Genomic DNA, 55,039 nt, shown 5'->3' on the forward strand with positions numbered 1-55,039 from the left:
CTCACCATAGATTCGCTTGGCATCCGCGTAGTCGCTGCTCCCCTCATTCCCATCGGACGCATTCATCGCCATATCGCGCGGGTCCAGATAGCCTTCGAATGCGGATTCTGCGAAAGGACCTGCCAGACACGCAACTATCTCCCGGATCGCATCATCGCGTTCCAAACATCGATCCATATCGTCCTCGAAAATCGGCTTTCGCTTCGAGGTGAATCCTTGCGCTGAATAGAAAACCGTGCCTTCGACAAAACCACCGCACTCTCCGTCACCGGCGTCGGGGTAAATACTAACACTTGAGAAAGCAGGGAGTTCACGGTCGTCGTCGAACATCTGACGGTGCAAAACGATGGCGGCCACCGCGGGCCCGGCTTCGTGATGCGCCACAAGCGGCAGATATTGGGAGGCTACATTCATGCGGTGCGGCTCTCAGGTCTAGTTTCCATCCAAGCCCTGATATCGGATTCAAGCCATGCGACTCGGCCGGGGGAGATGCGACGCCGCTTAGGGAACAGGCCTGCCTTCAGAGTCGCGCGGTCGCGCTCGAACTGCGTTCCACTGAAGTGCTTCAGGGTCTTTGCCGACTGGCCGGCGGCCCAGGCAAGTGCCCGCTCGCCTTCCACATCTTCAAGCCAAAGATAGAGATCGTCGTCGGGAGCATCCAGCGTTGGACGGACATCAAATGCGTTCATATCCGGACAGCCTTCAGAAAGAAGGGATAGAGGCTTCCGTTTGATCGGGAACGCTTAGTGTTGGTAGCGGCGCCCACATGTTCGAAAAGCGTGATCATTGATGAGTTTTTCCAGTCGGTGCGGCATCGCAGTGCTTTTGCGCATAGGACCGCAATTGTCGTGCCAACTGGGAAAATCGTTTCGGAACAACGCGATCGCTCTGGCAGCGTTGTGTCAGATGTCCGACATCGTCGAGAATCCGACAACGAGTGCTCCTCCTAATCACCGGATCAACCTCCGGCGCCAGTCGGTGACACCGCATTCCTCTGTCTTTCCAGGAGACGGCGTGGACATCAATGCCGTTCCTCACCGAACCCGCCTCCTAGCCCTTCGCCCATACGTCACGGCCGCCCCCCGGTTTGGCTTCAACCTGAAGGATTACGGCGTCCTCTTCGCAGAGAAGATCGGGTTGTTCGTGGCGCGCGCAGCGGAGCCCAAGGAGCTTTTCTGGGTTGCGGATACTGGCATGTCGATATTACGACCGTGTGTCCTTCGACAAGCTTGGTGGCTTCTTCAACCAGAATCTCGCCGCGGAAATCGAATCGTTATCTGCGCCGCAAAGTGCGGCCGGTGAGCGGCGTGGCCCTGCGTTCCAGTTGGCCACGGTCCTCGCTGGGACGAGCAAGTAAATGGCTTGCGCAGCAACGGTGCGATCACACCTGGAGCACGGCGTCATCAGGAAAGCGCCATCCTTGTGCGCCCACGACACCCTGGTCGCCATCGGCCGCATCGCGGGGGGGCACTGTGGGCGATAACCATTCATTGATCTGGGCGATTGAGGGTTCTGCCGGGGCGCTATTGCTGCTCGGTAGGGCTGCGGGCTGGCGAGTCTACCAAGGCGAGCAACGACAGGCGAGACGGCAGACATTACGTGACGGAACTTGATATTGCAGTGCAGCAAGCGTAGAGCACCGCGCGCTTATCGGAGTGTCGTCCATGGCCCTTACCAATGCTGGTAACGAGGCAGAACCTGTCGAACAATCGAGCCATTCTGAGGTCGAGCAGCACAGCACCAAGGCGCTGATGTTGGGCGCACTAGGTGTCGTTTATGGCGATATAGGCACCAGCCCGATCTATGCATTTCGCGAGGCGTTGCATGCATCAGCGGGTGGCAACGTCGCCAGCCGTGGCGACATCCTCGGCGTACTCTCGCTGATCATCTGGTCCCTGACGATCACCGTGACGATCAAATACATCATGTTCGTGCTCCGCGCCGACAATCGAGGCGAGGGCGGAGTGCTGTCGCTTATGGCGCTGGCGCGCAACAGTTTCCCGACCTGCTCTGCGGTGATCCTCGGCATCGGCATCGGCATCGGCATCGTCGGCGCGGCGCTTTTTTTTGGCGACGCCGTCATTACGCCGGCAATCTCGGTACTGTCGGCGGTCGAAGGTATGAATGTCGTCACGCCGACGTTCCAGCCCTATGTGGTGCCGCTGACACTGGCCATCCTGGCGATCGTGTTTGCGGTACAGCGGTTTGGCACCGGCGGCGTAGGATTGGTGTTCGGACCCGTTACCGCGCTGTGGTTCCTGGCCATCGGCCTTTCCGGGCTCAACCACGTCATGGACGACCCGGAAATCCTGCTGGCAATCAGCCCGCATTACATCGTGTCGTTCCTGGTCAACTCGCCTGACGTCGCCTTCGTTACGGTTGGTGCAGTCTTCCTCGCCGTCACCGGAGCCGAGGCGCTCTACGCCGACCTCGGCCATTTCGGCCGCAAGCCGATCGTGCTCGCCTGGCTGGCGATCGTGTTCCCTTGTCTGTTGCTCAATTATGTCGGGCAAGGCGCCTTCGTGCTGGCAAATGGCGGCGTTGTCGGTCATCCGTTCTTCGAGATGAACCAGGGCTGGACGCTTATTCCGATGGTCGTGCTTGCCACGGCGGCGACCGTGATCGCCTGCCAGGCGGTGATCTCCGGCGCCTTTTCGCTGACCAGGCAAGCGGTACAGCTCAACATGCTGCCGCGTTTCGTCATCCAGCACACGTCGGAAAAACAGTCGGGCCAGATCTATCTGCCGCGCATCAACCTGATGCTGGCGCTGGTGGTGATGCTGCTGGTGGTCGGCTTCGGCGAATCCAGCCGGCTGGCCTCGGCCTACGGTATTTCGGTGACCGGCAATATGCTGGTGACGAACATACTGCTTTTTGTTGTGATGACGCGCATCTGGAAATGGCCGCTCGGCGTCGCGATAGCCTTAATGGCGGTGTTCGTCTTCATCGATACCGGCTTCTTTGCAGCTAACATCGTCAAGGTATTCGAAGGCGGCTGGGCCTCGCTTGCCATTGCCGCAGTGATCGTGATGACCATGTGGACTTGGATAAGAGGCAGCAGGTATCTATTTGACAAGACGCGCAGGAACCAGATTCCGCTCGATTTCCTTGCGGGCAATCTGTTGAAGAAGAAACCGCAGCTGGTGTCCGGTACGGCCGTGTTCCTGACCAGCGATCCCGCCAGTGCGCCGACCGCGTTGATGCACAGCCTGAAGCACTACAAGGCGCTGCACGAACAGAACGTCATCCTCTCTGTGGTGACGGCGCAGCAGCCCGTGGTGCCCGACAGCGAGCGGATCAAGATGGAAACGATCAATGAGCTGTTCATGCGGGTGACACTGACCTTCGGCTACATGGAACAGCCTAACATCCCGCGTGCGCTGGCGATCTGCCGCAAGCAGGGTTGGAAGTTCGACATCATGACGACGTCCTTCTTCCTGTCGCGTCGCTCGCTCAAGGCGTCACCCAACTCCGGCATGCCGGTGTGGCAGGACAAGCTGTTCATCGGCTTGGCGCGCACGGCCGCCGACGCGACGGAGTATTTCCAGATCCCGACCGGACGTGTGGTCGAGATCGGAACGCAAGTGGCCGTTTAGGTATGCCCGGTTAAGCAGAATCAATTGGCATTTCGCGAGCCGGTGAATGCCTGACCGGGCGGAGGCCACGATGCTTGCGCCAAACTGGGGTCCGGTTCCAGGCCTGAAGCTTCCGGCCCCGAAAGCCGTCCTTTACGCCTGCGATCATTTCCGTTCCGCATTGTCTTGCCGACCCACCAGTCGAGATGCGCTAAAACGACCTCGCCGGGCAGCAACTTATCATTTGAACCTAATCGATGTGCCGCAAGTCCGACCTTCATTCTTCAGTTCACAGGCTAGCGTTGCCAAAATCGGCGTGCCGCCTAACCGGCGCCGCACCGTGACCTGTCAGGATGCTATGCAGGCGCGAGGCAGAAGCTGGCTCGAGGCCGCCGGCCTGGTGCTGGTCCGGCAGCGGCCGGGCTCGGCCAAAGGCTTCATGTTCCTCTGGAGGATGAGACGGGTGCGGCAAACGTCGTCGTCTGGGTCAAGATCTCTCGAGAAATTCCGGCGCGTGCTTCTTGCTTCGGCCATGCTCGGCGTCCGCGGACGCATCCGACGGAAGAGGAGGGGGTGCACCTCGTCGCCCACGAGCTGACCGATTCTGTCGGCCGGGTTGGCCAGCGTGGGAAAAACCGCAAGACGCCGTTTCCGTTGCCGCACGGCCGAGGGACGAGGCTCATCACGGCGGATCGGGCATCGATCCGCGCGGCATGCCGAAGGGGCGCGACATCGTCGATGCAGTATGACCATATCGACCCTATCAAGTTCAAGACGCGTAACTTCCGGTAGCGCTTCCGGAGGCCACTTCAGCAGCATGTTGTGCACACTTTTGTCGGACCCTGTTAACTGCCGATTGGCAGCAGGTCACCCCGTGCCGGATCCCAAATGTCGTGGCTCTCAAGCGCAACGACTGCCCGCACCCTTTTTAAGTCAGCGAGCACCTCCACCGCCGGACGCCGCCCCGTTTCCTGAGCCGCGGCGTAACGGGTGTATTTGTGACTGTCCGGCTCAAACCACTTCAACGATTCCAAAGTAGCCATGGCATCGCCCTTGCGGCTGCGCGTGATGCGAATGATCGTGATCCCATCCTCAGCGCTCGCGTCGAATGGAGACACGCTGCCAACGCTTCATCTGCTCTACCCCATCTTTGTTCCAAGGCGGTCGGATCATCTCAATGAGCCCTGCCTCGGGGTGGCCAAAGCATGCATATTTATCGTTCGGCCCCGCATCGAATTATCATCTGCGATGTGGGACTCGATCTTGGGTTGGCGACGGCTTAGCTCCGGGAGTAGACGTCGGACCACTGATAAGTGCCGGACCTTCTCCACAATTTCTCGGCGGACTCATCGTGAACGCTCGATTGGACGTAAATGCGGTTCGCGGAAACGCAGGTCTGGCCGGCATTGCGGAACTTCGCCTGGACCGCACCGTCAACAGCACCGTCAATGTCGGCATCATCGAAGATGATGAAAGGTGCATTGCCGCCGGTTTCAAGGCTGACCTTCTTGATCTGGTCAGAGCACTGACGCATCAGCAGCCGTCCGGCGTCGTTCGAACCGGTAAAGCTGATCTTTTGAATCTTGAAATTGGTGCAGAGTTCACGGCCCACGCGATCACCTTCGGACGCATAGATCCAGGTTGACCACGCCATCGGGAAAGCCGGCCTGATGGCGAGAGCAAACATTGCACCTAGCCACGCCACGATAAGATCGAGCGCGGCTTCGTTGCGTGCGGGTCTGTGGTCAGTGGAGGGCGGAGGAAAAGCGCTCGGCGTGCTCGCCCTCGCGATACCACTGGTTCGCGCCGGCAAGCGCCAGTTTCTGAGGCAAATCGCCGAACAGCTGGTAGAGCCTTACTCTCAGGGCTTGGCATCTATGTCGCCTACGACCGCCACATGCAGCCCGTCGCGTGCGAAAGCGGCTTTGTGGAAGGCGCTTAGATCGGAGGCGTTACGCTAGTCAGGCTCCCTTGGGCGGTCTCGAATACGGATGCGTGCCGTAGATTCCGCGCCGCCAGGCCAGCTCGGCGATCGCATGAGGTTCGCGCTCATTGGCAAGATTTCGGAGAGAAGCTGGGCGCGTATGCGGTCGAAAAGTGCTGGTGTAGCCGGCTGCGGGTCCCGCCACCGAGAATGTCGGCCAGCAGTCGAGCGCCGCGGCCTCGCACCAGGGACCGCCCATGAATGACTCATGCGAGGCGTCTCAAGGCTGTCCGCGATCCAGCGCCAGATCTCCGCCTCGCCCGAGGGGCGCAGAGCTGGCCGGTTGTGCAGGAGCCGTAGGCAATATCCGCCTTCCTCGTTCGATGGGTAACGCTTGCGATACGGAGTCTTGACTTTGGCAGTCGCTCTGTGACATTACCTATATAAAGTTCGAAAGAAGGCGATATGGATCATGCATAGGTCACAGAGACCCGAATGAAGGCAACGTATAAACGCACCTATTCGCGCTACGCGATGGAAGCGCTTGGCCTTTTCGGTAAGACCATCCGGCTTGGCCGGATGCAGCACCGGTTAACCGCACAGGAGTTAGCCGAGAGAATCGGTGTTTCACGCAGCACCCTGCAGCGCATCGAGAAGGGCGATCCCAAAGTCGAAATCGGACTGATGTTCGAAGCTGCTGCCATTGTCGGTGTGAAGCTGTTCGATGCCGACGGCAAGGGCATCACAGCCCTCACAGGCCGCATGGACGATCGCATCGCGCTGCTGCCGAAGCACGTCTACAAGGCCAGCAAGCAGATCGTCGATGAGTTCTAAGGTCCCCAAGTACGACGAAGCCTATGTCTGGGTCTGGCTGCCGGGCGAGACCGCGCCGGTTGTCGCCGGGCGGCTATATGCCCATGACGGACTCGTCAGCTTCAACTATGGCAGGAGCTTTCGTGAACTGGGCAGCGCGATCCCGCTTTATCTCCCGGAACTGCCCCTGAAGGCAGGCGAATTGCCTTTGCTTCCTGGCCTAACCATGCCGGGATGCATCCGCGATGCTGCCCCTGATGCCTGGGGACGACGGGTTATCCTAAACCGCAAATTCGGTGTGAAGGGCGATGAAATCGCGCGGCTCGATATTTCAGAACTGACGTTCTTGCTGGAATCAGGCTCGGACCGCATCGGCGCGCTCGATTTTCAGTTTTCGCCCACGCATTACGAGCCGCGCGCACTGGCCAATGCCACTCTCGAAGAGCTTGTCCAATCGGCGGAGCGGGTAGAGAAAGGTATTCCGCTCACCCCCGAATTAGATCAGGCGCTGCATCACGGCAGCTCGATCGGCGGCGCAAGGCCAAAGGCGCTGATCGAGGATGACGCCGTCAAGCATGTCGCGAAATTTTCCTCGTCTGCCGACCTTTACAGCGTCGTCAAAGGAGAATTCATAGCCATGCGGCTTGCCGCCTTGTGCGGCATCAGAGCGGCATCCGTCTCGCTCGTTCGCGCCGCAGGCAACGACGTGTTGCTCGTCGAGCGATTCGACCGGATCAAGGTCACGGGCGGCTGGCAACGCAAATCCATGGTCTCAGCGCTGACGATGCTCGCGCTCGATGAGATGATGGCGCGTTACGCCAGCTACCAGGATTTGGCGGAGATCATTCGCCACCGATTCACCGCGCCGTCGGAAACTCTGCGCGAGTTGTTCAGCCGCATTGTCTTCAACATACTTTGCGGCAACACCGACGATCATGCCCGCAACCATGCGGCATTCTGGGACGGGGCTAAGCTCACCCTCACGCCTGCGTACGATATTTGTCCGCAGGCCCGCAGTGGCCAGGAGGCCAGCCAGGCCATGCTCATCAGCGGCAATAACCGCATGAGCCGGATAGCGTCCTGCCTTGAAGCGGCGCATCACTTCCTGCTCAGCGCGCCGGAAGCTCTTGCGATTGTTGAAGGCCAGCTCCGATGCATTGCGGAGAATTGGCCGCGTGTCAGCGAGGAAGCTACGCTATCCGGCATAGATCGCAATCTGTTCTGGGGCCGACAGTTCCTCAATCCCTACGCTTTTACGGCGCTGGAAGGAAGCGCCGACGTTCTCCGCGCTCTGGCTGACGAACTACGCAACAGTGTTCACGCCTGATCCGGCGCTGGATTTCGGACAAGCTCGGCAAGCGCAAGACGCCACAATATGGACAACCCTTGCCGTGCCAGGACGAAGATTGAACAAACGGCTCTTCAACAGTGACAACGTGCACTGCGGAGAGATGTTGAGCTGACACCGCAAAAGCCCAAGACGCGCGACTTCCCGCGATACAACTCCACATAACTGAGCGTCTACAAGCGGTGCAGCCAGCCAAACATCCAGCCATCAAAGCGATGATCGTCTGATCTTTTGCCGATGACATCACGTCGGGGAAGACTTGTTCGAGCGCTTGCCGCTTCATATCGATACCGGCCTGGGCGTAGCGCATCGTTAGTTCAGTCCGAGTGGCCTGGCCATCGACTGATGGTGGCGATGTCAACACCCGCCTTGACGAGGTGGATGGCCGTCGTGTCCCGCAAAGGGCGATGATGGATGCTCTTTTCCGCCATGGTGGTTCCTTCGCCCGCAGCCATGTGTGCGCAGCAAGTATCGAACACCGAACCGGGTGAGCAGTGTGGGGCGGTCGTTGCTTTGCTCGGCGGGACAGGGCGATACCAGACGAAGGTCACAATCGAAGATTCAGGATCCCTGAACTCGGGCATCCGTATTGAACATCAGCGAAAACAGAGCGTAATCCCGCTGTCCAGAAGGCGTGCGGCGGGCGATACGCGCCAGGACGCTCTTGATTTCCGGGCTCATCGAGATATTCGACAGGTGCCACCCACGCGCCCTCTTGAAGGGAAGTGTCACCACCAGTTGCAGCGTATCCATATATTCGGGGTGCTCCGAAATCAGGAACCGCGCAAAGGCATGCATCGCCGCCAGCCTTGCATTGCGGGTCGCAACTGCCACGCTCGACCTCAAGTGATGTGAGAAAGCTGCCCATCCTGTCGGTATTGATGTCGGAGACCGCTTCTTTCAAGAATATCTTCCCGCTCTCCCGCGGCATGAGCCCGTGGCATGCTTCGGCCCAATGCTGTGGATTGATGTTTTTTCATGCCACAACCTCGCTGACGAGACCGCCGAAAGCCCCTTCAAAGCGGTCGGTGGCGATCTCTCGCAGCTTTGGAAGGTAGTGCATTGATTTTTCGTGGAATGGGGACCCTGTTTAAAGGGTGATTTTCGTCCAAACGGGACCCTTTAACGATGGGGTCATCAAGATGCCTCCGGCTTGATCGGAGGCATTTGTGTTCTGGATGTTGGTTTTAGAGACGATTGCAAAACGTCGGCTGTCGCTGGTCCAGGGGAAGTCGATCAAGGCGATCTGCCGTGAGCTGAAGATCTCGCGCAAGGTGGTGCGCAAGGTCCTGCGTTCTGAGCAGACGGAGTTCCGCTACGAGCGCAAGCACCAGCCCTATCCCCGCATGGGAGCTCGGCGTGAGACGCGGGACCGGCTGCTGTCGGCGAATGCGGCCAAGCCGCAGCGGGAGCGGCTGCCGGTCGCTTCGACGGCTTCCATTGCATTCCCCCGTCGGTGTCGAAGACCTGCACGGTGCGCTTCGACAACAACAAATACTCGGTGCTGTCGAGTGCCGTCGGTCGGCCCGTCGAGATCCATGCTTATGTCGATCGGATCGCATCCGCCAGAGGATGGCGTGGTCGTGGGAGAACACGTTCGCTCCTTTGGCCGCAACGAGGTCGTCTACGATCCCTGGCACACGGCGCGCGCCGTTCCTTAGCTGGGTCGTGCGGTCGGCAATGGAGAAGGTGCGGCGCAGCTCAAGGCGGTTGATGACGTCGACCGGCAGATGGTGTTGATCCTCACCTGGGTGCTGACCGACGGATTGAGCGCGGTCGAGGCCGCCTGTCAGGAAGCCATCGAGCACGGTGCATCGTCGGCGCCGGTGATCCTCAACATCCTGGCCCGCAGCCGCGATCCGGCGCCGGGCACGATCCTTTCCATTCCCCAAGCGCTGAAGCTAGCTCACGAGCGGTCGCCGACTGCACCCGCTATGACAGTCTCAGGAGGACAAACAGCCATGGAACGCACCGAGGTACTGGAACTGATGGGAGCGCTGAAGCTCTACGGAATGCGCAGAGCCTATGACGAGATCATGGGCGCGTCGCCATCAAGCGACGGCACGAGCCGCCCAGGATTGTCGGTGATCTCTTGCAGGCCGGGATATCGGAGAAGCAGGCCCGCTCCATCAAATACCAGTTCGCTGTCGCCAAGTTGCCGCTGGCCAAGGACATCGACGACTTCGACTTCGCCGACACGCCGGTCACCCCCTGATGCGCGATCTCGCCCGGCCGCGCCTTTCGTCGCCGATCAGCGCAACATCGTCCTGGTCGGCCGCCTTCACGGGTCACCCAACTCGCGCGGAAGGTCGACCGCATTGCGACGGGCGCGTGTCGACTTCCCAACAATGTCAGACAGGAGACGCAACGCTATCGGAGCGATCGCATTGCCCGAAACGATTTTCCCAGTTGGCACGACAATTGCGGTCCTATGCGCAAAAGCAAACTAGACCTGAGAGCCGCACCGCATGAATGTAGCCTCCCAATATCTGCCGCTTGTGGCGCATCACGAAGCCGGGCACGCGGTGGCCGCCATCGTTTTGCACCGTCAGACGTTCGACGACGACCGTGAACTCCCTGCTTTCTCAAGTGTTAGTATTTACCCCGACGTCGGTGACGGAGAGTGCGGTGGTGTTGTCGAAGGCGCGGGTTTTGTTTGGAACGCGATGATGCGATCCGGGAGATAGTTGCGTGTCTGGCAGGTCCTTTTGCAGAATCCGCATTCGAAGGCTATCTGGACCCGCGCGATATGGCGATGAATGCGTCCGATGGGAATGAGGGGAGCAGCGACTACGCGGATGCCAAGCGAATCTATGGTGAGTTGCGGTTCCTGATGCCGCGCCGCCCCGATTGGGGGCGGATCGAAGATTGCACGGCCCGGCTAGTACTCGATCACTGGTCGGCCATCGAAGCATTGGCCGCGCATTTGCTGGTCAAGCATGATCTCCAATTCGATGAGGCTCTGACGATTGTTGCGCCGCATCTTCCGCCCATGCCAGCAGCTACGCCGCCAGAGCGTCATCCGCAGCCTGCTTGATCAGCCATTCGATGTGATTTGACCACATCTGCAACACCTCGCGCTTCTCCTTGACGTTGCTATAGAGATTGTAGATTTCGCCAATGTCTGTCAAGGACGCCGCCTTGTGATTCAGTATGTGCTCGATGACGTGTGGCAATACCTGCCGCCTGCCGAGATTTGTCGCGAGCGTCCTGCGCAGATCGTGAAGGGTCCAGTTCTCCAAAGCCACCCCGTCAGTATTGACCTTGCCGTCTAGAGCCTTCTTGCCCTTCGCGTAGCCTGAGAAGTGGCTTCTTTCGTTGCCCCTCGCAGGGAAAAAAACGTGTCATTGGTCTTCGGTACCGTCTGGGGGACCGACACCGCCAGTGTGGACAGCGGAATAAGCGTAGGCTCTTCGTTCTTCGTGCGGTCACCCGATAGTTCCATGTTCCGGCTTCAAGGTTGAGGACCAACGCATCGCGGCAACTTCCGTACGCCTCTGTCCGGTCAGAATGAGCAGCTTGACGATGGAGCCGAACGAATAGCCGATATCGCCCGGTTCGGGCTCACAGCCCGTTCATATAGCCGCCAGTTCGGCATCGTTCACCACTCGCTTGCGCTTGACGATCGGGGCCGGATCCGGATTTTCCAATCCCTCGCGGGGAAACCGCGGATGAGCCGTTGCGGCGGTTTGCGACACCAGTTGAAAATGCCCGCATACACCAGAAGGCCGTGTTAGCCGCTTGCGGGTGACCCCCGGCGACGATCTTCTTGGTGATGTTAGCAATGTCGGTGTCGATCACATGGTGGATAGAGCGACTCCCGAGGGCAGGCACAAGATACCGGTTCAGGCTGGCCTCGACCAGTGCGGTGTTTTGAGGGTCGTTACTCGGCGGCCTGGAGGTGACCGCCATCGCCGTCCTCGGTATGTCAGCGCTGATATGCGCCTGATCGGCAAGGAAGGCTGGCAGTTCCGATGGAGCTATGCTGGAATTTGGGTGACGAGGCTGATCAAGCGGCGCTCTGCGGCTTCGTTTCGATGACCTGGATTCCGTCCAGGAACCTGGCACCTGCGATGAGTTTCGGCAACTGATTTTGTCCTTTCAATCGTCGCCACTTCCTGGCCGCGGCCAACAGCTTGAAGACCATCAGCTGGGCGGTTTTCGAGGATAGCGAGCCCTTGGTGCGCACCGTGCGATAGCGAACGGTTGCAAAGACGCTTTCGATGGGATTGGACGTTCGCAGATGATCCCAGTGTTGGGCGGGGAAATCGTAGAGCGCCAGCGACGCAATATGATCTTTCGTCAGGCAGTCGACCGCCTTGGCATACGCCTCGGCCTCCATCTCGATCGCATGCGCAAGCAATTTGCGCGCGCCGCTGCGAAGTACATCCGTCAGGGTATCATCGATTTCGTCGGGCTGACGAAGGCGAACAATGTGTTGATAGTCTCGTTCATGGCGTATCACTCTCCTTGAGAGGTACTGGCAGGCTTCATCACCCGCCTCGATACGCCGCTCTCCTCAAGCCGCCATCATCCAGTTTCCGCCATGGCTCCCCCTGATTGATCCGCTTCACCTGTGCAACTGCACAGGCTGCCCTAGCGGGGAGATTGGCCTCCAATGGCGAAAACTTGCCGCAGGAGACCCTCCGATGACCGTGCCTATGGCGCCGCCGCTACGACAACTTGCCGACAAGCAGCGTGCGATCCACTGCCGCGCTACTGCGCCTTCAAGGGACGTCTGGATCGCGACGCAGGAGCCGATGACCGTTACGGAATCAATTCCAGGTCGCGCTGGCCGTCGCTGTGCCCGTTCGACGGTCTGGTGGCAATTTGGGCACATCTTCTGTCGCCGACAGTGGCGATGGCTGACGCTTCAACGAAACGGGGTCTTCGACGTCTGCTGCCTTCGCCGATGCTTTGCGAAGTGGCATAATGTTTCGACGCACGCAGGCGCGGGCAGGGGATGTCAGTCATGAATCTCCTGACTGGCGCGGATCAGGCCGATTGGCGGGATGAAAGATCATACGACTACACCGCTGGCCTGACGCTGCGGGAGTGGGCTTGGGAGTTCTTACGCCGCAATCCAGCGTTCCAGCGCGATCTGACCGCTGCGCGCCAGCATTGCAAGACTTGGTCTCTCCAATCCTTTCTCGATATGGTCGCGTCGGCCGGCGACCTGTCACGCTGGGGTGTTCTGTTTCGCGGAGTCTTGTGGCCGCGCTTCGGTCGTATTCTGGTGTCCGCTCTGGTGCGTCCATGTGCTGCCGGTCATTGCGGAACGGTTGCCTGCCTCGTCGCCGACACCGCCGTTCGAACTCTCGGCATTGCCCTGTCGTGCAACCGTCCTGCTGGCGCCCGACAAGAGCCAGCATGTTCTTCTTCGCAATGCGGACCACGCGCTGCAGCTTGCCGTCTCGGGCGCGAATATCCTCCACCCTGTTTGCCTGCATACGCAAGCCATCTGGCCCGCGGTGCTTTTAAAGCATCGACTGAGGGGACTGGAGTGCCTCAATGCTCTCAGTCTAGGGCAACAGTTGCCCCCCCCGCTTGTTTGCGCCGGAAAAGCGCGGCGTCCGTTTGTCCTTCGTTCTTCGTGCGCTCGACGGTTCGCTCGCCGGAGCACCTCATCGCGAGCTCGCCGAAGTTCTCATCGGTCAACGGCGCGTCCATGCCGACTGGGCGGATCCTCGCGATCATCTGCGCGACCGCATCCGTCGGGCCGTCTCGCGTGGCCGCGCGCTCATGAATGGTGGCTACAGAGATTTCCTAATTTGAAAAGCGACAGTCCGCGCTGTGCGTCGGTGGATGAACGTTCGCTCGCAGCTGTACCCGTCACCAACAGTTCGCCCGCCGACAGGACTGAATGGCGCCTTGCAAGTGCGCTCTGGTCTAGCTTGTCGATGCCGAAATGAGATGGGCGAGGGTGGTTCATTATAGGGCCGGCCTCGACCTGGACGCACATCATTGGTCGGAAAGCGGCGTGCACCGCAATGTCGCCATAGCAGCCAAGATCCTTTGAGTCCGGACCTGCAGTCCTGTTGGACCGGCGGGTGCAACAATATGGAGGGATTTGAGGCCTCACACCGTTCCCTGGTCGACAGCTCGGTCAGACATAGCACCCACCGCTTGATTATGGAAATGGTGTGCCTGGAGTGCAGCGAGTAGCGGCTTGCTGCGCACTGTCCTAAGAATAGCAGTCATGACCCGTCTGGGGGTCTGCAACACGACGATTCAACCGCTTGGGCATTGTCGCATATCCCACAATGTAGAATGCGCAACAGGGCAAAAGCTGATCCATCGGCGGTTTATCAATGCTTTTTGGCTTGGCACGGCACATGCAACGCAATCGGCAAAAGGCGCACGAACTGAGTGGCCCATCGGCCCTAGGAGCGCTGACTTATGCCCTCCCAAGGCATGTCCGGCCCGGCAGCGAGCTCAGTCTCCTGCCGGGCATCCGTGTTTCAGGTCAACGGCGTTTGGAACTTCCAATTAGGTGGCGGCATTGACCGCAGGCCGCCCCCCGGTGGGGCGGAGAGACAGTGCAGCAGGTTTCAAATCCCGCCCATGCAAAGATATTTCATTTCCAGATAGTCCTCGAGGCCATGACGGGAACCCTCCCGCCCGATGCCGGATTGTTTGATCCCGCCAAACGGTGCCGCCTCCGAGGACATGCGTCCCGTGTTGATGCCAACCATGCCATATTCCAGAGCCTCTGCCACACGCCAGACCCGCTTCAGGTTTGAGGCATAGAAGTATGCGGCGAGGCCGTAGATCGTGTCATTGGCCTCGCGCACGACCTGATCCGCATCGTTGAAGCGAATGATCGGCGCGAGCGGCCCGAATGTCTCCTCTTGCGCGACTGCCATGACGCTGGAAATCTCGGTGAGGACCGTGGGTTCGAAAAACGTGCCATTCTTGCCGATACGCTGGCCCCCGCATCGTATTGTGCCGCCTTTCGCAATGGCATCTGCGATGTGAGACTCGATCTTGGCCAGAGCATGCTTGTCGATGAGCGGTCCGATGTCCACTCCGGCATCGAATCCGTCGCCAATCGACAAGTGCCGGATTCTTTCCACGAATTTCTTGACGAACTCATCGTGAACGCTCGATTGGACGTAAATGCGGTTCGCGGAAACGCAGGTCTGGCCGGCATTGCGGAACTTCGCCTGGACCGCACCGTCAACAGCACCGTCAATGTCGGCATCATCGAAGATGATGAAAGGTGCATTGCCGCCGAGTTCAAGGCTGACCTTCTTGATCTGGTCAGAGCACTGACGCATCAGCAGCCGTCCGACCTCGGTCGAACCGGTGAAGCTGATCTTTCGAATCTTGGAATTGGTGCAGAGTTCACGGCCCACGCGATCACCTTCGGACGCATAGATCAGGTTGACCACGCCATCGGGAAAGCCGGCCTGATGGGCGAGGGCGAACATTGCGCCAGCCACGAGCGGCGTCTGTTCAGCGGGCTTGAGCACGATTGTGCAGCCCGCAGCCAAGGCCGGCGAGATTTTGCGCGCCACCATGGAGGCCGGGAAATTCCATGGCGTGATCGTGCCAACAACGCCGATGGGCTGCTTGATCACTAGCATTCGGCGGTCTGTCGAGGGTGCCGAGATCGTCTCCCCATAGACGCGATTGGCCTCCTCGGCATACCATTGCAGATACGCCGCCGCATGCGATACCTCTGAAATGGCTTCGGCAAGCGGCTTGCCCATTTCCGCAGTCAGAATCGCGGCGAGATCGCCTGCATGGTCGATGATCAGCTGATGCCATCGCCAAAGAACGTCGCTACGTTCTCGGGCCGTCAACGCGGCCCATCCCGACTGCGCAACATAGGCCTTGTCTACCGCAGCACGTGTCTCCTCCACGCCCATATCGGGAAGCTCTGCCAAAACTTCGCCGGTCGACGGATTGACGACCTCGAACGTCTTATTGCCAACTGGTCTGCCGAGTGCCGGCAGGCGGTCGATGGCTCCAAACAGGTGCGGGGATTTCAGACGGCGGATCATCGGCAGGCACAGGGGCAATACCGGATTCCTCCTCAACGCAGCGAACATCCAGGTCGACAGGCCGTCAGTGTGTATTCTGCACCAGTGGGTTCGTCGTAGGGCCTCGGCAAAGCAGCTAGTAGACCACGCTAGCCCGATGAAAAGACAGCAGTTTCGTTAGTTTGAGTGCCCGCGGTTCATCGATTGATGGATTAAGCAGTCGGATGTTTGCTTCATCCACCATGCCTGCTGGTGGCATGCGACTGAATTCTGCAAAAAGGCGGCATACATGCTGAGGAGCGCCATTTCGGCGAGAGGCCGCCGGACCGCCAATGCCGCGCAAGGTCGGCGAAAACGACTCCGCGCGTCTGCATGATCTGCTTGGCCCACGGGCCTCCAACGCTCTTCCCACGAGAAGCCCCGATGAAGAAGGAAGGTGAGATGAGTTTCTTTACTCATCCTTGCCGCCCAGCGGCGGGCCGACCACCAAAATGGCGGGCTCGGCCGAAAGCAGCTTTTTGGCCGCCGCCTTGACCTGTTTGAGCGTCACCCGACCGATGCTGCGGGCGCGACGCTGGTTGTAGTCGACGTCGGCCTTGTGAATCTGCAAATCCAGGAGCCGGTCTGCAATCGAGCGGGTCGAGCCCAGTTGGTCGAATGGCATAGGCGCCGATCAGGTGCTTCTTCGCCGCCTTGAGCTCGGCCCCGGTCGGTCCTTGCTGCGCCATCTGCTTTACCACATCTCGCACGATGCTCAGTGTTTGGGCAGCGCAGTCCGAGCGTGTCTCTGTCGTAACCAGAAGCGAGTCAAGGGTTAGTTCAGAGCTGACGTGATAGGCAAGGCCGCGTTTTTGACGTACCTCCTCGTAAAGGCGGGAAGTCAAGTATGAGCCGCCAAGGATGTCGTTCAGCAGCACGGCCGCGTAGAAATCCGGCGCGCTAGGCTTCACGCCAGGCCAGGCCAACGTCAGCGAAGTCTGCGGCAGGTCGTAGTTCTCCTCCACCAGTTGACCGAGTTTCGGCGCGACATCGTAGACGGGGACGAGGGTTTGTTGCTCAGGCAAATCACCAAACAGCTGGTCAAGCCTTTCCCTCAACGTGTTCGCGTCAATGTCACCCACCACGGCAATATGGAGCCCGTCGCGAGCGAAAATGGCCTGGTGGAAGGCGCGGAGGTCGGACGGCGTGATGCCGGGGAGGCTCTCTTTTGTGCCTTCTCCCGGCCTTGAACAAGGATGCGCGCCATAGATCGCGCGCAGCCATTTGCGCTGAGCGATGGCGTTAGGGTCTCGCTCGCTGCCGACGATGCGGGAGACAATCTCGGCGCGGACGCGATCGATCGGCCCCTGCTCGAAGCGCGGCGCGTTCAGCGCGAGCCGAAGCAGGCCGAACGCCGCGTCCTGCTTTTTGGAAAGCATGCACATCGATCCGTAGATGTCGTCGCTTTGCGCGTCCAAACTCATTTCGGCGCCGGCATGGTCGAGCTTCACCTGGAAGGCACCGCTGTCGTAATGGCCAGCGCCTTCGATGAACAGGCCGGCCATCAGTTTGGCCATCCCCTCCTTCCCGACCGGGTCCTGCTTGGTGCCGCCCTTGAAGGCAAAGCCGATGTTGACGATTTCCACTGTGTGGTCCTCCACCAGCCAGGCGATGATGCCCTTTTCGGACTTCACCTCCTGGATGTTCATCGCAGCATGGGGCCGAGCGCCGAGCGTCATCTCTTGATTCTCCGTCTTGGGCAAGAGATAGCCCGTGGTCGAACGGTCGAACGCGAGATAGCGGGCGGCAACTGCTTTGATTTGCTCGGGGGTAACCTTGCGGATGCGATTCGGCCGTTCCTCGACATCCTTCACGGTACCGCCGGTGGCCAGCGTCGAGCCGTAGATGCTGGCGAGCCAGTCCAGGTTGTCTTCCGCAAAGATCATATTGAGCAAATAGTGGTCCTTGGCCTTGCCTAGTTCCTCGTTGCTGACACCATCCTCGGCAATGCGGGCAACTTCGGCAGCGGCCGCCGCTTCGAGATCAGCCAGCTTGGCATCGCCGCGCGGTGCGCCATAGATGGCGAACTTGGTGTCGTCGAGCATAGTGCCCTGGAAATAGACGCGGGCGCTGGAAGCGATACCTTGCTGGACAGCGAGCGCCTGGTAGAGCCGGCCGCGGTTACCGCCGCCGAGAATTTCGGCCAGCAGGTCGAGCGCTTCGGCCTCGCCCGGCTTGGCGGTGTGGTAGGACGGCACCACCCACTGCGAAAAACTGGGCACGCTGACGCGGGCGTCTGAGAGCGTGACGGTGCGCCTGGTGTTCTGCTCGGGCTCAACCGGCCGGATGCGCGGCGGCAGGTCAGGTCCGCGCGCCACCTTGCCATAGGTCTTTTCGGCCAGCGCCCGCACCGTGTCCGGTTCGACATCGCCGGCCACGATCAGCACGGAGTTGTTGGGCCAGTAGTACTTTTCATAGAAGACGGTGGCGTCGACGCGGTTCAGCTGCTCGATCTCCTGCATCCAGCCGATGATCGGGATGCGATAGGGGTGGTTCTGCCACAGCGTCGCGTCGATCTCCTCATGGAGAACGTCCTGCGGGTTGGTGTCGGTGCTTGAGCGGCGCTCCTCGATGACCACATCGCGCTCGGTCTTGACGACATCGTCGGTCAGGATGAGGTTTCGCATTCGGTCGGCCTCGAAGCTCATCATCAGCTCGAGCGCCGACGGCGCCACTGTCTGATAGAAGGCGGTGTAGTCGGAGGAGGTGAAGGCGTTGTTGGAGCCGCCGATCTCGAACACTGCGCGGTCGAATTCGCCGCCCGCATGGTTGGTCGTCGCCTTGAACATCAGATGCTCGAAGAAATGGGCGATGCCGGATTTGCCCGGCGGCTCGTCGGCGCTGCCGATCTTGTACCACACCATGTGGGTGACGATCGGCGCCCGGTGGTTGGGAATGACGACCACCTCCATGCCGTTGTCGAGCACGAAATCCCTCGCCTTGCCGTCCTCCCATGCGACGGGGATCGGAGCCGGCCCCGCGCCGACCAACTCGGACGCAACGGACGTCCTGCGAAGCCCATGAGTGCGGGGCTTGCTTGGTAGTTCTGGTAGGGAGAGTGGGGTTATGGGCTGCGTTCCTGGCAAAGTGATCTGTTCCTCATTTTGAAGGATCTATGTCTCCCGAACGCCTATTGGGAGAAAGTGGATCGGCACGCGACGCCGAGCCACATGAGCCGTCAGCGTGTTGCTGGGCCTGACGCGAGCCTCATCTTTGGATGCGTCCGGGAAACTTTCGGCATGGTGAGGCCATGGGAAGTCTGCTCGTTATCCATTGGGTGTTTGCGGATACCTGAGCATGCCCCGTGCCAAGTAAGAAAGCCCCGATTCGCAAGGTTTGATCCAACCTTGATACTTGCGATATCCGACATTGTCGGGCATCCGACAGAAAGCGCCTTTCGCCGGCGCGCCGGCTATGACGCTCGCCTCCTCCGGCGTGACGACGATCCTTTGGCGGGCGCCGCGCACACCGATCTGCCCGCCTATCAGCACCGCGACATCGAAGGACAGCGCGATCGTGACTGGATGGGTCTTACGCAAACATGCAGCAGTGCCACCGCGATCAGGACTTCATCCGCCCCACAAAGACCCGAGCGCGAGGGACGACGTGTAAGGCAACATGTCATCCTCGATAATGATGCCGCGCATAAAGAGGTAAGGTCCCTCGTCGTACCGGCGAGCCCCTTCGCTGGGTCTCGCGAGGGTCTGGTTTGCGAACGTCGACCGACAGCATCACGGCATGGGCGGCCCCATCGGTAGGCAAGCATTGACCGTGCCATCAGCGTTGAGGCAGCGCAGAGCCCAATTTCCCGGTGCCAGCCGGTACGTTGGAGCTTCAACTGTGGCCAGCCAAGCGGGCCGAGGCCGTGAAACTCCTGATACCCTGGACCGTCCGGATTGCAACGCACGACGCCTTGGTCTCGCGCCAACGTCCATTGACGCTCAGCGAAGCATCATGCGGACGAGCTGGGAAAGCTTGGCCGGGCCGGCGCCTTCCCAGGCGCATGGGACGCGCGACGACCCATGTGGACCTTGGATTTCACTACGCACTTACGCTGCTTTGGCCTTGTCAGCAGCCTGAGCATAAAGCGTGCTCAGCTTTCAGGGCGAGCCTCTTTCATGTTGATAGCATCTGTCGTCATTCAGGATCGCCCCATTTTCGCATGCCGCTTGCAGCTTTCAGACTGTTGTCAGCCAGGGCCGCCATAAAGGGTCTCGTTTAACGCATTCGGGAGGCTTCATCACTCGACCACATTAATTTCGGGCGGTTCGCCGGCGCTCCGAATGGCACTTAACACCAGATCCTCTCCAAACCCGTGATGATCCAAGAGGAAAACGAAAAATCCCTAAATCATAAAAAAGCACCGATACGGTCGGCTCCAGGCTGATGAAATTGCGGTCTCACTGGCCACGCACGATACTTGCGATGGCGATGGCCATTGCAAAGGCCGGTCAAGCACCCAAGACGCTGACAAGCACGCCTCCGACCAAAGCTCGATCGTTGGCAGCCTTTCTAGCCGTATACTTGGGGCATTTTGGGACGGCGATCCGGACGCCGATTAAAACCTGCCGGTCGTCTAAATGGAATGGTTGGTCCGGGTCCTTACTGGACCTGCGCCAACCCGATCGGGCCGGCGCACAGGGGCACCCAGACAATTGGACACGTCGCCTTTGCGCGGCGGCTTGCACTTTCTCGGATGGCCTTTTTTCTCCCCGGGCGAAATCGAGCGAGCGGTGAGGCGGAGCCTTCGATTTTGCCGATCATGTCGTGTCGCTTCGATCGAACTGCTCAGACGATGATAGCGGCATTGATTGCCGCGGCCGAAATGCGTTGTGTGAAGTACGATTTCTACGCCGTATACATACTGCCGTACAGTTCGCCCTGTCAGCAGCCTTGCCAGCAATCCGCCCTGTGTCCAACTGTCGTCGAATTCACCGGTGTCATTGAGGAATTCGTATGATCGCCTCGAAACCATCATTGCGACCGCGGGCGGGCGACGCAAGCTCTAGACTGCCACCGATCCGCTGGATAACCATGTTAGCGATATGTAGACCAAGGCCTGAGCCCGCAGCAGGAGTAGCACCACGACTAAATCGCTTTGTAAGCCCTTCGAGGTCGGGGAGGGGCACCACCGGTCCGGCGTTTGCAATAGCGATGGTTCCATCAGTTTGGACGGAAACTGTTGTCGGAACAGTGGGCAGTCCATGTATCAGCGCATTCTCGATCAGGTTACGAAGGAGGATCCCAAACGCATCGACATCCACTTTGCGCATCAAAGTGGTGCAGCCGTCGACGTTAAGATGCAGGCGTCCGGCATATTGCGGCTTTTTCCTCAGGTCGTCGATTTCCAGCCGAACCGATCGGACAAGATCGATCGCGTGATCCGCCATGCCAACCCCCGATTCGGCTTGAGCGAGCTGAAGCACTTTTTCGACAAGGCGGCCAAGGCTCGACAGCGCTTGCTCGATGCCGCGCGCACGCATTTTGGCCGACCCATTGGGAAGCTCGGCCACTAATCTCTGCATCTGAGCGATTGAACCTGCGATCGGTGTGCGCAGTTCATGCGCACTGTTTGCGGCGAACTCGCGTTCGGCCTCGAGAGCCGCCCGCAGACGATCGAGAAGCCGATTGACGGATGCCGCGATTGGAGCCAACTCTGCCGGGAAATCGCCCAAGTCCATTGGTGACAGATTGCCGCCGTCGCGCGATCCGATCTGCTGTCGCAGTACCTCGATTGGCCGCAGCGAGCGCCGGATCACGATCCACCAAACAGCTAAGCTAAAGGGCAGGAGCACGAGTGTCGGAAGGAAGACAAAAAGTGCGCCCTTCGCGATTGTGGTACGGCGGCCATCAAGCGGTTCGGCCAACTGATGATACACGCCGTCTTGGATCTCCTCTGTGTAGACGCGGTAATCAGCGTTTCGCCAAAAGCCGTTACTCAGGGGAGCATCAGGGAAGGGCTGCTGACCCTCTTCCGGTTCAGAAATAAGCACTACCCCGTACTTATTAATAACCTGCTCACGATAGGTCCAGTACTTTTCATAAGTTGGCAAGTGGTTATTGTATTGATCAACGTGTTTTCCATTCAAGACCTTGATCAGCTCTGGTTCTCTGTACTCTGCGCTCGCCTGGAGCAAGTCATCCGAACTTTCGTTTACATTATTGCAAAAAATGAACGCAGCAATGGTTGGGGCGGCGATCCAAACCAGGAGCGTTGCCCCGCCTAACCACGATATCAGCTTTCTCGTCATGCTGTTCGAGTTCGTCATGTGACCACGAGCCTGTATCCGGAGCCACGCACGGTTGCTATTCTATCCCCGCCGATCTTCTTGCGGAGCCGGCTGACATAAACCTCCACTGTGTTGCTCTCGAACTCCGAATTGAATGAATAAAGCGCGTGCTCGATCCTCCCCTTTGAAACGACCGAACCGGGCCGGCGTAGAAGGCAGTCGAGCACCGCCCATTCGCGTCCAGACAGGTGGACCTCCTGCCCGTCGCGGAAGAGGCGTCGCTCGGCTGCCTGTATGGAAAGCGTCCCAACCGAAAATTGCGGCTCCGGAAAATGCCCTTGGCGACGTGCCACTGCACGGATGCGTGCCGAGAGTTCCCCCAGATCGAACGGCTTGACCAAATAGTCGTCGGCGCCAGCGTTGAGCCCCTCGATGCGATGCGAAATCCGATCGCGGGCTGTCAGAATGATGACCGGCGTTGTATCAAGCCCCTTGATCAGCTCCCGCAGATAGTCGATGCCATTGCCGTCCGGCAGGTGAACGTCGAGCAAAATAACGTCGTAGCCGGCCACAGCTGCATGACCGCGCGCTCCGGACAGGCCCTCGGCCCAGTCGACCGCGTGGCCACCAGCCACCAAATGATCGTGCACAGCACTTCTAAGGTCGTCGTCGTCTTCAATGAGCAGTATTCGCATCAGGCTGCCGAGCTCCGGTATGAGGGCAAGGCTCCTGCCTTATTGATCGAAGCTGACAGTAGGCTGAACCGGCGCCAGCGAATATCTGGGGGCTTTCAGGCTGCTGTCAGCTACAATTGCAAGAAAGGGGTCGTTAACAAAGCCAAACGAAGATGCCTTATGAAACCCCTCCTGATCTCGGCACTTTTGCTCAATGTGACCACCGGCGGCTGTACACTGGTTGGCGGGCAATTCGACGTGGCGATCAACGAATGGCAGCCGCGCCACGCGTCAATGTCCAGGCTTGAAACTGACAGGTGTCTTAAATACGAGGGCACCGTAGCGGGTGCCTCCAGTTATCGAACAGTGCCTAGCAGGTCAGAAGTGCACTTTGACCATAGGGGTCGTCCGTATTTTCGGCGCTCGCGAACAGAGTCGACGGTCAATCGATGCGCCACTGCCAGAGTCTGGAACGGTCAAGTGTTTGTTATCCCCCGTCCGGGCCATATTCTCTGCCGAGGACCAAGAAGGCCCTATTTTCGGTGCCCACGAACAGAGCCAACGGTCAATCGATGCGCCACTGCCAGGGTCTGGAACGGTCAAGTGTTTGTGATCCCCTGTCCCGGCCGTGTTCTCTGCCGAACTCGCCCTTGTAGTCGGCACACCAAAGATCGTTAGGGCGACAGCCGTTTGAAAGTGGTGTCCCCGTCGCCCTGTTGCGCCTGCGCTTGCGGCGCTCGACCATGCCGTGGCGGTCGAGCACGGCATGCACGGTCGAGATCGCGGGCCGGTGCACATCCGGATACAGCCGGGCCAGCCGCTCGCGATCTTCGGCGCACCCCATGTCGGCTTGTCTTGCTTGAGGCGCACAATCAGCTTCTCGATTTGAAACGGAAGCTGATTGGCGTGGCGATAGGGCCGCCGCGATCGGTCCGTCAGCCCCTCCAGGCCGCTGTCGTTGTAGCGCGTGAGGATCTTGTAGCCGGTCTTGCGCGAGATATCGAACTCCCGGCAAAGCACCGCCATCTTCTCGCCGTCCAGCAGCCGGGCGACGAACTTCAGCCGCTCTTCCATGACGTTACACTCCTTCCAAGGCACCTTGCTCTCCTTGCAAAGGGCCGAAAGTGTAACCCATCTATCCGGAATGAACTGTCACCCATCTCTCGGGAAGGGCAGTCATGGCCAAGGCAACTGGAAGCCGAATTTTCTTTTAGAGTATGAATCAGCGCCGTCTGCCGAAAAGCGCGTCCACGATCTTCCCTTTTGAAACGACCGTGCAGGGCTGGGGCAGACGGTAGTCGAGCACCGCCCATCCGCGTCAAGTCAGGTAGACCTCCTGCCCGTCGCGGAAGAGGCGTCGCTCGGCTGCCTGTATGGAAAGCGTCCCAACCGAAAATTGCGGCTCCGGAAAATGCCCATGGCGACGTGCCACTGCATGGATACGCGCTGAGAGTTCCCCCAGATCGAACGGCTTGACCAAATAGTCGTCGGCTCCAGCGTTGAAGCCCTCGATGCGATGCGAAATCCGATCGCAGGCTGTCAGAATGATGACCGGTGCCGATTCAAGTTCCTTGATCAGCTCCCGCAGATAGTCGATCCCATTGCCGTCCGGCAGGTGAACGTCGAGCAAAATAAGGTCGTAGCCGACCACAGCTGCATAATCGCGCGCTTCGGACAGGTTCTTGGCCCAGTCGACCGCGTGGCCACCAGCCACCAAATGATCGTGCATAGCACTTCCAAGGTCCTTATCGTCTTCAGTGAGCAGTATTCGCATCATGCTGCCGAGCTCCGGTATGAGGGCAAGGCTCCCATCTTATTGGTCGAAGCTGACAATAGGCTGAACCGGCGGCAGCGAATTATTTGGGGAGCTTTCAGGCTGCTGTCAGCTACAACTTGCAAGAAAGGGGTCGTTAACAAAGCCAAACGAAGAGCCCCTATGAAACCCGTCCTGACCTCGGCACTTTTGCTCAATGTGACCCCCGGCGGCTGCATCAGCAAATTGATTTGGGAAACAGGCGCGCCGGTTCTAATGACCGACGCAGGCCGAGGTCTGGAACAGCTGGACCAGCGAACGGCGTCTTCGGTTTTTCAGGCAACAGCCACATGGAAGAATATGATTTGCTCGACCATGCGCCGAGCTTTGTCGAACGGATTGGTCGCGGGCGCACTACCACAGATTATGGCAGGTTTACGCCCTGGCCTTGACACCCGGGGTGATCGTCACCGGCGGAGCCGCGGCGTACTGATCGGATATCCAACGTCGCTGAGTCTCTCGTCGGTGCAGTGGATCTCTCGGCTTAGCCATCATGCAAAAAACGACGGTTCCGCGACACCACTTTTCAGGTCCGTGACACAGGCTTTGTGAGCCGATCTGTTGTTCTTACCCCAGGCTAATGGCTGAACAGCTCTGTCGCCGGCTCGATGCGCCAGATGGCGCGATGTTTTGAACCCTTTCACGAGGCGACGGCAGCAGCCGACCGGCTCTCCTATCGCGGCTCCCGCGATCCACACACCCAACAAGGGAATCTACCATGGTAATGAAGGCACCGGTTGCCGACGCTAGGAATGGGTCGGTAGTAGATCGGCTGGTCGGCATCGACCTCGCTCGGGGCCTGGCTGTCTTCGGGATGTATGCCGCCCATCTCGGTCCCGACCCCGGCGAAGGAGGACTAGTCGGGTTTCTGATGGAACTAACCCATGGGCGGCCGTCGGCCCTGTTTGCCGTATTGGCCGGTTTTTCAATCCTCCTGATTACAGGTCGCAAGGCGCCGAAGTCGGGGATAGCCGGTAGACAGGCCATCGCCAGAGTCGCAATTCGTGCCCTTGTTTTGCTCGCGCTTGGCTCAATCCTGGGCTGCCTCGGTACCCAGGTCGAAGTCATCCTAGAATACTACGGAATTTGCTTCTTGTTGGTATTGCCGCTCCATCGGCTCAGCGCATATCAGCTGGGCTTGATCGCTGCCGCTACGGCATTAGTTCTCCCGCAAGTCCGTTCCTCCCTTCTGTCGGTTGCCCCCAACCTCCTCGACCCGGTCTTCAACCTCATGGTCAACGGCTACTATCCCGCGGTGACCTGGGTTCCTTTCCTCATCGCTGGCATGGCCATCGCGCGCCTTAATCTTAATACGCTAGCAGCGCATTGGCGCCTTGGTCTGGCGGGGGTCGCGCTGGCCGTGTTGGGCCATGGGGGATCCTTGCTCGCGCTGAGTTCCCGCGCTTTGACTGAAACCTCCTTGTGGTGGTCTGACGTTGACGGCGCTTTTGAGCCTTCCAAGTCGTCATTTATAGTCAAGTCGTCATGGATAGCCGCACCTCATAGCGAAACGACGCTTTCGATCGTGGGCAGCACCGGTTGCGCAATGATCATCTTGGCGGCTTGCATGCTCGCTGTGGATGCGCTCCCGCGTCTGCGAAAGCTGGTCTGGCCAATAATCGCAGTCGGCTCGATGTCTTTGACGGCCTATGTGCTGCACATTGCGGGAATAGCCTATCTTATGAAGATAAACATTTTCAAAGACGAGAGCCTGTCCACGCTCTTTGGCTTCGTTGTGGTTATCAGCACTTTTGCGGTGCTTTGGCTGCGCGTCTTCCAGCGAGGACCGATGGAAGTGCTGATGGGTAGGGTCGCAGATCTCGCGCGTCACATCCGCTGAGCACCGCCGCGCCCCGGCCTCCCGATCACATTACGGACAAGGTGGGGCTTTGTCCAAAGCTTGTTCGCGGCAGGGGAGGGTACTTCCTCCCACCCTGCCGCCTTGTTGATGGAAGCTAAAACGGTCGCGCAGGCGCTAGAGTTGCATCGGCATAATCAGCTTAAACTCGCGAAGTTAAACCCGCGGTTGGTCTATCTCGGCCCGCCTCACCTGAAAGGCTAAGGTATCCGTTTCGGTCAAGGGTTTTAGGGGCCATTTTCGCTGCGCCTTGAGGAGAGCGTTTGCTAGGATGAGGAGCTTTCGCAACAAGATGATGACCTTTGCGGGTTTGCCTGCCGCCTTTAGCGCCTGGTATTTTGCCTTGAGGTCGGGGTTGAAGCGCAGGGCGAAGGGCCGGGCATGTAGAGGGCCTGGCGAACATTGGCCCGGCCGCCCCGGATGAAGGCGCGGCCGCTCCATTTTGCCGAGGCCGGCGAGGCTTGCGGCCTTTGGTTCCGAGTTCCGGCATGTCGATGGTGAGTGTGCAGGCGGTGGCATCCGATGCGCCATATGCTGGTCAGGATTTCGCGGCGCTGGACAGCGTCGGGATCGGCTTTCATGAGGGTAAGCATCGTCTGATCGATATCGCTGAGTTCACGTGGATCTGCTTCCAGCCACTCGTTGTTGTGGCGCCTGAGCAAGGCAAGCGGTCAAGATCTGGCTCTGGTGCTGGCTGCGGTGCGATCCCCGCACGGGCCAGGTGCCGATCGTGTCGACGATCCACCTCGCCGCGACCAGAGAGCTGCTACTCTCTTCCGCTGTTCATTCTGGCCTCTTCGCAATGAATGTCATAAAATCACCTGTCGCAATTAATGGTTTTTGATTTGGCTCCAACAGCTGGCAGATATCGCCGAGAGTTCCGCAGAGAGCGTCGAAAGTTTTGGCCGCCTTCTTCCGCAGCCGCGCCTTGAGTTTTGAGCAGACCTGTCTTGATCGGGTTGAGATCGGGCGAGCATGGCGGCAGGATCAGGAGCCAGTGCCCCTTTGGCCAACCAGTGGGCGGCGCGTACCTTGCCGACAATCTGGGGTTCCGAACCCGACAGTTGGTTTTCAACCCGACAGTGGCCCGCCTCAGAGCAGGCTACCGCCCTTCGGAGCAGGCAGAAGCTAATCGAGGTTCGCGGGTTCCGGTTTGAATGTGCAGGTCGCTGCGCGCCTGATCTTTCGGTCTGGCGGCACATGACAAAAACCCTCATTTTGGCCGACGATACCCGGTCAGGAGCGGGTATCGCAGTCGAGAAGCGACCCGAGCACGTCCACAAGATGTGCCGAGTTTGCAAGGTGTGTCATTGTTTCTGTCAACGTTCGAGCGACAGCGCACGACGAAACGTCTGGCATACGCCTCGTCTGGCACGCGCCTCGCATATGTTGCAGTTGCTGCTGGAGATCAGGCGATCGAGTGGGCCTTGCAATTTTCCGATTTTGATGCGCCTAAAGTCTCGTGTACAAATCAGGCTGGCGTGAATGGCCTGCCTAAGTTGCGACTTATTACAAAGGAATGGATATGGCGACTGGAACGGTGAAGTGGTTCAACAGCACGAAGGGTTTTGGTTTTATTCAGCCTGACAACGGCGGTCAGGATGTCTTTGTCCACATTTCCGCTGTTGAACGAGCGGGCCTGTCGACCCTTAATGAGGGCCAGAAGATCAACTACGAGGTGGAACAGGATCGCCGCACGGGAAAGTCCTCTGCAGGCAGCCTCAGCAAGGCTGGCTAACGGTCCGGGAAAGCCTTGGCAAGGTTCGTCATCGCCGGAACGCATTGACGGCTCGAAACCCGGGCCGGAGCATGCAAGTTAATGCCGCGGCAGGGATTGCTGGAGCCATCATGAATTACTCTGGAAATGAGGCTCTTGGACGGGAAAGGCGGGGCTCATCCCCGCCCTTTGATTCCGCGCAGATTGGGCCTACGGCTGCTGCGCGTCCGAACGACTGTTGATACGGATTTAGGCTGCGACCTTCTTGCGGGTCCGTTTCGCCGGCGCCGTGGCTGGGGCTTCCGGCTCTTTCGGTTTGCGGCCGAGTCCCATGGTCTTGGCCAAGGCGGAGCGCGCAGCGGCGTAATTCGGCGCCACCATGGGATAATCCGACGGCAGACCCCATTTGGCGCGATATTCGTCTGGGGTCAGACCATAGTGCGTCGCCAGATGGCGCTTTAGCGATTTGAATTTCTTGCCGTCTTCAAGGCTAATGATGTAGTCCGGTTCGATCGACTTTTTGATCGGGACAGCAGGTTTTTTTACAGGCACAGGCTCTTCTGCCGGTATGAGTCCAGCCGTGCCGTTTAGAGCCCCGTGCACTTGGGCGATCAGGGCAGGAAGCTCCCCCGCCGGGACGGGGTTGTTGGAGACGTAGGCTGATACAACATCGGCAGTGAGCTCGATGAGGATGTCGGTCTTGTGGGGTTCTTCTGTCATAAACTTCTCCGGGCAGCTTGAAACACAGTTGGGCGAAGTGTCGCTACATAGTGGCGGTTGCCGCTGAAAGCAAATGGATCGACGGGTGCGCTGCTCCTCCACCATTGAAGTCTGGGCGACGCATCCCGTCATCGTCCATCGCTAAAGGCAGCGTATTGAATTATGGGAGCGGTCGCGCCCGCCCCACCATAGCGATACAGCAAGACAATCAAAAAAGCCGGTCTTTGCTTGGCCCCAAATCTTTTCTCCTTTCGTGAACGCTGAGCTGCCAAGCTGCTACAGTTCACCTCGCGGGGCAACCGTGCACAACACAGGAGTCGCCCGAGCGATACATTCTTCACTTGCCGCTTATCAGCGCTGGTGATTGCACTTTGCAGCCTGCATCCGGACCCGCAGCGCTCACGCTGTTGGTTTTGCGCCTGCAGGCGTCGGAAGTCGGATCGCCGCAGCTAATTTCCTCAGGCGGACGAATTCAACAAATCGATTGTTTGGATCGAAGGCATCCACACCATCGATGCCTCTAGAATATGATCCAGCTACAATCACCGTGCTGTAATGGCAGGGACGGCCAGCACAAGCGCGACACGATCCGGCGGGTCCATCGCTGCGTTACGTATTCATGGCTACTGCATCGGGCGCTCGGTCGACCGCCTTAAGCCAGGTCGCCGCATTGCGAGACGGTGACCGGCGAGGGAGAGGGCGCTCTGGCAACGAAGCGAGGCGGGTGGCCTTGCGGGTGGCCGCGTGATGTCATCCGGCTCTCCTGCCGATCTCTCCAGATCTGGAGCAACTGTTTTGCATAGATATGGCTCTCTTCAGGGGGCCATCTATGATGGGAGCCGAGCGCGTGTTCGAGCCGGGGAACAGGCTGCGCATGCACTGTGCCCACCTATTGCGATCGTGCTAACCTTGGTTGTTCGGACTTGCCGTTAAAGGCAAGCGACAGATTGAAGTTATGCTGCACCATCTGATTGCCTGGCTCGTTTTCGAGAGCTCGCCGATACAGGGCCTGTGCCGCGTCATGCCGCCCCTCAATGTCCAAAATCACGCCCTTCGCATTCAATGCACGTACGTTTCCTGGGGCTGCAACCAAGACGCTGTCGAGCACCTCAACCGCTTCGTGCGGGCGCTTCTGGCCCACCAAGGCATTTGTAAGTCGTATCGCCGCATCAACATTGTCCGGGTGCTGCTTCACCTCATCCCGCAAAGCCCGCTCTTGAACATCCTGACCAACTTCGCGCAAAATGCGTTCGCGCATAGCCGGATCGATTTGATCGGCGCTGAGCAACTCGGGGGAAGATGTCTCCTGCACGGAAAGAGCCGGCTTTTGCCAGCTGGCGCAACCGCCCAAAGGCAGAATGGCGAGTACGGCAAAAAGAAGTGAGTTCCGGCGCAGAAACATAGGCGATGGAGAAACTGTATTACTATTCATGTTATCTCTCAGTTATCGGTGAGGCGCGTGGCGTTCAGTTAGGAAAGGTGGGACTACTCTAACAATCCGCTGTTCGATCCGTGCGGGAGTGTGACGGATCCTGCGGGGCGAATTGTAAAGTCGGAGGCGAGGTCTTGATAAGACAGCACGGCGAGATCAACCCCGTTTCGCGTCAGAAAGCCGCGGACGAAACGTCGGACATCCATCGACGTCAACAGAATAGGGCGGGTTTGACCCGGTTCTGCGTTCGAAAGGACCTGACGTATCTGTGATAGCATCGCTTCGCTTTGCCGATCCTCCAGTGCGAGATAGGGGCCTGCATCCGAATCTCGAACCGCGCCACGCATCACATCCTCGCTCTCGCGCTCGACGACCAGGGCGGACACTATGCCCTCCGTGTTGGCATGGCGGTGGCAGATCTGTCGCTTCAAACCAGAACGGACATATTCCGTCAGCAGGGCAACGTTTTGCTCACGCTCGCTCCATTCGGCCAATGCCTCCAACACGAGACGGGTGTGGCGGATTGGGATACCTTCCTCCAGGAGGCGGCGCAGAACATCGGCAATCCGAGGAATCGGCGTCGTGCGTAGCACCTCTTTCACAAGCTCAGAATATTCCTGCTCCATTCGGCCCAGGAAATGTCGGGTCTCTTGGATGCCCACCAATCGCGGTGCGTAGCGGGTCAACGCTGCATGGACGCGCAAGGCGAGGAGTTCGCCGGGAGCCCTATGCTCCGTGCCGGCGCCCGTAAGGGCCTTTGCAGGGGTATGTTCAACCGGGAGTCTGTCCGTTTTCGGCTCACGTCTAAGGGGGACACCGCTCGAGTCGACGTGCGCTACATCGGCTCGGAGCGCCATCTGGTTTGGATCTAAGGCGTCCTGTTCGACTGGCACGCCCTCGACATCAATTCGGAATTGCGATGCAGGCAGCTGCTCGTCAACCAAGACAGGGATGCGAGGAACGATAATGCCCAGATCGGCTGTGACCAGGAGCGAAACGCGCCCAATATGTTTTTGCAATTCGGCTTGATCGACCGCCTGCATAAGATCTGGCGCTAGAAAAAATGCGATCGGGAATTCCTTCGCAGGCGCGGCTTGCTTAGGCTCCGCTGCAGTTCCACCTTTCGCATCGGCAGTGCCGGCGCCCAGCACATCAGCCTTGACAATGCTTACCGCAGCGAACACTGCGGCCAGCATCAGAAAGACGGGGAGGGGAAACCCAGGAACGAACCCCATTACAACCAGGACGCCGGCCGCCAGTCGCAAGGCTCGAGTGCTGGCCGTGAGCTGACTGACCATTTCTGTACCGAGGTTGATCCTCGCCGTCCCAGTCACACGGGTGACGATGGTCGCCGCAGTAATGGAGAGCAGAAGGGCCGGAATCTGCGATATCAATGCATCGCCTATCGTCAGCAGAGTGTAGTGATGCAGTACCTCGCCGAAGGACATGCCCTTGGAGAGCAGGCCGATCGAAATTCCACCCAGCATGTTGATGCAGATAACCACCAGCCCGGCGATGGAATCGCCCTTCACAAATTTCATCGCGCCGTCCATCGCGCCATAGAGTTGGCTTTCCTTCTCCAATTCGGCGCGCCGCCGGCGGGATTCGTTGGCATCGATGTGGCCGTTGCGTAGCTCTGCGTCGACCGCCATTTGCTTGCCCGGCAGAGCATCCAGCGTGAAACGCGCCGCCACTTCTGCCACCCGTTCGGCACCCTTCGCGAGGACCATGAATTGCACCATGGTGACGACCAGAAATATGACGAAACCCACCACGATATTGCCTGAAATGACGAAATCGCCAAAAGTATGAATAATGCTGCCGGCCTCCCCCTCGGCCAGAATCAGTCGCGTCGTTGCGACCGTGAGCGCGAGACGGAATACAGTGGAAATCAAAATAACGCCGGGCAAAGAGGAAAAATCAAGTGGAGTACTGACATACAGGGCAACCATCATCAGCAGTATGGCCAACCCCATATTGAATCCTATCAGGGCGTCGACCACCACGACCGGGATAGGCATGACCATCATCGCGACAGCCAGAAGCAGCATCAACGCAACCATTAAATCCGGGCTGGCCGGCGCACGCTTGATGAAGTCACGCAGGACGTTGGCCATCGAGACACCTTTGCAATCGGTTGAGACTTACTCTGCTGTTACGCCATGAAACGTGGCTTTCGAACTCCGAAGGCGCCTCAGCCTTGGCCAGCGCGTGACCCTGCATGAGAGCCACAAGCAGGCGCGAAATGGCTGGGCAGCAAATGTTTCCAACGCAGCCAGCTTGTCAGCACCGAGCGCGGCAGGATGTTTGGCTGGCCATAGAGTGCTGCTTGATGGGGCCTGCGAGCTTTCAATATTGGAGAGCAGCAATGCGGCCATTCCTGCTCAGCAGCACACGGCTGTCCTCAATACGTTCGACCACCCATCCATCAGCCAAAATGGCGCCGACAAAATACTTCTCGCTGTCGATGACAATATATGGTTGGACCCCATGCCACACAGCTTCGACCGCGATTGCGGATGGCGCCTTCTCCTCTTTGATGAGCACTCCGTTCACCAGTGTTAGAGTACCCTTGGTGCGACGATCGAACGATTGCTGAAGCTTCTGCCAGCTGATGACCGATTCAGACGTGACGGTGCCTTCGGCGGTCACAACACCCTTTGCCGACCCAATCTTGACGTCGAGAAGACCCGCTCGATCGACTTCCTCCTGCAGCTCTTGGGCCGCTGCCTCCGTAAGTTCATTGTCAGCGCGGTGACTGATCGTTCTGGACGCGACTTCAGCCCGAAGTGAATTGGGGCTCGATCCACTTGCATTGCCAAGATAGGAGATCGTGCCTGAAAGCGCGCCGATCCCGAGTGAGCTGATTATGACCATGGCGAGCACACCGATCGGTAGGCGCGGTATGCCGGTCGAACCAGGCGGCTCTGCATCCTGCACGGACAAAGCAATGGACATCTCGCCTACGAGCAGGACGACAGGAAGGGGCACAACAACGGACTGGCCTGCGGCGATATTCCGGTTGCCCTCGATACTGATTCCGGGTGCAAGCGCCTCCAGTTCGATCGACTTGCCAAGAAGAGTTACACGAAGGTGATGCGGTGCCAGTCCCTGCTCGACAAAGACCAAATCGGCATCGAAGCCGCTGCCGATTAAACACTTTTGAAGATCCGTCTTGCCGGTCAGACCGCAATAGTGCCCCGAACGCACTTCGAAACGGAGGGAAACGGCGTCATCCACAGAGCATCTCTCAAACAGGATAGAAGCCGCATGGCAATTGCCATGCGGCTCATTTCGGGACTACGTCGCGTCAATAAGGAGACGCGCTAAGGGGCAGTCTAAAACCCGCCTCCGACATTACGAAACGCGTTCGTCGGCGGCCTTCTTGATGGTCTGGAGATTGGTCGTTAGAGTGCGCAACTGGACACTCCTTTTCGTCGCCTCCAAGCTAACATTGGTTAGTTCCTGCACTTGCGCCTGAAAAGCAGTAGCATCAGCTCCGCTTGTATTGCCGGGAGTGCCACTGTTAGTTTTATCGGTATTGCCGGCGCTACTGGTATTGGTATTGCCTGATTTTTTATTATTATCAACTGCAGCCATGATCATTCCTTTTTCTGTTGGAGTTGTGCCGTCAATAACGGCCTGTATGACCTCACGCCGGATTTTCCCGCGTCAGGCATCTTCTGTGTCATCCAAAGCTTCATCGGCCTCAGCCATCGCATCGTTCGCGAATTGGAACGCGAACGATCGCAGGATACTTTGGAAGGCTTCACTTTGTGCTGCAGACTGTGAGTTGTCTTGAAGTTGATCATTTGAAACGGTCCGGTTATCCGCCCGATCGTTCCCGCCAGCTGCCTTGCCATCATTCCCACCAGCTGGCTTGCCATCATTGCCATCAGCCGGCTTGCCATCACCAGAATGCTCGGATTTCGAATCCCCATGGCCCTTTCGGATCAAGGAAGTCCCGAGGTTGCCAACTCCACTCCCAATTGCTGCTATCATCAGGTACTCCGGCATTTGCCATTGGCGGCGACGTGTTAAAGGTTAACCTCGATCAAGCTAAGGGCGGGAGCTTTCGAGAACCTGACGGCTTTTGACAAAAACCGGCCAGCGCAAAAACCGTATGCTCTGCAGGATGTTGCTCTCGCATCGAACAGTCGACCACGATCTCGGCTGTTCGGCCAATCCCGCCGTCCACGCATGCCGCGACCGAATGGCAGCCGCAGCAGCTGGTTTGCATCTCGATGCTGTGGTGTCGAACAGGAGGCACGGTCCACGTGCTGCATGACCGCAATGACCGTATTCTTGCTGGCTCCACGGGCGCACGCAACGAGCAGGAACTCGGTCTTTGCATCACCATTCTCTCGCCTGCACATCACGGCCCGGCGCGGTGAGCTCATTGGCCTCGAGAAGGTCGGCGACCGTACGAACATGGGATGGTCTGCCGGCTTTGGGAGGCCGGTGCGGATCCTCTTCTCACCATATCGAAAGCTTGAAGCGGTCGGATTTTCTTGCCCTGTTCGTGAGAACTCCCATCGTCAGCTAATCGTCAGCCAAGCGGTCTATCTAGGCCGGCTGTGCCTGACCTTCGGATCCAAAGGTCCCGTCTCGACACTTTTTGTAACTATAGATCGAAATGGTTTCCCGCGCGATACGCAACGCACACGCTTCTCTGAAGCAAATGTGTGACTTTGTCGGTGGCGAACGAGAGGAGTGACGCATCAATAAAATCGTCAGGCACGTGTCTAGGAAGGGGAGCTGGCCGAGTTGGTCTGATTTCATTCGCTGTTCCTGGAAATCGGCGGACTGAAGCGCTGATAATCTCAGGACATCGATGGCAACGTTGCGAAAGTCCTGTGAGCTCGGGCCAATCTTGGCCTGCTACTGAGAAGCACTTTGGCGGGAACATTACGCCGTCGCGGGTCTGGCTGACCGTGACGTTAACCGAAAGATGCCGCTGGTCTCGTCAGCCGCCAGCACAATAGCAGCACATTCTCGCCTACTACGGAGACGCAATATGAAGGGCATTGGCCGACCACGGAAATCGCAGGCTGAAACTGGAGCCAGCCGCGCGGGGCGGGCGAGCAGTTCCCTTTCGCAATCAAGTCTTGCTGCGGGAGAAGGTGGACAGTCATTCGATTCCGTTGTGGAGCAGATGCGCTCTGGGGACGCCGATAGGAGGCCCTCCTCCCTTCCAGTTGCGCGCGGTCCAGGCGATGCCCGCGAAAGTCTGCCAGGCGCCTCGATTGGCGAAGATCAAATCCTGAACACACCGCCACGTGGAGCCGCTGCGCCACCACGCGGAACCGTAGCGCCACGTGGCGCAGCCGCAAGGCGGCGCGGTTCTCCCTCCATGTCTGAGGGCGAAGCCATGGCGCCGGTCGGTAGCCAACTATCAACCGCGCAGGTGGAAGGCACCAGCTCATCGTCAAATGAAGATATCAGTCCGACACAGCTCAGAATGAACAGTCTTGTTCAACAACTGACTGATTGCGAGGCTGCGGCCAGGAAAACCGACGTTCCCGAGGAGGCGGTGGAGCTGATCAGTCGGGTCGTCGGTGCAGCCTCAGCAATTCTGGAGTACCGCGCTAGCCTGCCTGCGGCTGAGGCGCAGACAATTATGCCAGACGACAAGGTGCGTAGATGTTGCCAGATCGTGTGCGACGCCGCGAATGAAGTAGACCAACTTGGCCTGTCGACGATCACGAAATTGGACGAAAAGACCAAGATAGCGGCAGGTATGGTCGATAGACTCTACTCCTACTCCCAGGCGGACCGGCAGGAGCTGTTGATTTTAAATGTGGAGAACCACCATACGGCGGCAATTAAGTGGTGGGAAAAAAAGGCATGGCGCTCCGAACGACAGCGATCCGCCTGCGCTGCCACCGCTAGCCTATCCAGTGGAACGCCCGTGATGCGGGAAGCCGAGCGGTGCGCACTGCGGCTGCGTGCCGGCTCGGTACTGAGTGTCAGGATCTGGCTGGTCCGTGAGCGGATCGGTCTTGCGCGGGCCAAGATTGAACTGCGGGCGAGCAGGTTCGAGCCAGATTTGAAGGAACTCCTCGTCGGTCGAAATGGAGTGGTGCAGCTGATGGCAAGCGCCGCTCAAGAAGCTCTTCGCGCCCTCTCTTTGGCGAAGGGCATAATGGATGGCAAAACACTCAACGCTCATGATTGCGCGGTTGTAGAAAAAATCATGGAGCGGCTTTCGGATTTTGGATTGGCGTTGCACGAGGTGCATACCAAGCTAAGCCATACCTACCCAGATGCCGGCCTCCCATTGAAACTGTTCGAACGGATCGTGGACGATGCATGGATCACTGCGCACGATGCCATGCACTTGTTGAACCTGCAGTCTCCGCCGTCAGCCATCATGGCGCCACAGGCCCAGGCGGGCGCTGCGATGCCGGCCAGGGCAGGCGCTGCGATACCGGCTGACACTGCTGGTACGGCTGCAGTGTCAGAAGGCACTACAGCGCGAAGGAAAGGGAAGTCAAAGCATAAGTCGGCAGCTCGCGCCGGGACTTCTGCCGCCGGGCAGCCATCAACACCAGTCGCTTCGAACGCCGGCACAATGCCAGCAGCCAAGGTTCTCGCGCGCTCGGATCAAGTTGCGAGTACACAGGTGAGAGCGCAAGAGGTGGCTGCGAGTTCGTCGGGGGCAGGCTCGACAATCGGGGGCGCCGCGTTGTCAATGGAGGTATTGACGGAGCGGCTCAAACGATTGGACGAACTTTTGCAGTTCGATCTGGCCGGTCAGCAAAGCGTCGTCTCCCAAGTGCGCCAGATGAAGCCTGAGGAGGCCGGTAAGGTCGTGGACGATGTGGCCCAGTACCTGCGAGCCCAGGCCATTGAGATGCAAACCTGTCTCGCCGGGTTGCAGGGGCGTAATGTACGCCTGCTACTCACCTCCACCCAGCTACCCAAAGTGCACGAACGCACAGACCAGCTCAAAGGGTTGCTGAACATGGTGCTGGGACAGGCCAACGCATTGAATGAAGGAAAAGCCGGCATTACGACTGATTGCATGAAGACCTACGCATTTCCGGCGCAAAAATACCTGGAACATTTGTGCAATGCCGACGAATTGATGCCGCCGGAGGCACCGGTCGCGCTGCGTGGCGAGCCAGGAAAGCTGTTTGAGATGAAGCTGCAGCCCAAGATGCTGGTCAATGGTGCGATGCCGAGCCCGATGTGGGTGCACATCCACACGAGTCGCCCCGTCTTGGCCAGAAACTTAGAAGGGCTGGCTGATTCCGAATTCACCGCTTGCCACGTTAAATCCAACGAACAGCGCGGCTACAATCGAGAGCGAGAGGAAGCCGATGCTAGGTCCGGTCGCGAGAAGGTCATAATTCATCGCGGCAAACTCACCCCCGCTTTCTGTAAGTCTTTGTTGACCTCGGGGCTTGGCCGCCAACCACGCAATTCGCGTGCCGAGCTCCCGTCGGCGCAGGCTGCATGACAGGGCACGTACTTTGGGGTCTAGGGCAGAATGCGGCCGGCCACGCTGTGAGTCAGCGAGCATTTCTCCTGGCCAAACCGCGAATGCCGCTGCGCGAGTTGCGGTCCGGCGATTGGAGTCGATCGGCTACCGTCAGGGCCGATTTGCGATGTCGCGTTACCTGCTGTTGACGTGGCGGCGTATCTTGCCTCCCATCCAACTTATCGCCGAGATCGCGCCGCCAAGATCGAGGCGGAAGGTCTTCCTGCGAGCGCGGAGCAGGCATAGCCGATCCGATCGGGATCGGCGCATCGCAACGACCCAACGGTGTGGTGGAGAAAATTGGATTCGGGAGAGCTCGTATCCAAGAGGCGGAGTTCCGGCCCGAATACAATCCGCTCGCAAGCACCCACGATGCGCATTCGCAGTTTATTGTCTGGGAGATGGGCTGGATTGCTCGGCGGCGCTGGCGCTAAGGCGGGGCTGTCGCCGGACAATTAGCATTCACTGCCAACAGCCTTGCAACCGTCACCAGTTGCAAGGCTCGGCGGCGGGTCGACAAATCACATGAAATCGTCGTCGGACCCGCTATCGCTGCTGTCGCTGTCCTCGGTTTTGTGGAGATAGAGTGGAGGTTTGCCTGCACGCTGCCACTCACCGGCACTGTTCTTCGTCCATTTGTCGGGATGCTGCGTAGGGTCAAGCACCAGGTCGCCATGATCCACTTCAACAAACCCCATCGTCTGCGCGCGCGCTTGTGCTTCCGGATTAGCCGCACGCCAATTCAGCAACGGTCGGTCGCCGTCTATCCGAAGTTGATGCTCCAGCAGAATATCGCCCGCATTTTCGACGAGCGGATGGGCGACTTGAAGATCCACTATGGAAGTGACCTCAGTTCGACCAGGAAATTGTTCCCGCCAACTTTCCGATTCGAACTCGTTCATGCTGAATCCGCCTTCCATTCTCAGCAGTCCGGCACTCCGGTCTCCCAATTGGTAACTGAAATATCGCGCGTGCTCCGTATCTCGACGGATGCCATATTGCTGAGCAACGTCCGCGGTGCGCCTGGCTCGTGACGATACGAACTCTGAATACTCTTGAGGATTGTCGGCGATGTGCGTGATTTCATCACCATGAAATTGCCTCACCTGTCTCCTGAAGGAAGTCCTGTTGATCTCCACCACAGGAGGTCGGGAATTGAGGGAGTATGCTTGGGGAGCCGCCGATGATGAGGCGCCGCTACCTTCCGATCCGGATAAGTGCATTCGGGCAAATGTGTCCGCGAACCCTTCGCTTCCTGCATCCGATTGCTCGCCGGCATTATGCGCGCGGTAACTATCGGATGAGCCACCAATTCGACCATACATGACGATTCGTACTCCTATGTTTCGCAACCGAGCTCAAGTTAGCACGGCTGTTCAACATAGGGCGCTTAGTTGACGACTAGCTGACGAGGGCATTCCAACGGCTGCACCAATCAAATCCGTACTGCCGGCCTCAAAACCTCGGACTGCGCCACGCACCGGCCAGCAGAGGCTGCAAGGTCATGCCCGGAGGACTTGCCGTAGTTGCTGGGTGGCAGATCCGAGGGGAGTGATTGCCCCAGGCCCGCGGTTGCGCGGTTGGCCTGACAGAGACACTGGGGCACGGATGGCCAGCCGACATTTGCCACTAGCATGGAGCCAGGTCAGTTTTGAACTGGCAGTCGTGGACTTCCAATGACTAGGCCAAGCCTGCGGCAAAGAATGCTTTCGCGACAGGCTGGAAATATTGCATAGGAACCGCGTGGCCGAGTTTTGTAGTGCCTATCAGCTGACGCGCTAAGACATGGTCATGGACGATCGTCAGGCGTAGTGCCCGCGCCTCGCTCAACACATGTGAAACGCGCTCACCTTCGGCACGGCAAACTAAGAACGGCACCCCGGTTTCACCGCGAACGTAACGCAGACCGATCAGGACCGCCCTTCCTGTTAAGACCAGCGTGGCGCGATGCACGCCAAGCGCAGGCTCGTCGGCCGCCTCCTCGCGGATGCGACGCTGTTCACCTTTCAACTCTGGCGCTCCTTGCTGATCCTTCGACTCGCGCGTCACTTCGGTATTGGTCATGCGCATTTCGCGCAGATACAACGCGCGCTGGAGCAGGAGATCGATCAGTCCGCCGACCAGCAGTGCGCCGGCGCCAATTCCCATCAGCAATTTTGTCTCCATAAAGATGAGGCCAACACAGCCCATGCCGCAGATCGGCAGAGGGACCATTGTCTTCCACATCCCGAGAAGGACAATGGAAAAGGTTGCGCTGAGAACCAATACCTTGAACATGGTCTTGCAGACTTCGACCATGGAACGAGCAGACCCCAAGCGCTTCAGCCCTTCAAAGGGGTCAATTTTCTTAAAGCTGAGCTTCATCGGCTCCAGAGAGAAGACAAATCCACCATTGGCTAGCAGGCTGGCCAAAATCACCGCGGCGACGAGGGTTCCAAGCAGCGGGCCAACAGCCGCGACGGTGAGTTGGACGAGCACAACCAATGCCTGCGGCACCGCGGTATCGAAAGGTAGGCTCTGCAACTTGGTGGCTAATAGGAGCGCTTCCCGGCATTTGTCCTCGATCACGCTGCCTCTTAGCCAAAGGTAGCCGAGCCCAGCGCAAGTCCCGACCGCGCGGACGAAATCGGAGCTACGTGGCAGCTGTCCTTTTTTGCGCGCTTCACTTAACTTCTTCGGGCTGGCGGCGTGTGTCTTCTCTTCACTTGTGTCGCTCATGGCAGCAATTTGTCGAACCACTCCAGCACGCCGTTGGCACGTGTGACCTCCAGTTTCATGCTCTCCACCAGATAGGCAGCGTAGGTGACCATGAGAACTGGAAAGACAATGTTCTTGATTGCCGGAGACAGTTGGCTCGCCTTAAATTGCGGGGCAAAGCGACGCAGCAGCATCATCGATATATCAATCAGTATCAGGAAGAACACGACAGGCCCCGATACCAATAATGCCGTGCGCATTATGCTGTCGAGAAGCCCCAACAACTCCATTGCTCCTGGCCCGCTCAGTGTCGGGTGAAACTGATACACCGGCCAGATCAAGTAGCTGCGGTACAGGACACTGATCAAAGTTTCCAGGCCTCCTGATCCGACGAATATGGCAATCGCAGTGATCCCCAGAAAAACGCCCATCGCGGAAGCCTGACTGTTCGTCGCGGGATCGGCCGAAGCGGTCGGGCTGCTGATGCCGCGTTGGTTGTCGATAAGCTCCCCGGCAGCCTGAAGGCCCCAAAGCGGAATGCCAAGAAAAGTGCCAAGGAGTACACCGACAAAAACTTCCTTGAATCCGAGCAGGGTTAGCTGGATCAGGCGCGTATCAGGATCCAGCGCCGGCAATCCGCCGCTGACGTGTGCCAGGCATGGTAGTGCGAAGCCAACAGCCAAACAGCCCCGGATCAGCCCACTGATCTGCGAGCGTGTGAATACGGGAAAGATCAGCATGATGCCCATCGCGCGGGCTGCCCCAAGACCTGCCGCAACGACGAGTTCGAGAGCCGTCTGGATCAGAATTTGAATATCGGCCGATGGCGCGTCCATGGGGCGGACTAGTAGCTAAGTGTCATTGCGGGAAACTCGGTGAAGATCTGATCGGCTAGCTCTATGAGCGGGGCGCTTAGCACAGGAGCAAACAGCCCAATCACCGCGACAACGACCAGAAGCTTCACGGTGAGCGGCAAGCTTTCATCCTGGATCTGCGTCGCCGCCTGGAGGATGCCGATGACGAGGCCGACAACCACTGATGCAATGAGCGGCGGTAGAATCCAGATCATGAAAACCACCAGTGATTGGCTCATAAGAGTAATGATGCTGGATTCAGTGATGATCAGCCTCCCGGTAACGTATAACTCAGCACAAGCCCATGCATCAATTTTGACCAACCATCAATGGCAACAAACAAGAAGATCTTGAACGGGACAGATATAACAGTTGGTGAGACCATCGACATGCCCATCGCCATCAAGATAGTTGTCACTATCAGATCTATAACAATAAAAGGCAGATAAAGTAGAAATCCTATCTCAAATCCACGCTTCAATTCCGATAGCAAGAAAGATGGTACAAGTATTGCAAAGTCATCAGGCGTGGCTGCAGCGTGCATTTCCTCTGGCCAGACCTTTTCTGTCGAAGATAGGAAAAATCGCCGCTGCTCTTCATTTGTGAATTTCTTGAGATGCTCGCGCAAGGGCTCACTTCCGGCTTTAGCGGCGCTTACCCAGTCGTCGAATGTCTGATAGTGGAGCTTGGGATCCGACATGCGGTCATAGGTCTGCTCAGCAACGGGCGCACTAACGAACATAGTGAGGATCATCGCCGCGGCGTACAGCACCACATTGGGTGGTATGGTCTGGGTCCCGAGCGCATTGCGGACGAGGAAAAGAACAATTGATACCTTTACAAAGGCCGTTGTCGTGGCAACTGCTAAAACCAGCAGACCGAGTCCGGCGGTAACCGCAAGAAGCGCCAGGATTGTCGGCTGAGCTTCACTCATTGCATGCAAACCCGCCACGCAGCCTGATGCCCAGCTCTTCTCCGATGCGGACAATGTCGCCACGCCCGATACGCTGACCATTGGCCACTATGTCGACCGGGCCGTCGATCGGCCATCCAAGTTCAAAAATATGCCCTTCGCCGGCACTTCTTAATTCCCCAAGAGAAATAGGCCAGCGGCCGCATTCAAAGACAAGCACGATCTCGACATCGTCGAGATCCTTAGTAAGCTCCAGTTGCGATCCGGGTTGTGTCATATGCGCACTCTCCAAAGGACACGGTCGCGGGCGGAAAGGCCCCCGCAAGATTAATTCATCGCCGTCAAGATCCGCCTCGGCGCACAACTGGCCGACAGCTAGGGTGATCTGGCCGCGGCCGAACGGCGCAATATCGGGCAACAATGCATCACCGACACATGCGCTTCGAAGAAGCGCCGCAGGAAGGCGAAGCGTGCCGACCTCTCCTGCAACAATGAGCGGGAGCTCTGGAGGCAGCCCGCCCAGCTGCCGCGGCAACTGGGCAAGCAGTTCGCCTAGCGCGCGAAACGCAGGCGGTACTAAGCCGTCAAGTGGCGTGAACAGGAATAGACGGCCCTTGCCCTTGACCGCGCCGAAAATGATGTCGAGTTCAAGATGAGGAGCCAGCATCGTGGCTTCGCATACCCGCACGAGTTGCACGTTCAGACGCGTCGTCTCCTCCAGTCGAGTGACAAGCGGCTCCAGAGCGAGTTCGAGAATTAGCGAAGCAGTTGGCTCGGAAGGGAAGGCCAAGCCGTTCTGCACTGTCGTGATGAACTCCTCTACGAGCGGGCGCGACAGTGACAAGATGACCGTTTCGGCTCCCACTCTCCAGACGCAGTCAAGCATCGGAATGGCAGCAGGTTCCTGCTGCCAGACAAGCCCTGCCGTTCGCACCGATAGCGGCACCTCGTTGATCCGGCTTTGAAACGGCGTGCGCGGCGCTGCTGTATCATTGAGCCACGAGACAACCGTGTGGGACAGTTTCAGAACTGGTTCGAACATGGCGGGTGTGACCGCAGCGCCTATCAAAGACTGCACGGTCGTGTCATTCGGACGACCTCTTGCGACCGTCGGATCCGGTTGCGCGGCATTTAGGCAAGCGACCCCCTCGCATATTTCAGCAGTATCTCATCGTCGGCCTCGATCTCGGCTGCGGCCTCCGAATGAGTCTCGACGGCGCGCCGCACGTCGTCCTCGATTTGTTGCCATTTGTCCCTTGCCGCCGAACATATGACCCATAGCTCCCTCGTCCTGGACGCCGCCATCTCAGCCTCCTCTTGAGCGATTTGGGTATCATCAAGCATCTGCCGTCTGGAATTGATCTCAGCGGCAAGCTGTTCAGTGTGAAGGCGGTGACGGTCGAGCGCTGCGCTAGACAAGTTGTCGAGTGACATCAGATGCTGATAGAGCGCTGCTTCTTTTCTTGAACAATGTTGCTGTATCATTGCAAGCTCCCTAGAGGCATTTTGTACGGCTGAGGCGGCCACATCGCGCTGGGCTTCCTTCTTGGACAGCTCGCCAAGGGCACGACGCTCTTGCATTTCCTTCAGAAGCCGTAACCTCGAAGACTGAATCCAGTTTACGCGGTCAGACGCGACATCCATGCGACCGTCTCCTCGAAATCTGACGCGTCATCTTCGCTCTGGCGCAGAAACTCCCTCAGTTCGTCGATTGACGCGACAGCCCGGTCAGTCAGGGGATCTCCACCTGGCTTGTATTCGCCAACATTGATCAAGAACTCGGTCTCGGCATAGCGCGACAGGAGCTCGCGGAAAATGGATGCTGCCTTGCGATGTGTCCCCGAAACGACTGCATCCATGACGCGGCTGCGACTCTGCAGCACATCAATAGCGGGGAAATGCGATCGCGCCGCAATAGCGCGTGAGAGGATGACATGGCCATCGAGAATACCACGCGATTCCTCGGCGATTGGATCACCCGTGCCATCACCCTCTACAAGCACCGTATAGAAGGCCGTGATTGAGCCCCGCTCACCCATGCCGGCGCGCTCGAGCAGGCCTGGCAGCATGCCAAAAACGGAAGGAGGAAAGCCCCGTCGCGTCGGCGGCTCACCCGCAGCAAGGCCTATTTCGCGCATAGCGCGGCAGAAGCGCGTCAGCGAATCCAGCATGAGAGCAACGCGTAGGCCTTGATCGCGGAAATATTCCGCGAGCGCAGTCGCCATTGGAGCGCATTGCGCACGCTCTACCGCCGAGCGGTCGGATGTTTCAACCACGACGACTGTACGGAGAAGGCCCTCTTCACCAAGATTCCTTTCGATGAATTCACGAACTTCCCGTCCACGTTCGCCTATGAGCGCCACTATGACGACGTCAGCGGCGGCACCCTTTACGATCTGTGACAACAGCGTCGACTTGCCACCACCTGGCTCGCCATAAATCCCGATCCGCTGGCCCTCGCCGCACGTCAGCAGACCATCGAGGACACGGACCCCAAGCGGGAATGGCCGCTCAATCATGCGCCTCGTCATCGGATTGGGGGCTCTGCCATGCAGGGGCCGAGTTTCGACGGTCTTGATTTCGCCTTTGCCGTCCAATGGGCGGCAACGACTGTCGATCACGCGACCGAGCAAATCGCCGCCGACGGGCACCTCACGCATTCGGCCAGTGGCCACGACCTCTGCGCGGCTGGATAGGCCCACCAAGTCCCCGATCGGTGTCAGCAATACACCATCACCCGACAGGCCGATCACCTCGGCCTCGAGCGACAGCCCGGTTCGCGGGTCCTCTAGGAGGCAAAGTTCCCCAATACGAGTGTCTGGCAAGACGGCATGAACCAGTGTGCCGATAGCCCGCGTGATCCGACCGCGCACCGCACGCGTGTCAATTCGCTTGGCCGCAGCCCTCAAAGACGAGATTGCTGGAACGAGAGCTCGAGTGTCGGCGTCAGCGTTATGTTCTGGGACGGGCTTTCTCATAGCTCGCCTTTCTCACAGAGCGTCCCGAAACCAAGGCGCAGCGCGCGCATCTGGGCGTCAAGTCCAAGGTCAACATTGCCGTACTCGCTCCACAGCACGCAGCGTTGCGGCGACAATGTCGGGTCGGGCTCGATCCGCACCCTTGGTCGACCATCCTGGCCGTCGCATCGAGCAAACTCTCGTGCAAGCATGTCGACTTGCATGGGAGAAACATGAAGGCAAACGTCGGCGCCGCTGTATTGACACTCTATGGCGTGACGAACAGCCCTCACCAATAGCTCGCCCGGATCGAAAGCGCCGATAAGATCGCTCAATATTTCCATCACGAGCTGCGGCAATTCCTGCTCCAGAGCCGCCTTTCGTCGCGCGATTTCGGAGATTGTCTCCGCAATCAACCCTGCCATCTCCTCGGTGCCTGCATTCGAGCCCTCCATGTGGCCGCGCGCCCACGCCCGCTGGTAAACCGCGCGTGCCCAGTTTCGAACGCGCTGCCGATGCCGTTCTGCCGCGGCAAGGGCTTGCGCGGCGCTGTGCCAGGTTTCGAGCTCGCTCGCGGGTATCAGTGGTCCGACTGGACGCATCTGCGGCGCTATTGGCCCCTCGGAAAGTTCGACTGTCATTTCACCGGGGTCTCTGTCTCAAAATGAGCTACTACAAGTGAAAGCAATTGGCCGGCGTCGGTCCAATGCTCAGGTGCTGGAGTCTCCGCGGCAGTCCCCTCGGGCAATCGAAGAAGCACGCGGTTACGCTCGGTAGCTGAACTGTCCTGGAGCCAAGCCCCAAGACATGCGTGTCCATCGTATTCGATTTGCTGAGCGAGTTTTTCTGGGTCCGAGATCAGTCTTTTGTCAACAGCATGCAGCAGGTGTCGGATTCCGAATGCGTGTGCCTCCACGCCGATGCGTTTAACAAGGATGGCAAGCTCAGGCTGAGAGACAAACGCGACCAGCGAACGGGCATGCCAGATACTACCAGCAAGAAGGGCCGCTCGATATGGATCATGCCCGCGTAGAAGGTCCGGCCTGCAGCCGATGTGGTTCAGATCCACGTCATCGTTGCCCAGCAATTCTGCCAGCCTTGGATGCAGTCTGGAACACTTCTGCAACTTCACTAACGTTTCGGCCGATAACGATGGATCAAGACGCGCCGCAAGACGGGTTGGATGGGCCGAAGCCGCAAGCTCGCTCGCGCCCGGAAAGTGCGGACCATCAGGTCGGGCGGTCTGTATAGGCATTGGCAATGAGATGTCACCCACGTCCAATTGCAGGCATTCTTTTGCGAATGGCCTCGACAGCAGAAGCATCCCGGCGCCCCTCGACCTTGGAAACGCCGGTTGATTGCTTGCGCCGACGCGTAACAACGCCGATCAAGAGATAACAGGCCACGCCGAATACGGCTGCGGCAAAACCTGTTACGGTCGCCAGAAGTGGCGCAGGAAGAGGTAGTGATGCTTGTGGCAAAACAGCAGTCGGATCGGGCCGTTGCTCGTGTGCGGACCGTTCTACCGGCACCAAAACCACTTCCACCTTATCGTAGGACAGGCCTTCGATGCTGTCGGCTACAAGCATCTTTATCTTTGGCAGCAGAGCCGCGACATTTGTTTTTGCGTCGTGCCTGATAAACACCGAGGCCGAGGATGGCGTGGCACCGGCTCGCACAAGGTCGTTATGCGGCAGCACGACGTGAACACGTACAGAAAAAACGCCATCGATATCGCTGATCGTCCGCGACAACTCTTCGCTCAGGGCATACACGTAACGGGCACGCTCTTCGGTCGGCGAGGCAATCAGGCCTGATCCTTGGAATATCTCACCGAGGTTCTTGAAGGATTGGCGCGGCAGCCCCTTGGCGTTCAGAAGGTTGATTGAGAAGGCGAGCAGCTTTTCGTCAACCTGGATCGTGCTGGTTCCATCCTTGGCGACCACCCGGATCGCGGCGACCCCGTTGTCTTCAAGAAGTGCGAGCATTTCATTTGCCTCACGCTCTTGCAATTGCGTGTAGAGGTCGGCTTTGCAAGCAGTGAGGGCGACGAGAACTGGCAGCATGACAAGTCTAACCGACCGCCACCCTGACAGGCCACGCATGATTTCGCCCTCGGCCAAGCCAATCATGCGCGCGGTTCAGCCTTCCTTCAAAAGTTTATTCACGGATGATGTGACGCCGCTGACGCCTTTGGAGATAAGCGCCACCTGGGTGACGCCGTTGTAAACATCCCGAAGACCAGCCATCATCGTTTCGAAGTCTTGCCCTTGTTGGGGAATGCCCGAGATTCCGGTTCCCGCCTCACCTGGAACGGGAAGCTTCTGCGCCGGTCCCGGTAGAGCGCCCTTCGAAAGGGCTATGTCATGGTCGAGCGCGGGGAAGGAAACAGTGTTGTGTGGATATAGGGAGGAAATCGTCTGCAACACGCGATCGCCCATGCCGCTCGTCGGCGCAGCCGCGCGCTGAACATCCATCGCCGCAGCAACTGGCGCCGCACTCGCTGGCCCCGCGGCGGCATCGTTTTTCAGCGAGTCGGCTGCATGCCCTAAGGCGCGCTCAAACTGGGCCTGCTCGACAATCGACGGTGATCCGACCCTGGGGAGGCCAGCCGTTAGAGTGGCAGAGATCGACGTGACAGGCATCATCATGTAAGGACTCGGTTGCTCTCTCTGACCGGGCGAGCCCCGCCCATTCATCACCCGGTGTCGGCGCAACACTCCTAGGGGGGCAAGCTGACAACAAGCTGACTAACGGCGGCGTCATTTCGACAATCTAAAATCTCTTCGGCAATTTAGTCACTTGTGATGATTTCAGCGTTTGGTTTATCAGTGCGACATGCCGAGAACGCTTATCCAACCCGTCACCCTGCATGTTTTGAGACTTCTTTGTGCCGGGTTTTTTCTGTCCACCGGGATTCACCCGGCGCATGCAGTCCCGCTGTCCCTTCCGGCGACACCCTATAGATACACGGTTCTGGATCAGGAGCTCGCTGCAGCGTTGCAGGAATTCGGCAACAACCTGAATATCAGGGTCAACATCAGTCCTGCGGTGAAGGGGCGAATTCGCGGACGTATGCCTGATTTGCCACCGCGCGCGTTCCTCGACCGCTTGACGAACCTTTACGGTCTACAATGGTACTATGACGGCCTTGTGCTCTATGTGTCTGCTGCACAAGAATCGCAAACTCGAATGCTTTTGATGACGTCGATTCGCTTCGATGCGTTCAAGGGGGCTCTCGACAAGCTTGATATCTCCGACGAGCGCTATGTGGTCAAACCCGTGCCGGGCAATGGCCTCGTCTTCGTTTCCGGTCCACCGCGCTTCGTCGCACTCGTGGAGCAGACCTTTAACGGCTTGGTGGCGCAGGCGCAGGCGCAGACTCACATAGCGGCAACGCCAAAGGAATCAGTGCTGATCTTGTTTCGCGGCTCCTCCACTACGGTCGTTCGCGACGGACGACCGGATGCTTCTTATTCTTCTGACATCCCACAACAGGATAGCGTTAGCGGGAAGCCTGAGCTGGGCAAGAAATGAACATTGAGGATTTCCCGCAGCTCTGAAGAACATGACTGCGGCTACCCCTTTGTGAACTCTTCGCAAACTCGTCAGTTTCTCGAAAGCTAATCCGCTCATGATGAGTCCCGGCAGCTCTCGCGGTGACTCCGGCCATTGTGTTGGACCGAACCTTGGAGCCGGCCCGGAACACAGCAATTGAAGGCAGGGCAGGCGCATTCGTGACCTGCCGACGCTTGGAATTGTCGAATTTTGTGAAACGCAAGGGATCTTCTGTCGGGGTCTCTTGTGGGGATTTCAACGTCACGTCTGAGGATGCATAATGTCGGCCAGTAATCTTTCAACTTTCTACCGCTCAAATTCGCTACAGTCCGCAAGGGGTTGGCCGGGCCTGAAAGTTTCCCATTTTGCGACCCAGCATCAGCAAAGTGCATCGTGCTTCGAAGCGATGCTGTCCACTTGTGTGCTGGCAGACAAGCCCGGCTCTTTCGCGCAAGGGGATCTGCCAGCGTCGAATCTTGATTCGACAATGGATAAATTGCGGCAGGACCCTTTGGGCCATATGGCACCGGATGTCTTGACATTGAATGGCTTGGAGCAACACCCACTGGATCTGCTGCCGCCAAATATGAGGGCGGCTCTCAAGGAGGACCAATCGCAACGCTCCAAGGCGACTGAAGCCCAACATCTGCTCGGCGTCACTCCGAAGATCGAGCCGGCTCCCAGGGCGAGCCCCGGAATCGCGTGGAACGGTGGGTCGCTGACCACGGCTGAGTTGCAGATTGTTGCGGTACTCAACCGTCACAAGGACCAATGCCCGCTTACTTGGAAGTCGTTGACCGACAAAGCCAATGATCCCTCTACGCCACCGGATCTGAAAGCGGCGATCCAGGGACTGCAGCAGGATTCGGGACTTTTTTATGCGATTGGCTCGCAGGGCGACGGCCGCTGTGGAGGCAAGATCAACGCCAAGGACTTGGCCGGATTTTCAAACCACCACCCACAAGTTGCTGCATTTCAGGAAGCCCAAGCGCGAAGCTACGAGCAGAACTACATACCATCCGACGGCAGCGGAGGTTTGCAGCCTTCGGTCATGACCTTGAGCGATGCCTTGCGGGAGTTTTACCGGTACTCCGAAAATCTGTCCAAGGACCTGAGTCTGGATGAGTTCAAGAAAATGGTCGGCGGCGAATCGAAAAACGGCAAATTTCCGCCCCAGGTCATTGCGGCGGCGCAATATTTCCTCGATCACCCCGATGCTTGGAACCAGTTGTGCGGTGGCTCGAAAGGGAAGATGCACAAAGAGGATTTCCTGCAAGTCGCCTCATCGTCGATGAGCCTCACGCAAACTGAGCTGAATACGGTCGAGATGATCAAGGACCATCAGGACACGTTCTTTGGAAGCGGTGTTCTGACTCGCGACAAACTGGCGAAAATGAAAGACGACAAGAGCCTTGATCCGAAAGTGCGGGAAGCAGCCTCTCAGCTCCTTTCAGATCCTCTTTTGTTTGGCCTCCTGAACAATTCGATCACGGGCTATAAGACCCATCATAAATTCTTCGACTTTGGCGGCGGGCATACGGTTGATTCCGGCAATATCAGCAAAAAAGACTTTGCCCATTTTTGCACAAACATGTCGTCTGCGAACCGCAACGTTCAGCAGCCAATCACCCACGGCGCCCAAACCGCAGAAGAGCAGAATGCCGTCGCGGACATGAAGATGGGCCTGATGGACCAGCCTGACATTAAGTCAGCCAAAAAGAACGGCGGGGCCGTCATGCACGTCGTCGACTCCGTGCTCAAAATCGAGACGAAAGTGCTCGACTTGGCGGCAACGGCGGTGGGACTGCTCAGCTTCATTCCGGGCCTCGGACAAGTAGCCGATCTTGCCTCGATGGTTCTCGAGGCTGAGTCGCAAGCAGCCAATCTCCTGCGTACGGCCATTAACGGAGGCGATATGAAGCGAGCGCTGGAGGAAGCTGGCCTCAATATGGCCGCGCAGGCGATCGGCCTTATCGCAGGCCCCGAGGTCAAGCTGGCCATTCGAAATGGGCTCGTAAAGCACCTGATGGAAGAGGCCTTGGCGGCAGGCATTGATCTTTCGGTCTCGACGGCGCAGGACTACGCAGAAGGCTATGTGAATAACCTCAAAGCGCGCCTTGCAGGCGGCCCTGAGCAAAGCCTAGGCCTTCCGAGCATGCCATCATTCCAGAGTGTGGCAAGCAATGTGCCCTTCGTCGGCATTGCCTTATCCTAGCCGTCGCCTTGCGCGGAAGCTTTGGCTCGCGCGCTGACATAAGGGTCATTGTGGCACAAGCAGGGGTTCATCCGCATCAACGCAAGCGGTGTTCCTGACGCCATCTGGATCGGACTGTGAGGGGGATGTCCGAAGTCTGTGAAGGCTTCGGTATATGACGACTTCAGAGTTACGCTGAGCCCAGCCATCTCGAGCCGGTGCGCCGGGTCGAGGTTTTCACGGGCGCCGGCCGGTAGCGGGAATGGTCTCCGGAAGGCACGGCGCGGATGGTGGCGGAGCGGCGCAGCCGAAGGAACGGCTGTCGCGCGCCCAGGGCGGCCTCCCGAACAGCAGACGATGATCTCCTGCCTTGGGCCTATATCCTTGTGCCCACGCTCAAGGCAGTCGGCTGAAAACAGCGCTGATTTAAAACAGCATTATCCTGCACTGCACCCTCGATCCTTGCGCTCACCGATCGCTCGTCGACACGCACGCGGTCAAGTCGTTATCGGCGCTATGCCGATGGGCTTCGAGAGCAAGGTGGACGCTGAGCGGTGCGTCAGCCTCAGGGCGCGGCTGGCCAGCTTTGGGTCTCACGCTCTATGACGGCAACACCCGGCTGATCCACTTGGCCTGTTCGCGGGCTCCCGGCAGCGGCGCGGAAGCCACGGTCCGCCTTCCTCGGCTTCAGGCCAAAGATACCGCAGCATGCTCCAGAGCTATGTCTGCCGCCTTCGCCCCATCGTCGCTGGTCATGTGGAAAGGACAAGCAGGCTACGCACCCTATAATCCCGTCGGGCAGGATTCGACAGTCGACGGCGAGACATTCGCCAAACCTCCCCCTTGATCTCAGCAACGTTAAAAAAAATTCACATAATGTTCGTGAGTGTAGTCTCCTGTCAGGTGGTACATTAGCCCCAATATCTGGCGTCTTAGTCGTAGAAAGGACTGTGATCTATCTTCCATTAGCATCCATACCAGCGGATTTACAGCAAATGACGAGAGAGGTCTCATGCGGATTGATGGGGATAGAAGGGCTAGCGGCTTGCTGCATCCCGTCCGGGTTGATGCCAACCAATGTTGACACTGGTAAATCGCCTAAGGACGGCAGCGCATCTTGATCGCCTTCGAATCCTGGGCCTTTGCGCGCATGCGGATCTAACCGTCGGCGAGCTGGCCGATATTACCAGTCTGCCTCGCGAGCAGGTTCGACGCCACGTTCGGCGGCTGGTCAGAGCCAACTTTCTTTGCTGCAACGAACAACGTCCGCAGTCTTCGTACCATATGCAAGCAGGAGGCAAGGATGGCGGGCTGGCTCAATTGGTGGTCGATCTCCTGCCCCACGATGATGGCCATCATAAAAGAGACCTACAACGCCTGGAAGCAATACAAGACGCGCGGTTGAAGGGACCGCCTGCTTGATCGTGAAATAGATCAGTCCAAATGGAGCGCGACTACCATGGATAACTCCGCCGGCGGCGCCATCGCGCAGCCCGATACTTACGGGCGGCCTCACTTAGCCGCCGTCGACTCCCGCGTTCACGAACTGCTTCTAAGACAGGAGCGTCAGGAGCGGACAACTCTCAAACTGATCGCCTCCGAGAACTTTGCCTCCTCGGCGGTGTTGGAAGCGACCGGGTCGATTTTCACCAACAAGTATGCCGAGGGATACCCCGGTGCGCGCTACTACGCCGGAAACGAGATCGTCGATGAGCTTGAGACCCTCGCGATCGAGCGCCTGAAAGCGCTATTTGGCAGTGAACACGCCAACGTCCAGCCTTATTCAGGCTCGCCAGCCAACCAGGCTGTCTATCGCGCGCTTTTGAGCCCCCGTGACAAAGTCATGGGCTTGCCTTTACCCGAAGGCGGCCATCTGACCCACGGTTGGTCCGTCAATTTTTCCGGCAGCGATTATCAGCGCGTCCCGTACAGGCTGCACGAAAAGACACAGCAAATTGACTATGACCACTTGCGCGAGACCGCCAAGCGGGAACGCCCGAAGCTAATTTGGGTCGGCGGAACTGCTTATCCGCGTATTTTTGACTACGCGGCAATGGCCGAAATTGCTTCGGAGGTGAACTCGTATCTGGTGGCTGACATCGCCCACATCTGCGGCCTGGTTGTCGCAGGAGTGCATCCGAACCCCGTGTCCCATTGCGATGTGGTCACCAGCACCTCTCACAAGTCGATCCGCGGTCCCCGGGGTGGCTTCATTTTATCAAGGAATGAAGACCGTTATCAGCCCCTCCATCATCCGAAGAGCAAACACAATCTGGCCAAACGTATAGACCGCGCCGTGTTCCCTCTTCTGCAAGGCGGACCGCATATGAATACTATCGCCGCGCTTGCCGTCGCTTTGCAGGAAGCAGCGAACTCGTCCTTTCGTGTCTACGGTCAGCAGATCGTCCACAACGCCAAGGCTCTGGCCCAGGCACTTCTGGAGCGAGGTTATGAACTCGTCACCGGGGGCACTGACAATCACATGCTGATCCTTGATCTTCGGGACCGGTCGCTGTCAGGCAAAGCCTATGCGGAGCGCTTATCGCGTGCAGGCATCATTGCGAATTTCAATATGGTCCCGGGCGACCGGCGGCATCCGGCGCTGACAAGCGGCATCCGCTTAGGGACACCAGCGGTGACGTCCATGGGCATGCGCGAAACGGAGATGGTGCAGATCGCCGCTTTCATCGACTCGGTCTGCCGCCAGCCCGATGACCAGGAAGTTCATGCGAGCGTACGAAGAGACGTTGCCGACTTCTGCACTGCGTTCGATGTTCCCGGCATCCCCGACCGATAAGCCACCCCAATCCAGAAACTCCTCACTAACTCCAGCACTTGAAGCGAGGGCATTTTTATGACCAGGCAGTTCGTGTTCTCTTCCGAATCCGTCGGCGCGGGACACCCCGATAAGATGGCAGACAACATCTCCGATGCCATTCTCGATGCGGTCCTGCGCACCGATCCGAAGGCGCGCGTCGCCTGTGAAGTGTTGGTGAAGACGGGGATGGTCGTTGTGGCTGGCGAGATCACCAGCCATGCCCACATCGATTACAGCCAAGTCGCCCGCGATACGATACTCGATATTGGCTACGACGATGATGCGATTGGCTTTGATGGTCGACGTTGCGCCGTCGTTCTGGCCCTCACCGAGCAGTCGCCCGACATAAGCCAGGGCGTTGATGAAGGACGAGGGCAGGATCTCGGGCAAGGGGCAGGGGATCAGGGCATCATGTTTGGATTCGCATGCAACGAGACGGATACATTGATGCCCCTGCCGATCCAACTCGCTCACCATTTGACGAAAAGACAGGCCGAGGTCCGGAAAGCGGGACAGCTTGGCTGGCTGCGTCCGGACGTGAAATCTCAAGTGTCGGTACGCTACGAAGGGCTCCGCCCGGTGGCGCTGGATACCATAGTCCTGTCAACGCAGCATGACGAAGCGGTTTCACAAGCCACGGTCCGCGAAGGCGTCATTGAGGAGATCATAAAACCGGTCCTGCCGGCCCACCTGGATACTTCGGGGATCAGATTTCTGGTCAACCCAACAGGGCGGTTCGTGGTCGGTGGGCCTGCCGGCGACTGCGGCCTCACAGGACGGAAGATCATCGTCGATTCCTACGGTGGGACCGGGCGTCACGGCGGCGGTGCCTTTTCGGGCAAGGACCCATCCAAGGTTGACCGCTCGGCGGCCTATGCCGCCCGGTATGTCGCGAAGAACATCGTTGCCAGCGGCCTTGCGGAGGTCTGCGAGGTTCAGCTTGCCTACGCGATCGGCGTGGCCAGTCCGGTTTCTGTCATGGTCAATACCTTCGGAACCGCAAGGATCGAGGAAAAAAGGATCGAGCGCCTTGTTCTCGAGGTTTTCAATCTCCGACCGAAAGGCATCATCAAGATGCTTGATCTCTTACGGCCGATATACCGCAAGACGGCGACATACGGACACTTCGGGCGTGAAGAGCCTGAGTTCACTTGGGAGAAGACGGACAAAGCTGACGATTTGCTGCGTGAAGCCGGACCGGCAGCTGCGTGAGGGCGGCTGGATCAAGCGCATGCGGCAACCCATTTCAACTCGCGAGACCACGCCCGGCCGGCGTGGCAAGAAGCCGGCTCGGGTTTTGGCGGAGATTTTGATGCCGGCTTATGACGTGCTTTGCATCGGCAATGCCATTGTCGACATCATCGCCCAGTGCGACGAGGAATTCCTCGAGACCAACGGCATCATCAAGGGCGCGATGAACCTCATCGACAC

General features: G+C 58.5%; 42 protein-coding genes and 8 pseudogenes. 17 read left to right on the top strand and 33 right to left on the bottom strand.

The window, feature by feature from the left end; all coding sequences use genetic code 11:
- Positions 1–414, bottom strand: a 414-nt coding sequence (locus NP945_RS31155) for a hypothetical protein (RefSeq protein WP_256748476.1), incomplete at its 3' end; no start/stop codon positions are given.
- Positions 411–689 (bottom strand): AlpA family transcriptional regulator, encoded by a 279-nt coding sequence (locus tag NP945_RS31160; protein ID WP_127309512.1) that lies wholly within the window; start codon positions 687–689, stop codon positions 411–413. The genes NP945_RS31155 and NP945_RS31160, both read right to left, overlap by 4 nt.
- A gap of 975 nt (positions 690–1,664) precedes the next feature.
- Between NP945_RS31160 and NP945_RS31165 the strand changes: the two genes are divergently transcribed.
- Complete coding sequence (locus NP945_RS31165; RefSeq protein WP_256748477.1) at positions 1,665–3,596, top strand: potassium transporter Kup; 1,932 nt, start codon at positions 1,665–1,667, stop codon at positions 3,594–3,596.
- 824 nt (positions 3,597–4,420) lie between these two features.
- Here NP945_RS31165 and NP945_RS31175 read toward each other — a convergent pair.
- Positions 4,421–4,693: a hypothetical protein gene (locus NP945_RS31175; RefSeq protein ID WP_256748478.1), complete on the bottom strand. Its 273-nt coding sequence runs from the start codon at positions 4,691–4,693 to the stop codon at positions 4,421–4,423.
- Between the two features lie 161 nt (positions 4,694–4,854).
- The gene (locus NP945_RS31180; protein WP_372338003.1) at positions 4,855–5,262 is read right to left on the bottom strand and encodes an aldehyde dehydrogenase family protein; all 408 of its coding nucleotides are present in this window, start codon (positions 5,260–5,262) and stop codon (positions 4,855–4,857) included.
- Positions 5,263–5,994: 732 nt separating this feature from the next.
- Here NP945_RS31180 and NP945_RS31185 point away from each other — a divergent pair.
- Positions 5,995–6,333 (top strand): helix-turn-helix transcriptional regulator, encoded by a 339-nt coding sequence (locus tag NP945_RS31185; RefSeq protein WP_236383572.1) that lies wholly within the window; start codon positions 5,995–5,997, stop codon positions 6,331–6,333.
- Positions 6,323–7,639 (top strand): type II toxin-antitoxin system HipA family toxin, encoded by a 1,317-nt coding sequence (locus NP945_RS31190; protein ID WP_127206482.1) that lies wholly within the window; start codon positions 6,323–6,325, stop codon positions 7,637–7,639. The genes NP945_RS31185 and NP945_RS31190 overlap by 11 nt, the downstream gene beginning before the upstream one ends.
- A gap of 582 nt (positions 7,640–8,221) precedes the next feature.
- Here the strand turns inward: NP945_RS31190 and NP945_RS31195 are convergent.
- Complete coding sequence (locus NP945_RS31195; protein WP_256748479.1) at positions 8,222–8,494, bottom strand: hypothetical protein; 273 nt, start codon at positions 8,492–8,494, stop codon at positions 8,222–8,224.
- Positions 8,495–9,077: 583 nt separating this feature from the next.
- On the opposite strand from NP945_RS31195, the pseudogene NP945_RS31200 reads away from it, so the two are divergent.
- The 3 genes and pseudogenes from NP945_RS31200 to NP945_RS31210 form a co-directional block, all read left to right on the top strand.
- Positions 9,078–9,614 (top strand): annotated as a pseudogene (locus NP945_RS31200) (IS21 family transposase); the annotation flags it as partial.
- A 7-nt stretch (positions 9,615–9,621) separates the two neighbouring features.
- Positions 9,622–9,936 (top strand): annotated as a pseudogene (locus NP945_RS31205) (ATP-binding protein); the annotation flags it as partial.
- A gap of 380 nt (positions 9,937–10,316) precedes the next feature.
- A complete protein-coding gene (locus tag NP945_RS31210; RefSeq protein ID WP_256748480.1) occupies positions 10,317–10,697 on the top strand; it encodes a hypothetical protein in 381 nt (126 codons plus the stop codon).
- Here NP945_RS31210 and NP945_RS31215 read toward each other — a convergent pair.
- The 3 genes and pseudogenes from NP945_RS31215 to NP945_RS31220 all read right to left on the bottom strand — a co-directional run.
- Complete coding sequence (locus NP945_RS31215; protein ID WP_135907184.1) at positions 10,663–10,791, bottom strand: hypothetical protein; 129 nt, start codon at positions 10,789–10,791, stop codon at positions 10,663–10,665. The genes NP945_RS31210 and NP945_RS31215 overlap by 35 nt on opposite strands.
- 3 nt (positions 10,792–10,794) lie before the next feature.
- Positions 10,795–10,911: pseudogene (locus tag NP945_RS32085) on the bottom strand (hypothetical protein); the annotation flags it as partial.
- Between the two features lie 758 nt (positions 10,912–11,669).
- Positions 11,670–12,041, bottom strand: a pseudogene (locus NP945_RS31220) (transposase); the annotation flags it as partial.
- A gap of 591 nt (positions 12,042–12,632) precedes the next feature.
- Here NP945_RS31220 and NP945_RS32090 point away from each other — a divergent pair.
- Together NP945_RS32090 and NP945_RS31225 are read left to right on the top strand one after the other, a co-directional pair.
- Positions 12,633–12,803 (top strand): annotated as a pseudogene (locus NP945_RS32090) (transcriptional regulator domain-containing protein); the annotation flags it as partial.
- A gap of 434 nt (positions 12,804–13,237) precedes the next feature.
- Positions 13,238–13,435: a DNA -binding domain-containing protein gene (locus tag NP945_RS31225; RefSeq protein WP_256748486.1), complete on the top strand. Its 198-nt coding sequence runs from the start codon at positions 13,238–13,240 to the stop codon at positions 13,433–13,435.
- A 776-nt stretch (positions 13,436–14,211) separates the two neighbouring features.
- Here NP945_RS31225 and NP945_RS31230 read toward each other — a convergent pair.
- The 7 genes and pseudogenes from NP945_RS31230 to NP945_RS31260 form a co-directional block, all read right to left on the bottom strand.
- A complete protein-coding gene (locus NP945_RS31230; RefSeq protein ID WP_256748482.1) occupies positions 14,212–15,687 on the bottom strand; it encodes an NAD-dependent succinate-semialdehyde dehydrogenase in 1,476 nt (491 codons plus the stop codon).
- A 416-nt stretch (positions 15,688–16,103) separates the two neighbouring features.
- Positions 16,104–17,366, bottom strand: a complete 1,263-nt coding sequence (locus NP945_RS31235; protein ID WP_306283344.1) for a pitrilysin family protein — start codon at positions 17,364–17,366, stop codon at positions 16,104–16,106.
- Between the two features lie 9 nt (positions 17,367–17,375).
- Positions 17,376–18,677, bottom strand: a pseudogene (locus NP945_RS31240) (M16 family metallopeptidase); the annotation flags it as partial.
- Positions 18,678–20,627: 1,950 nt separating this feature from the next.
- Positions 20,628–21,956: a HAMP domain-containing sensor histidine kinase gene (locus NP945_RS31245; protein WP_256748483.1), complete on the bottom strand. Its 1,329-nt coding sequence runs from the start codon at positions 21,954–21,956 to the stop codon at positions 20,628–20,630.
- Positions 21,953–22,612 (bottom strand): response regulator transcription factor, encoded by a 660-nt coding sequence (locus NP945_RS31250; RefSeq protein WP_024505389.1) that lies wholly within the window; start codon positions 22,610–22,612, stop codon positions 21,953–21,955. Before NP945_RS31250 ends, NP945_RS31245 begins: the two co-directional genes overlap by 4 nt.
- Before the next feature lie 601 nt (positions 22,613–23,213).
- Positions 23,214–23,689, bottom strand: a pseudogene (locus tag NP945_RS31255) (helix-turn-helix domain-containing protein); the annotation flags it as partial.
- A 220-nt stretch (positions 23,690–23,909) separates the two neighbouring features.
- Complete coding sequence (locus NP945_RS31260; RefSeq protein ID WP_224570033.1) at positions 23,910–24,368, bottom strand: response regulator transcription factor; 459 nt, start codon at positions 24,366–24,368, stop codon at positions 23,910–23,912.
- A 754-nt stretch (positions 24,369–25,122) separates the two neighbouring features.
- Here NP945_RS31260 and NP945_RS31265 point away from each other — a divergent pair.
- On the top strand, positions 25,123–26,244 hold the full coding sequence (locus NP945_RS31265) for a DUF418 domain-containing protein (protein ID WP_024505387.1): 1,122 nt from the start codon (positions 25,123–25,125) through the stop codon (positions 26,242–26,244).
- Between the two features lie 1,543 nt (positions 26,245–27,787).
- Positions 27,788–28,000, top strand: coding sequence for a cold-shock protein (locus NP945_RS31270; RefSeq protein WP_008874821.1), 213 nt, complete (start codon positions 27,788–27,790; stop codon positions 27,998–28,000).
- Positions 28,001–28,228: 228 nt separating this feature from the next.
- Here the strand turns inward: NP945_RS31270 and NP945_RS31275 are convergent, their stop codons facing one another.
- The 6 genes from NP945_RS31275 to NP945_RS31300 form a co-directional block, all read right to left on the bottom strand.
- Positions 28,229–28,699: a MucR family transcriptional regulator gene (locus NP945_RS31275; protein ID WP_024505385.1), complete on the bottom strand. Its 471-nt coding sequence runs from the start codon at positions 28,697–28,699 to the stop codon at positions 28,229–28,231.
- A gap of 889 nt (positions 28,700–29,588) precedes the next feature.
- Positions 29,589–30,131, bottom strand: a complete 543-nt coding sequence (locus tag NP945_RS31280) for a tetratricopeptide repeat protein (RefSeq protein ID WP_082826568.1) — start codon at positions 30,129–30,131, stop codon at positions 29,589–29,591.
- 53 nt (positions 30,132–30,184) lie between these two features.
- Positions 30,185–32,248 carry a type III secretion system export apparatus subunit SctV gene (sctV, locus tag NP945_RS31285; RefSeq protein WP_127270994.1) on the bottom strand — a complete coding sequence of 688 codons (2,064 nt, stop codon included), beginning with the start codon at positions 32,246–32,248 and terminating at the stop codon, positions 30,185–30,187.
- 232 nt (positions 32,249–32,480) lie between these two features.
- Complete coding sequence (locus NP945_RS31290) at positions 32,481–33,371, bottom strand: hypothetical protein (RefSeq protein WP_127248571.1); 891 nt, start codon at positions 33,369–33,371, stop codon at positions 32,481–32,483.
- 117 nt (positions 33,372–33,488) lie between these two features.
- On the bottom strand, positions 33,489–33,731 hold the full coding sequence (locus NP945_RS31295) for a nodulation protein NopA (protein ID WP_224570034.1): 243 nt from the start codon (positions 33,729–33,731) through the stop codon (positions 33,489–33,491).
- A gap of 72 nt (positions 33,732–33,803) precedes the next feature.
- Positions 33,804–34,133 (bottom strand): hypothetical protein, encoded by a 330-nt coding sequence (locus tag NP945_RS31300; protein ID WP_081714433.1) that lies wholly within the window; start codon positions 34,131–34,133, stop codon positions 33,804–33,806.
- A 1,351-nt stretch (positions 34,134–35,484) separates the two neighbouring features.
- Between NP945_RS31300 and NP945_RS31305 the strand changes: the two genes are divergently transcribed.
- A complete protein-coding gene (locus NP945_RS31305; protein WP_256748484.1) occupies positions 35,485–37,596 on the top strand; it encodes a hypothetical protein in 2,112 nt (703 codons plus the stop codon).
- Between the two features lie 542 nt (positions 37,597–38,138).
- On the opposite strand, the gene NP945_RS31310 is transcribed toward NP945_RS31305, so the two are convergent.
- The 12 genes from NP945_RS31310 to NP945_RS31365 form a co-directional block, all read right to left on the bottom strand.
- Entirely contained in the window at positions 38,139–38,942 is an 804-nt protein-coding gene (locus NP945_RS31310; protein ID WP_024505378.1) for a hypothetical protein, read from the bottom strand.
- Positions 38,943–39,297: 355 nt separating this feature from the next.
- Positions 39,298–40,335: an EscU/YscU/HrcU family type III secretion system export apparatus switch protein gene (locus NP945_RS31315; RefSeq protein WP_024505377.1), complete on the bottom strand. Its 1,038-nt coding sequence runs from the start codon at positions 40,333–40,335 to the stop codon at positions 39,298–39,300.
- Positions 40,332–41,150 (bottom strand): type III secretion system export apparatus subunit SctT, encoded by an 819-nt coding sequence (sctT, locus tag NP945_RS31320; protein WP_024505376.1) that lies wholly within the window; start codon positions 41,148–41,150, stop codon positions 40,332–40,334. The genes NP945_RS31315 and sctT overlap by 4 nt, the downstream gene beginning before the upstream one ends.
- An 8-nt stretch (positions 41,151–41,158) precedes the next feature.
- Complete coding sequence (locus NP945_RS31325) at positions 41,159–41,407, bottom strand: EscS/YscS/HrcS family type III secretion system export apparatus protein (RefSeq protein ID WP_081714428.1); 249 nt, start codon at positions 41,405–41,407, stop codon at positions 41,159–41,161.
- Between the two features lie 29 nt (positions 41,408–41,436).
- Positions 41,437–42,102, bottom strand: coding sequence for a type III secretion system export apparatus subunit SctR (gene sctR, locus NP945_RS31330; protein ID WP_029354851.1), 666 nt, complete (start codon positions 42,100–42,102; stop codon positions 41,437–41,439).
- Positions 42,095–43,123, bottom strand: a complete 1,029-nt coding sequence (sctQ, locus tag NP945_RS31335) for a type III secretion system cytoplasmic ring protein SctQ (protein ID WP_095769044.1) — start codon at positions 43,121–43,123, stop codon at positions 42,095–42,097. The genes sctR and sctQ overlap by 8 nt, the downstream gene beginning before the upstream one ends.
- A gap of 89 nt (positions 43,124–43,212) precedes the next feature.
- Positions 43,213–43,725, bottom strand: a complete 513-nt coding sequence (locus NP945_RS31340; protein ID WP_032899688.1) for a hypothetical protein — start codon at positions 43,723–43,725, stop codon at positions 43,213–43,215.
- A complete protein-coding gene (gene sctN, locus NP945_RS31345; RefSeq protein ID WP_024505372.1) occupies positions 43,701–45,059 on the bottom strand; it encodes a type III secretion system ATPase SctN in 1,359 nt (452 codons plus the stop codon). The genes NP945_RS31340 and sctN overlap by 25 nt, the downstream gene beginning before the upstream one ends.
- A complete protein-coding gene (gene sctL, locus NP945_RS31350; RefSeq protein WP_024505371.1) occupies positions 45,056–45,679 on the bottom strand; it encodes a type III secretion system stator protein SctL in 624 nt (207 codons plus the stop codon). The genes sctN and sctL overlap by 4 nt, the downstream gene beginning before the upstream one ends.
- On the bottom strand, positions 45,676–46,362 hold the full coding sequence (locus NP945_RS31355; RefSeq protein ID WP_306283342.1) for a nodulation protein NolU: 687 nt from the start codon (positions 46,360–46,362) through the stop codon (positions 45,676–45,678). The genes sctL and NP945_RS31355 overlap by 4 nt, the downstream gene beginning before the upstream one ends.
- Positions 46,307–47,143 carry a type III secretion system inner membrane ring lipoprotein SctJ gene (sctJ, locus tag NP945_RS31360; protein WP_281035262.1) on the bottom strand — a complete coding sequence of 279 codons (837 nt, stop codon included), beginning with the start codon at positions 47,141–47,143 and terminating at the stop codon, positions 46,307–46,309. Before sctJ ends, NP945_RS31355 begins: the two co-directional genes overlap by 56 nt.
- 36 nt (positions 47,144–47,179) lie before the next feature.
- Positions 47,180–47,689 (bottom strand): nodulation protein NolB, encoded by a 510-nt coding sequence (locus NP945_RS31365; protein WP_024505368.1) that lies wholly within the window; start codon positions 47,687–47,689, stop codon positions 47,180–47,182.
- Positions 47,690–47,876: 187 nt separating this feature from the next.
- Here NP945_RS31365 and NP945_RS31370 point away from each other — a divergent pair, with 187 nt between their 5' ends.
- The 6 genes and pseudogenes from NP945_RS31370 to NP945_RS31395 form a co-directional block, all read left to right on the top strand.
- Complete coding sequence (locus NP945_RS31370) at positions 47,877–48,575, top strand: secretin N-terminal domain-containing protein (protein ID WP_256748485.1); 699 nt, start codon at positions 47,877–47,879, stop codon at positions 48,573–48,575.
- A gap of 301 nt (positions 48,576–48,876) precedes the next feature.
- Positions 48,877–50,811 (top strand): HrpF/NolX family T3SS translocon protein, encoded by a 1,935-nt coding sequence (locus NP945_RS31375; protein WP_306283343.1) that lies wholly within the window; start codon positions 48,877–48,879, stop codon positions 50,809–50,811.
- Between the two features lie 1,056 nt (positions 50,812–51,867).
- Positions 51,868–52,212 (top strand): helix-turn-helix domain-containing protein, encoded by a 345-nt coding sequence (locus tag NP945_RS31380; protein ID WP_084831489.1) that lies wholly within the window; start codon positions 51,868–51,870, stop codon positions 52,210–52,212.
- A gap of 37 nt (positions 52,213–52,249) precedes the next feature.
- A complete protein-coding gene (gene glyA, locus NP945_RS31385; protein WP_063169266.1) occupies positions 52,250–53,587 on the top strand; it encodes a serine hydroxymethyltransferase in 1,338 nt (445 codons plus the stop codon).
- Positions 53,588–53,644: 57 nt separating this feature from the next.
- Positions 53,645–54,820, top strand: coding sequence for a methionine adenosyltransferase (gene metK / locus NP945_RS31390; RefSeq protein WP_063169265.1), 1,176 nt, complete (start codon positions 53,645–53,647; stop codon positions 54,818–54,820).
- A gap of 100 nt (positions 54,821–54,920) precedes the next feature.
- Positions 54,921–55,039 (top strand): annotated as a pseudogene (locus NP945_RS31395) (adenosine kinase); the annotation flags it as partial.

It is taken from the genome of Mesorhizobium sp. LMG17149, assembly GCF_024518695.1.
In the GTDB taxonomy this organism is placed as follows: Bacteria; Pseudomonadota; Alphaproteobacteria; order Rhizobiales; family Rhizobiaceae; genus Mesorhizobium.

Coding starts and splice junctions, on each gene's coding strand:
- NP945_RS31340 (WP_032899688.1), bottom strand. CDS start 43,725: ATGGATGTCGCGTCTGACCGCGTAAACTGGATTCAGTCTTCGAGGTTA.
- NP945_RS31190 (WP_127206482.1), top strand. CDS start 6,323: ATGAGTTCTAAGGTCCCCAAGTACGACGAAGCCTATGTCTGGGTCTGG.
- sctN (WP_024505372.1), bottom strand. CDS start 45,059: ATGAGAAAGCCCGTCCCAGAACATAACGCTGACGCCGACACTCGAGCT.
- NP945_RS31375 (WP_306283343.1), top strand. CDS start 48,877: ATGTCGGCCAGTAATCTTTCAACTTTCTACCGCTCAAATTCGCTACAG.
- NP945_RS31165 (WP_256748477.1), top strand. CDS start 1,665: ATGGCCCTTACCAATGCTGGTAACGAGGCAGAACCTGTCGAACAATCG.
- sctL (WP_024505371.1), bottom strand. CDS start 45,679: ATGACAGTCGAACTTTCCGAGGGGCCAATAGCGCCGCAGATGCGTCCA.
- NP945_RS31245 (WP_256748483.1), bottom strand. CDS start 21,956: ATGACGAACTCGAACAGCATGACGAGAAAGCTGATATCGTGGTTAGGC.
- metK (WP_063169265.1), top strand. CDS start 53,645: ATGACCAGGCAGTTCGTGTTCTCTTCCGAATCCGTCGGCGCGGGACAC.
- sctQ (WP_095769044.1), bottom strand. CDS start 43,123: ATGTTCGAACCAGTTCTGAAACTGTCCCACACGGTTGTCTCGTGGCTC.
- sctJ (WP_281035262.1), bottom strand. CDS start 47,143: ATGCGTGGCCTGTCAGGGTGGCGGTCGGTTAGACTTGTCATGCTGCCA.
- NP945_RS31295 (WP_224570034.1), bottom strand. CDS start 33,731: ATGGCTGCAGTTGATAATAATAAAAAATCAGGCAATACCAATACCAGT.
- NP945_RS31275 (WP_024505385.1), bottom strand. CDS start 28,699: ATGACAGAAGAACCCCACAAGACCGACATCCTCATCGAGCTCACTGCC.
- NP945_RS31355 (WP_306283342.1), bottom strand. CDS start 46,362: ATGCTTCTGCTGTCGAGGCCATTCGCAAAAGAATGCCTGCAATTGGAC.
- NP945_RS31260 (WP_224570033.1), bottom strand. CDS start 24,368: ATGATGCGAATACTGCTCACTGAAGACGATAAGGACCTTGGAAGTGCT.
- NP945_RS31315 (WP_024505377.1), bottom strand. CDS start 40,335: ATGAGCGACACAAGTGAAGAGAAGACACACGCCGCCAGCCCGAAGAAG.
- NP945_RS31380 (WP_084831489.1), top strand. CDS start 51,868: ATGTTGACACTGGTAAATCGCCTAAGGACGGCAGCGCATCTTGATCGC.
- NP945_RS31270 (WP_008874821.1), top strand. CDS start 27,788: ATGGCGACTGGAACGGTGAAGTGGTTCAACAGCACGAAGGGTTTTGGT.
- NP945_RS31265 (WP_024505387.1), top strand. CDS start 25,123: ATGGTAATGAAGGCACCGGTTGCCGACGCTAGGAATGGGTCGGTAGTA.
- NP945_RS31370 (WP_256748485.1), top strand. CDS start 47,877: ATGCCGAGAACGCTTATCCAACCCGTCACCCTGCATGTTTTGAGACTT.
- NP945_RS31310 (WP_024505378.1), bottom strand. CDS start 38,942: ATGTATGGTCGAATTGGTGGCTCATCCGATAGTTACCGCGCGCATAAT.
- NP945_RS31365 (WP_024505368.1), bottom strand. CDS start 47,689: ATGATGATGCCTGTCACGTCGATCTCTGCCACTCTAACGGCTGGCCTC.
- sctT (WP_024505376.1), bottom strand. CDS start 41,150: ATGGACGCGCCATCGGCCGATATTCAAATTCTGATCCAGACGGCTCTC.
- glyA (WP_063169266.1), top strand. CDS start 52,250: ATGGATAACTCCGCCGGCGGCGCCATCGCGCAGCCCGATACTTACGGG.
- NP945_RS31235 (WP_306283344.1), bottom strand. CDS start 17,366: ATGACGCTCGGCGCTCGGCCCCATGCTGCGATGAACATCCAGGAGGTG.
- NP945_RS31185 (WP_236383572.1), top strand. CDS start 5,995: ATGAAGGCAACGTATAAACGCACCTATTCGCGCTACGCGATGGAAGCG.
- NP945_RS31160 (WP_127309512.1), bottom strand. CDS start 689: ATGAACGCATTTGATGTCCGTCCAACGCTGGATGCTCCCGACGACGAT.
- sctR (WP_029354851.1), bottom strand. CDS start 42,102: ATGAGTGAAGCTCAGCCGACAATCCTGGCGCTTCTTGCGGTTACCGCC.
- NP945_RS31250 (WP_024505389.1), bottom strand. CDS start 22,612: ATGCGAATACTGCTCATTGAAGACGACGACGACCTTAGAAGTGCTGTG.
- NP945_RS31305 (WP_256748484.1), top strand. CDS start 35,485: ATGTCTGAGGGCGAAGCCATGGCGCCGGTCGGTAGCCAACTATCAACC.
- NP945_RS31300 (WP_081714433.1), bottom strand. CDS start 34,133: ATGATAGCAGCAATTGGGAGTGGAGTTGGCAACCTCGGGACTTCCTTG.
- NP945_RS31325 (WP_081714428.1), bottom strand. CDS start 41,407: ATGAGCCAATCACTGGTGGTTTTCATGATCTGGATTCTACCGCCGCTC.
- NP945_RS31280 (WP_082826568.1), bottom strand. CDS start 30,131: ATGAATAGTAATACAGTTTCTCCATCGCCTATGTTTCTGCGCCGGAAC.
- NP945_RS31180 (WP_372338003.1), bottom strand. CDS start 5,262: ATGTTTGCTCTCGCCATCAGGCCGGCTTTCCCGATGGCGTGGTCAACC.
- sctV (WP_127270994.1), bottom strand. CDS start 32,248: ATGGCCAACGTCCTGCGTGACTTCATCAAGCGTGCGCCGGCCAGCCCG.